Here is a 51,063-nt window from a genome sequence, read left to right as displayed (position 1 = left end):
GCCTCCATTACGGAATTGTCCATTCGGGTGAACCCTCGGGACTTGTCAAATGAGACGACGTTTGTCATGATTTTTCTCGCTTACTGCTTTGCTGAAGAACCGCCATGCCCGGCGGTTTTTTTGTGTCTGAAATTCAGGCGACCTTCACGGACTGCTTAAACACTTCCAGGCTGACGATCACCTCGTCGGCTTCCTTGATCAGCTCCGACTTTTCACGCGAGCACACCCGGCCGTCGGCCTGGGCGTCGTAAGCGAGCCGAGTAACATCGGCCAGATCGACATGCAGGCGCATCAGCGCGGAATTGAGGTCGGTAGGGGCAGGCTTCTCTTTCGGTACCAGGTCAAACCCGAAATGCTCGGCCCAAGCTTTTAGGGGGCGGAAGTCTTCGGTGTATTTCATGATCCGGTGCAGCTCCTGCACGTTCATCTTGTGGCTGTCGTAATCCGGGTTGGCTTTCTGCGACAGCAAAGTGCGCGACGGGAAGCTCGCGCCTTCGGCGATCCGGCTTGCGCCGTGGGTGTCCACCACGTCGTAAATGGCCTTCATCAATTCCTGCATGTCACACCTCGAAAATTGTTACGTGGCGTTACGCCACTAGCGACGCGATCATTTGCGGACCAAATTGATCAGGGACGACCCCATGACCGACTCTTCCGAACTACAGGGCGAGATAACCGCCCTCTGCTGCTTTGTGGGTGCCTTGGCATCCACCCTGCCTCTGTCTTCTCAGATGAGGCTCTGGCCTGCGTTCGAGCAGAAGGCCAGTCAGTTGCGTGATCAGTTGAGCCAAGAGGCTCTGCGCGGCTTCGAGCTGGCGACGATCTCGCTTAGCTCGAAGCGCGGTTAGGCCGCGGTTTTCTTCGCTGCCGACTTAACAGGCTTAGCCAGCTCTTCGTGCATAAGGTCGATAGCCTTACCGGCGATGTAGCTGGGGTTGCTGATCTGGCCGTTGCGGATACGGAAAATCGTCGAGATGTCACATTTGGCGCGCTCTGCAATGGCCTTGTAGGTCATGCCAGAGCCCAGCAATGCATCCAGTTTTTTCGGAAGATCGGTAGCGCTCATGGCTGCCTCCTTTGTAGTTATGCACATAATCATGCACTGGTGCATATCTGTCAACGATCCCCTCTATTGATGTATGCACCGCGCAGGGCGACGATTGCACCTATGCATAAAACCATTGATAAAATTCTTGCTGAATTGATGCGGCGGGATGGCCTGAGCCAGGTCGAAGTCTCCGCGCGTTCCAAGGTTGGCCAGTCCACGATCTCTCGAATCCTCAAGCCCAACGGGCCCAAGGGGATCAAAGAGCCAACTGACAAGCAGGTACGCCCTCTAGCCGAATTGTTCGGGATCACCACCGATCAGTTGCGAGGTTACGCACCGTTCGAAGCCGGGATTGATAGCGAGCCAAAACCCGCTGATCCTCCAGTGTCTCCTTCGGCGGCTGACAAGATTCGCGAGATGCTAGCAGGCAAGAAGTTGGGCGAGGATCGGCTTCAAAAGCTTCTGTCCGTCGCTGAAGGAACCGACCAGGACGGCGCCATCGAGGTGCTGGTGAACGACGCTTACAGGCCTGGCATCGGCAAGGTTGGCGACGAAGTGTGGATTGCGCACTACGACGTGCGCGGTGCGCTGGGTGGCGGCGAAGTTGCTCACGACTTTCCGGAGATGCTTCAGGATGTGCGGGTCAGCCCTTCTCAGCTCCGCTCAATGGGCGTCGAGTTCAAAGAACACTATCACCTGAAAGTGATCACTGGCTGGGGTCAGTCAATGACGCCGACGATCAAGCATGGCGACCCGTGCCTGGTGGACATCAGCATCAGGGAATTCATCGGCGACGGCATCTACTACTTCTCCTACGGCGGCTTTCAGTACATCAAGCGCCTGCAGATGAAGGGCAAGGACAAATTCAAGATGATCTCGGACAACAGGAAGCACAAGGCCGAGGACATCTTCATCGACGAGACCTACATTCAGGCGCGCGTGCTGTTTGTGTGGAACGGGAACCTCGTATGACCTGGCTGTCGGACTAAAAAACTTTCAGCGTGTAAATATCGCAAGCAGATACTCTATTTTTGCTTGCATATACGCTAATCGCAAGCATATCCTAGCCACTCGTCCCTAGGAGTACATGCCATGCCCGAAAAGAAAAAAGGTGATCCCGCCGCCGGTGCCAAAGCAAGATCAGCAGCTTTGACGCCTGAACGTCGCTCGGAAATCGCTCGCAACGCCGCTCTTGCAAAAGCCGAATTGAGAAACTTGCCTCGCGCCACTCACGGGTCTAGTGAGCACCCGCTGAAAATTGGCGACACCGAGATTCCCTGCTATGTGCTGGAAGACGGCACGAGGGTCCTGTCACAACGGGGGCTTTTTTCCGGGTTGGGTATGAGTCGAGGAAGCCGCACGGGTAGTGGTGGCGACCGGATGCTGTCATTTCTCGAATCTAAGGGCGTGAACCCCTTTGTTTCTGAGGCTTTGATGGCGGCGATCACGACGCCTATTCGCTTCCTCTCTGGGCCGTCTGCAAGCATTGTTACATTTGGCTACCCTGCTACCGTCCTCGCCGATATATGTGAAGCCGTTTTATCGGCCAGAAAGGCGGAAACACTTAACTACCAGCAGACGCATATCGCTCAGCAATGCGAAGTTCTAGTTCGTGGCTTCGCAAGGGTCGGCATCATCGCGCTTGTTGACGAGGCGACCGGATACCAGAAAGACCGGGCAAAAGACGCTCTTGCCCAGATTCTTGAAGCTTTTGTCGCGAAGGAGCTACAACCTTACGTAAAAACCTTCCCTGCTGAGTTTTATGAGCACATTTTCCGTCTGAGAGGCTTGGACTATCCTCCCAAAAACGCCAAATACCGACCTCAGTATTTCGGCGTTCTTACCAATGACATCGTGTACAAAAGACTTGCACCTGGTTTGCTCGCAGAGCTAAAAAGGGAAAGCAGCAAAGATTCGAAGAAAGGGCATCTTCACAGAAGGCTGACCGTCGATACTGGGCATCCCAAGCTACGAGAGCATCTTGCTTCTGCCGTAACTATCATGAAGCTGAGCAAGGATTATGAAGACTTCATTGAGAAACTTAACATGATCCATCCGCGGTATGGGAACACCATTCCTTTGGACTTAGAAGACGGTGATAAGTAGCTCATACTGATTAGCCCGCTCCGAGAGCGGGCTTTTCAGTGCCCACTAGAAAGGAGCGGGGTCTTCTGCTTCGAATGGGTCTGCCACCTGCGCGGGCTTTTCGTCATCCTCTGAAGGCTCCCACCTCAGCGTGATCGACGCATCCTCATGATTGTGCGTCAGGTCGATACCGTCCGCCTCTGAGATCGCATTCACGATCTCGTTCCACTCCCTCTCCCCGTCCGTGTCCAGCCGATGAATCCTGACCTCGCGCCTTTCCTGTGCGATTGGGTGATTGATCATCGACGACACGCGCAAGGCCAGACGCTCCATGCCGCTCATGCCGTTGGGTTGGGGTGCTTTTACATTTCCGTGGACTGCCATGCTAACCTCCTTCGACTGCTGTATATGCATACAGTAAATGAGGATCTTTCTGACGATCAAGAGGAATATCTCTGAAATTATTTATGCACTGGTGCATTGACAGACTAATTGCACCGGTGCATATTTGATCCATCGCAGCGACACACCGCTCCGAACCGCTCTTTAACAACCAGCGCCATGAACGACTACCCGGCCAAACCGGTTAGGTCACTCCCGGCACCATCGGTGGGAGGTCAGTAAACCGAAGGAAACAAACCGCTGCGCTTGTGAGGCGACCGGCGCCAGATGAAAGCCATTGAGGGGCTCAGTCTGGCGAGGTGATGACCGAACTGTGCGAATGACCCTGACGGGCGCAATGAGTGACAAGGCCAGATTTTCTCGGTGCCCTTCTCGCGAGGGGCATCCGGAAAATCAATCGGAGGGATTCACGATGTTCAACATGGCAACGATGGCGGCTGACGAGTGCCGCGCAGACGCTGAAGAGCGCACCTATTACCGCTGGATCGACAAGGCATCCCAGCTGCTCGGCCAACAAGTCGCCCTGGGCTCACACGAAGAAAGTGACCTGCATGACTTTTACGCTGACGGCTGCACCCCGGCCGAGGCTGTAGCCGAGTTTCTGACTCAGCAGTCTCTGGAGGCAGCATGAACAAGGTCATCCGCATCACCCTGCGCGGCGAGATGCAGGTTTTCACCGATAGCGAATTGGCCGCCTGCATCCGCGAGGCTAACCGGCTCAACACCGAGCGCGGGTATCGCAATGGCGTTTGCGTGGTTGAGATGGAAGACGGGCAGCGTATGACCGCAGCCGACTGCAAGGCTGTCGCCTGACGATTTACTGATGCCGCTTCTATGAGGCGGCATTGGAAATCAACGGAGGCAACAACATGAGTACGTCCGCATTTGAAGCAAGCGACGAGACGGTCAGCGAAGCAGCAGCGTCCTGCGCAAGGCTGTTGGAGAAGTGGTTCGGCGGCGTCGACGAGGCGATTACAGCCCTCGAAGCGGATCCTGCTGATTTGGCTGATCTTGTGATGCGCAGCCACATCAAGCAGCGCCGTGAAATGACAGTCCGAACGCACATGAGCATTCACGCATTCAGCCGTGAGGTTTTGCGAAAGGTCGCTTGAACCATCCTCTTGCGCATTTACAGAGTGGGCAGTGGGATGAATCAAATGCCCGTCAAATACACAGGCCGCCCAGTTGTGGCGGCTTGGAGCGATTTGACGGGTTGCTGAAGAAATGAATCAAAGAAACCGTCGGCATTCGCAAGAGTGCCCATCGGAGGTGGTCTTCAGTCCCGAAAGGGTCTAAGGGCGTCGAGCTGTAAGGCAATGCCCCGCGAGCCGAAAGGCTGACAGATGCGGCGGGGTTCCTAGCCCTTCAATGGGAGTTCGTAGGAAAGGCGGGCCTGGCCACAGCACTGAAGACTACCTCCGATGCAGATGAATGCGCAGGCTGATGCGCAAGTGTAAGACCTGAGGGATCGCGGGAATCGTGGCCGGTAGAGTGAGTAAGCGCCCAGATGGCCACGGCGAGTCCAAGAATAAGCGGCTGAAACCTTCGCCCCGGTGAAACTCCGGTGTCACTAAGGCTGCTAATAGTCGTGCCGGGATTAGCTCCGGTCTCTGCATCACCCCATTCAACAGGTAGCCACTGCCTTCCCAGTGAGCGAGCAATAGGAGATTGCGATGAGCGTACTTGATCCAAAGCAAGACGATCGGATTCGCGCAGCACTGCGCCGCGCAGATGATCGAGGCCAATTACAGGTGGTAGCCGCCGTTACCGGTATCGCTGGAGGCGTGAAGGCCTTGCGAGAAATCATGAACAGCACCGGCGAACTGTCGATCATGGATCGCGGGATGCTGGCGATTCACCTGATGTAAGCGCCCCCTCCACACCCTCCCGAACACACCGCACTGCCCATTCTCCGCTGCCTATTTGGCCGTTCGCGTTCTTGCGTGGGTAGTGCCGTGTGTTTGGTTTACCACCGCCTAACGGAGGCGATCATGAATGCATTTGCGAAAGCACAGTTCGAGTACGACAACCGCCTCCCGGTGGAAGCTGACGACAGCGCAGTAACCGAGTGGATCGACAACGCCGCCGAGCAATTGCTGCTGGGCGCCGATGTGAAGTTCAAGCGCCGCCTGCACTCGACGCAGGGCGTGACGTACGAGCAGTTCGCCGCAGCGGTGGATGAGTTCGTGATGGGCCAGCTCTCGGCATCCGGCGTGGGCAATTCCGTTCTGGGCCGACTTGTGCTGGCAGCCAAGCGCAAGGCTTCGTCTGACGCCTGCTCTGCCGCCGCCGAAGCGCTGCACTGTGAAAACCCTGATGAGGCCCTGCGCCAGATCGCCGTCACGCTGCTGAAGCCGCTGGCGGCAGATGCGCTGATCGCCCAGGCCGAGGATGACGAGCTATGAGCAAGGACATTGCACACGCCTACTTCAACCTGCAAATCGAGCGCATCGGGAATTCGCTTAATCCCGCCGCCGATCGAAGCTTCGTCGCTGGCGCGCTCGACTTTGCAGAGTTCACGTCCCAAATCACTTTTGAGGATGCCGAATGCTACCGCGAGGCTCTGGCGATCAAGGCGGGTAATCGTGTCGTTCAGTTGAGGAGCGCAGCATGAACACAACGCCTCTTGTTCCATCCCTGGTCGACGAGCAGATCGCAGACATCGAAAGGAAGCTGGCGGTGATGGGCTTCGGTCTTCCGTTCAACGATCTCATCGGCCTGCCGCGCGAGACGCCGGTGTGCGACCTGACAAAGCGTTTGGCGACGATTCAGAAAGGTCGGCGGATTGCTGTGAGGGTTCGGCCATGAGCGGATGGATACAATGTGAAGATCAGCTTCCGTCAGAAAAGAAGATCGTCTACATCGCGTATCGACCTGATGACCCAGCAACCGCCACTGCCTATCGCTTCAACGGCCAGTGGATAGCGGCGGCTGTTTTCTACAACCTAACTCACTCGCCAGGCCCGCTTGAGTTCAGGCAGCGGATCATCACTGAAGAAGTGATGTCGTGGCACCTGCTTCCCGATCTCGATATTCAGGATGACGAGCCATGAACCGCTACCAGCATGCCAAGCGCATAGCCCTCTGGCGCGGCAGCTTCTTCACCCTACTGTTCTGCTCTGCCTGGATGATCGCCAGCGCTTACGCACCGCACTGATCCACCCCTAGCCCATTCAATCGCAGCGCCCCGGTAACGGCATGGCGCAAGGAGCTACCGTGCCTGACAACACAAGAATTTGGGACCAGGTCAACACGACCGACCCAAGCGCTACGAAGAACTTCACCGGCATGGGCGGCTTCAAGGGCACGGCCATTAAGCCTACCTACCTCATGCGCAAGGCGACTGAAGTGTTCGGGCCATGCGGCGAGGGCTGGGGGTGGACTGTGCTGGAGGATCGATTCGACGAAGGCGGCCCTCTTCTGGCCCCGACCAAAGAGTGGCCTGAAGCGCCGCGCATCAACGCCAAGCTGCACACGATAAAGATTGAGTTGTGGTACCTGGGCAAGGACGGGCAGAAATGCACCGTCCAGCACTACGGCCACACCCCTTTCGTGTTGCTCCAGCAGGGAAAAATTATCACCGACTGGGAAGCGGCAAAGAAATCGCTCACCGACGCCATCGGCAAGTGCCTTCAACCCCTCGGGTTTGCAGCGGACATCCACATGGGCCTGTTCGACGACGCAGCTTATGTCGAGGCCGTGCGCGACGAAGTCGCGCTTGAGAAAGCCGAGGATAGGGTGGAAGAAGAAGAGCGCCAGAAACAGGCCCGCCTCGACTACATCCAATCCGTTGTCGACCTCCTGAAAGGAGCTCAGTCGGCGAACGAGCTCAAGAAAATCCACGACGTGGCGGTCAAGAAGCTCGCCGCCCGCAATGACAACAAGGCCGTTACCCGCATCGCTCGCGAGTACGACGAACAGAAACCACGATTCCAGCAGGAGGCCGCGTAATGACCGCGCTCTATCAAATCAGCAAAGAGTTTCAGGAACTGGCCGTCCTGGCGGAAAACGCCGACGAGGACCTGGCCGTCGCGCTTCACGACACGATGGGCGCGATCCAGGCCGAATTTGAGGACAAGGGCAAAGCCATTGCGATGCTCGCGCTCAACATTGACGGCGACCTTGAGGCAATCCAGTCGCAGATTGATCGACTCACTGAGCGCAAGCGGATCATCTCGAATCGCAAGGAATCGCTGAAGGAGTACTTGCGCTCCAACATGGAAGCATCGGGCATCACGAAGATCAGCCACCCGCTCTTCACAATTTCGCTGGGAAAGGGCCGGCCGGTGGTGGTGATCGACAACGAAAAGGTCATCCCCGAGGACTACTTCAACACCAAGGTAACCAGCACGCCTGACAAAGCCATGATCGCCAAGGCAATCAAGGAAGGTGTCGAGGTGCCTGGGGCGCATTCCGAAATCGGCAAGTCTTCAATCAGCATCAAGTGAGGTCAGTATGATCAGCCTCGAACTCAGCATGGTCCAACACAATCAGGCCGAATCGGCCCGGCTCGCGGCGGCGATGGATGAATTTCTCAGCCGCGGCGGCCAGGTGTCGCAGGTCGCAGGGCCTGTTCCGGCTCCACGGCCTTACGGCTACCGGGCCGCTCCCGCGCCGGTCGACTCTCCGGACCGCAAGCCGCTACCGCCGCGCCGCAGCAAGAAGGAAACGATGCAGCGCCTGCGCATTGTCCCGGACATCGAGGAGGCTAAAGCCAAGGCCCAATCGGCAAAATCGCCTCCTGCCAACCCGGACGCAGTTCGAGAAATGGCGAAGACAATGTCTCAGCGCGAGGTCGCGAAGCTTACGGGGATCAGCCGCACACAGCTTTACCGGATGGCGCTGGCTCACGGGTTCGAGTTCCAGCCGGCGGCGAAGGGCGGCGTGGCGAACCTGGTGCAGAACCAGAGCGACCCGGTCGAAGACGCCAAGAACGTCGAGCGCATCAAGGCCATGCGCGACATAGGCGTCAGCCGCTATCAGGCGGCCCGGCATATGGGTATCAGCACCTGCTACATGCGGCGCCTGATCCGTGACCACAAGATCGACTATCCGATCACCACGCGTCAAAAGGCAGCATCCTGATGCACGCCCGCGAATCCAGCGACCCGATCAGCGTCATAAAATACGCCGCCATGATGGCTGGATGCAGCAGACAGGCCTGGGCCGTGTACGCCATGCCTGGGCAGCGCCTGATCGCCCGACCCTACACCGGCGCGCGGTACCTGCTGCTTGAGGTCTGCCACCCATGAAGCGCATCAGCAGACTTGTCGCCCAGCGCCGGCGGCAGGAACACATTCATTTGCCACCGAGTAGCCTTACCGGAGAATGCCATGGCAGCAAAAACGCCCAAGCAGCGCCAGCAGGACAAGCGCGACCGGGACAAGATGTCGAAGGAGGAGCGAGAAGCGCGCCTGCTGTCACGGCGCATCGTCACGGACCTTTATCAGGCTACCGACATGGCGCTGATTCGGATCATGACGCTGGCCGAAATCGAGGAACCGCAGGACATCATCACGCGGCTGATTCATGCCGCTGATTCGATGTCCCGCGGCGAGCTTAGAGCGCACGTAAAAGTTGCGTGACGCAAAGGCGTGACGATATCCGGCCCCATGCCGGTCACCACGTATAGCCCAACGTCAAGCTATTGCCAACTGTCAATGAGAATGGCAGGGATGTAGGGAAAATTTGCTGCATGGGAGAGATGAAAACGGTGGAAACCGTTGTGGACCTAGTAGGAATACCCACTTTTTGCATCAGCTTTTATCACAGTGATTGCTGGAAGCTGACACCCAGAGGCTATTCCTTTAGCGATAGATGAAGCCCGCAATTGGTCAAGATCGAGAATTCCGGGGGCACGTTGCGGGGGTTCAATATCTCGGATCTACAGAAGCACTGCTTCGGTGTTGCCCTGCTCGAACGCGTAGCTGGACGCCGTGCTGCTGCCGTATCCAGCTTGTGCCAGGAATGCCTTCGCTTTTTCGAAAGTCGTCATCGTCGGCCCCTCTGAATAATAAAGTCAATCACACCACAGCATCAGCCGACACCTCAATAGCCAAAGCAGCCTGGGCGACATCATCTGATGTGTAGGCGATGTCGTTGAGCATCGATTCGATGGCGGCCTCTGACAGCTTGTCAATATCGAGCCCCTGCTCTACCGCTGTGCGCAGCAAAGCACGCAGCGCCATTCCCAACACCCTTTCAGTTCCTTCGTTCAAGACCTTCTCCCTTCCTGTGGAGCGGTAAGCGTAGGCCATTACCCACTCGCATGGAATCGACCCATGACCATTTCAGCACCGGTTATCCGCTACCACGGTGCCAAGTTCAGACTTGCGCCCTGGGTGCTGCAACACTTTCCCGCCCACACCTGCTACGTGGAGTCGTTCGGCGGCGCCGCTGGCGTCCTGATGCAAAAGCCGCGCTCTTACGCCGAGGTGTACAACGACCTCGATGGCGAGATCGTGAACCTCTTCCGCGTGCTTCAGCACCCGTCGACCCGCGCACAGCTGACCGAGCTTTTGGTGCTGACGCCCTACTCCCGCGCAGAGTTCGAACTGTCATGGGAAACCTCAGAGGAACCAGTAGAGCGAGCGCGCCGGACAATCATGCGAGCGCAGATGGGCTTCGGGTCGGCGGGCGCTACCAAAGGCGTAACCGGCTTTCGCATCGACACGAAGCGCCAGTACGGCACAGCACAATCCCTCTGGGCCGAATATCCGGACTCGATCGCGGAAGTTGGTCAGAGGCTCACGGGCGTGCTGATCGAAAACAGGACCGCGATCGAGGTCATCACCGCGCACGACGCCGCGACCACGCTTCATTATGTCGACCCGCCCTACGTGCATGACACCAGGTACAAGGGCGCATCGAACGGTCGGTACTACCGACATGAGATGGACGACAGCGACCATCGCGCGCTACTGAGCACATTGCTCGAGCTAGAAGGAATGGTCGTGCTGTCTGGCTACCCGAGTGAGCTTTACAGCGAGATGCTGCCCGACTGGTCCTGCTACAGCACCTCTGCCCGCATCTCAGCCGGACGGGGCACCGCGAACCGTACCGAATGCATCTGGCTCAACCCGGCCTGTGTCGATCGAGTAAGTCAGATCGGCCTGGATCTCGGCGAACGCGCTTAACCATTCCCCACTTCCACGAATCACGCCACTGGCGAGGATCAGCGTGATCAATCCCACAGCCCGCATTGTCTGCCAGTTTAGCTGCGGCGCTGCCTCTGCGGTCGCAACCAAACTCGCCATCGCCCAGTACGGAATCCGCAAAACATCTAGCGCAAGTGTTCTTGCCGTGCGTCGCACGACGGAGACTCCTCACTACGATAATTGAAGTTTCTTCTTCAGTACCTTGTTGGCCTCAGCCTTCAACAAACTAAGCTTCTCATTTAGCTCGGACGGAGGGACGTCGAGGCCTTTTGCGGACAAGTAGTCACCGAAACCGGCTATCGAGCTTTCTAACGGCTCCTGTCTATCAGGATCTCCAGACTGGTCCAAATACATCAAAAAATATTGGACACACAGGCTTGCGTTCGCAGATACCACAAAGAGTTCTTCATAATACTTGTCCAAGTCCTCTGACCATAGTGCACGAGCTTCCAACATGTCAGCTTGAAAGGCCACTCGCGCTCGATCTTGGTTATCCATACGAGAACGCAACCCTTCTTGAATCCGGTCAATTAACTCCCAGTCGGAATACTGGAGGTTTTCATTAACCAGACAGAATTGAGCATCTATAACAACTTGAAAAGTCGCGCTCTGCAGCTGTTCTGACTTAACCAAAAGGCGGCGGGCCAAATCATGATCAGCTTGGGCTCTAAGCTGTCGCTTCCAAGCAGTCAAACCTATAACCACAGCAGCAACTGTGGCTATAGAGGAGCCGATCTCCATGAGGTCATGGATATTTTCAACTTTGAAAAAATCATTTTTTGTCCAACCCATACCCCAGATGACGCCAGCAACGAAAAGTAGCGCAGACCCTAACCAGACAACCTTGTCTCGATTCATCTAAAGAAAAACCCCAAAAGAATGATGGTAACCAGGCCCCTGAGTTTGAACGAGGTTCTATGACCACAGCTATCGATTTGTTCGCCGGGCTCGGCGGATGGTCCACCGGTGCCCGCGCTGCGGGTGTCGAAGTTCTCTGGGCTGCAAACCACTGGCCGGTCGCGGTCGAGTGGCACGCAGCCAACCACCCGGACACCCAGCACATCTGCCAAGACCTGCACCAGGCCCGCTGGGAGCAGGTACCCGCTCACGACATGCTGCTGGCGTCGCCGTGTTGCCAAGGTCACTCGAAGGCCCGCGGGCAAGCGAACGGCAACCCGCAGCATGATGCTTCACGCTCGACAGCCTGGGCTGTTGTGTCCGCCTTGGAGTTTCACCGGCCGGGCGTGGCATTGGTCGAGAACGTTCAGGAGTTCACCGACTGGGCGCTCTACCCCGCCTGGGTTTCCGCTGTTCAGGCGCTTGGATACCAAGTCGCGCCGCACGTCGTGGACTGCGCAGATCTGGGCGTTCCCCAGCATCGCGTCAGGTTGTTCCTAGTGCTGACCCGCAGCAAGGCGCCTTTGATGCTCGAGCTGCACAGGCACCAGCACGTGCCAGCCGCCAGCTTTCTGGACTTCAACGCTGGAAAATGGTCGCCGATCGTGCGTCCGGGCCGGGCGCAGGCAACGCTCAACCGAGTGCGCAATGGGCGCGAGCGCTTCGGTGACCAGTTCATCATGCCCTACTACGGCAAAGGTTCTGGGCTGACCGGCCGCGACATGAACAGGCCGATCGGCACGATCACCACCCTGGACCGCTGGGCGCTGGTGCGCGGCGATGAGATGCGGATGCTCAGCGCCAGCGAAGCCTTGGCCGCCCAGTCATTTCCCGCCGGAACCCTCCGCCCCAATAGCCACAAGCTGACCATGCACATGGCCGGCAACGCCGTTCCGCCTCTCGCTGGCCAGCGCGTGATCGAAGCGCTGATGGCCGCCGCCTGACCAACCCCAAAGTAACCTCCAGAGGTTACATCTCGAAAAGTAACCTGTATGGGTTACAGGGATATCGCCATGCCTGAATCGCCAAGCGCTCAGCACCAGGTGCGAGCAACCATCATCAGCCCCTCGGAAGGCAGCACGGTGATCAGCTTTCGCCAGCTGCCTTTCGAGCCGGTCACGCCACAGCAGGCTCGAATCATCGGTCGCCAAATCATCCAAGCCGCCAACGCCGCCGACCAGGGCGAAGTGGGCACGTATCCGCAGGAGGGGTTATGAGTCAGGAATGCCAACAACCACAGGCGCATCCGGCACGGTGCGGGTGCGAACAGGACGAATGCCCGCTGTCAGAGCTATCTATCCTTCGTGCCGCAAATAAGCAGCTTGAGACGTTCCGAGACCGGATCATTGCCGAGCGATTGTCCGCCCCTGTATCGCCCGCTACCGCGGAGGTGCAAGTTCTGAAATTCAAATCGCTTGGCGAGATGGCCCAGCGCTCGCGCGTCGGCGGTGCGAATTATGTCCGACTCGAAGACTTCGACGCCCACGTCACCCGCCTGCAGGCCGAGAACGCCGCACTCCAGCAGAAACTCCAGAGATCGAATCTCCACTGTCATGACTTGGCTCACAAGCTGGCAAACAGGTTTGAAACTGCCCAGGGTGCACAATTCGAGACCATAAAGTCGCTTCGTTATTTGAACGAAGAACTCCAGCAGCGCTTGAACGTCGCGGACCAGCGCAACGACGAACTGCAATCCGAAAAGACCAAGGCGCAGGAGGCGTTGACAGCAATTGCCAATTGGCCGGACGGCGGCAATCTCTACGGTCAAGAGAACATCAAGGCATTTGTTCTCGCCCACCAATCCGCGCCAGCGGCGAAGGAGTGGTCGGATTGGGAGGTTGGCGACACAGTCAGGTACGTTTCAGCAGGGGGCTTTGTCCATGCTCGAATGACGGTTGCCAGCGACTATATCGTTCACGAAGCTCCTGACGAACATGAAAGCTTTTGCGTTCTAGATGATGACGGCGATGAAATATCCGTGCTTGTTGGCGAGTTCAAGTTTATTGCCCCAGCCGCGAAGGATGGTGAGTGATGGCTGACGACTACATCTATTACGTCCATCACATCGCGCGCGATGACGACATGAGCATAATTTGCCGCTGCCCGCACTGCCAAAACATCATTGGGATCGAGGGCCAGGAGTTCGAGGACGTGCGCGGTGAGCAGTACCAGTGCCGCTGTGGCGGTTGGCTTGAAGTGAGCTGCTCAGCACCTCGCGTGAAACCCGACAGCCTTCCCCCGAACCAAGGCATTCCCGGCTAACCCCCGCCGCCCGTTCGGCCCCACCCTATCCCTATTGCCTGCTGCGTATGCGGCGAGGAGATCATGTGTCCGCAATAAAAGAACGCCCGATCCTATTCTCGGCACCGATGGTGCGCGCCATCCTGGAAGGCAGGAAGACTGTCACGCGCCGCGAGGTGAAGAAAGAGGCAGCACTCGATTGCTTAGCTGCTGGTTTCGAACCCGCCTTTCTGGCGCTGCCTGGCAATTCTGACCTTTGTCCCTATGGTCAGCCCGGCGACCGGCTGTGGGTGCGCGAGACTTGGGGCGTGATCAGCCACGACTTCGACGAGCACGGCAACATGATTGGCTGGGTGCCAGACCGGGCCGCTACGCCGGTCCGGGAAATGCCTTTCGGACGCGGCTATTACTCCGGGCACGTCATCTACCGCGCCGACGGCGAGGCTGTATGGGCTGGTGATGATGACGGCGGCGGTGATGATCGCTCCGCTTGGAAGCCGAGCATCCATATGCCCCGCATCGCCAGCCGCATCCTGCTGGATATCACCGACGTGCGTGTAGAGCGGCTGCAGGACATTAGCGAAGAGCAATCCGAAGCAGAGGGAGTTTATTTCCTCCGTGCGGCGCCTGACTTCGATGAAACGCTGACAGCGAAGCAGCTCTACGAAATCCTCTGGGATCACATCAACGGCGACGGCGCATGGGCAGCTAACCCTTGGGTCTGGGTCGTCGAGTTCAAGCGGGTGACGCCATGACCAGCCGCGACCTATTCGAACAGGCCTACGCCGAGGATCACAACTGCACGCTGGAGTGGTGCCAGAACCAACGTCTGAGCAATGGCAGCTATCTGGATCGTTTCATGGCCCGCGCCTGGCACTGGTGGCAGCGCGGCAAGGAGGCGGCATGAGCACACCACCGCTTATCAGTTCTCAGCGCTACCTGAACCGCGAAACCGTCATCAGCAAAGCTCTTACCTTCAGGGTGTTCGTCGTAAAAACGCTGGACATCGAACTACGGGGCAAGCTGTACCGCGTTCTCCTGGACGGACATCACAACCTTGCGGCGGCACGGCTGGCAGGTGTGGAACCTCGCTGGCAAGGACCTCCGCCCAAGTTCGAAAGATTCCGCAAGCGTATGAAGCAGGAGGTGTTCGCGGCTTTCATGATCAACAACCTCACCGACAGCGACTGGTACTTCCATGACACCGGTGAGGTTGTGCAGGAACTGTTAGCTCGGGAGGCGGCATGACCAAAGAAGATATCGCAGGATTCGCGCCGAAGGTCGCTGTTGCGATCGCCGCTGGCAAGGCTGCCGCTGAGGCCTGCCTGGACGACGGAGGCAGCGCCAACTGTGACCGGGTCGTGATCCCGATCCCTGGCATCCGCGCCTCGGCGGTAACCGGCATCCCTGGCTACGTCCAAAAGCGGAGCGGCTGGCACCAGCAAGGCATCCACCTCGATACGCCATGGCCGGGCATCGGCAATCAACACAGTGCAGGCGTACAGGCGATGTACAAGTCTCTCAAGGATCAGGGCGTGGACTGCTACGTCTACTACCAGATCGACTGACCTAACCCCTTCCCCATCATCCACATGCCTGCCGGTGTACGGCGGGCGGGAGACCCTCATGCCTGAAATAAAATGCGACTACGGCCATGCGACTCATGTCAGCACGCCGCAGTGGATCGACCTATTGACGCTCGATCAGATGCGCCGCGCGGTCGAGCTGATGGGCGAAAAGATAACGGCCGCCGAGGCGCAGCCCAAGCGCATTATCTGGCGAGTCTGTTGCGGCGGGGTATGCCTGGCAAATTACCAGGAAGACCGCTACGAGGCGGCGGCCGATCACTTCCAGCGCGCCTACAGGGAATCGTTCATGGAAGAGGCCTCTGACTACTTGAAGGAGCCCTATGGCACGGAAACTTTCAGACGCAGGCTGCCCAGCATCGAGATCGAACGCGTCACGCATTTCGAATACGAGACCGAATGGTTTCCACCACTCAACCCCGCATAGACCCCGGACGGAGGTAGCCAACATGGCAAATGCAACTGCGGCGCAGCCTTCTGGCATTGCGCCGCGCTTTATCCGGGCGCGGGACGTGTACGGCTACCTCGGCATGTGTCGGGCTGAATTCGACAAGACCGTCAGACCTCACGTCCGAGAATTTCCGATCGGCAAACAGGGCGTTGCATTCGATCGGCATGAGCTGGACGAGTGGGCGGATGCCTACATTAACGCGCGGGCAATTGAAAAAGCCGCTGTTCAGGACAACAATCAGCCCCGCAGTGGGCGCCAAGGAGTCAATAAATGGCGCGAAAAACGATCTCCGGTCTCTACGAGAGAAACGGAATCTGGCACATCGACAAGGTCGTCAGAGGTCAGCGACTTCAAGAAAGCACTGGAGCAAGCGAAAGGCAGGAAGCGGAGCAATACCTGATCCACCGCCTGGAAAAGCTCAGGCAGGAGAAGGTCTACGGTGTGCGTCAGGTGCGAACTTGGCGCGAGGCGGCGACTCGGTTCCTGGTGGAATTCAAAGATCAGGCATCGATCGCGCTGTCCGCATCGCACATTGAGCAACTGGACCCGTACATCGGTGACCTTCCGATCACTCATATAGATGACGGGACGCTGTCCGCATTTAAGCGCGAACGGCAAAAACCCACGAAAACTGCAAAAGGGAAAGTAAAGCCAGGCGTATCTAACCGGACGGTCAACATCGCGTTGCAGCGTGTCGTCCGGATATTGAACCTGTGCCACAGGAAGTGGCGAGACGCAGAGAAGCGGCCATGGCTGGATAGCGTGCCGATGATCTCGATGCTGGAGGAGAAAAGGTCGAGCCGTAAGCCCTACCCCTTGTCATGGGAGGAGCAGTCGATTCTGTTCGCAGAAATCCCGGACCACCTGTTGAGGATGGCTCTATACCTCTATACAAGGTGAACACCGGATGCCGAGAGCAGGAGGTCTGCAAGCTCAAGTGGGAATGGGAAATTCGGGTGCCGGAACTGGGAACGAGCGTGTTCCTGATTCCGGATGACTTTGGCGGGCGAAACGAGCGGTCTGGAGTTAAAAATCGGGACGAACGGCTGGTTGTGCTGAACAAGGTCGCAATGCGGATCATCGATGGGCAGCGCGGGCTTCATACGCAGTACGTCTTCCCGTACGGCCAGCCAGATGAGCACGGGCCCACCGCGATGCATCGTATGAACGACACAGCCTGGAAGAAAGCCAGGGTACGGGCGGCGGCGAAGTGGGAAAAGGAGCACAAGTCACCGGCGCACCCTGGGTTCAGATCGATCAGGGTTAACGACCTCAAGCACACCTTTGGCAGAAGGTTGCGTGCAGCGGGCGTGACCGAAGAGGATCGAAAGGCATTGCTTGGACACAGGAATGGCAGCATCACGAGCCACTATTCTATCGCAGAGCTTGGGCAGTTGATCGAGGAGGTAAACAAAGTATCGGCAACCGATTCGCGAGGACCGGCGCTGACGATCTTGAAAAGGAAAACGGGATGATTCCCCGCAAAAGTCCCTATGCATGAAAAAGCCCAACCTGAAAAGATTGGGCTAAGTCATTGAAAAATATGGTCGGGACGGAGTGATTCGAACACTCGACCCCTAGCACCCCATGCTAGTGCGCTACCGGACTGCGCTACGCCCCGACTAGGCGTGAATCTGTTTGGGCTTCTTGCGAAAGCGTCGAGGAATATACCCTAAGCATCTGAAAGATGGAAGTATTTTGATCGCATGTATCAATTACGCAATACAACCAAAACGTCTTCCAGCTCGGTAATCATCTGCTTGATCAGCTGTTTGTACTGCAGGGAATCGTCCTTGACCTCATCACTGGACATGCGTAACCGCGCGCCGCCAATGGTGAAACCCTGATCGTACAGCAGCGCGCGAATTTGCCGGATCATCAGCACATCCTGTCGCTGATAATACCGACGGTTTCCGCGACGCTTGACCGGGTTGAGTTGAGGAAATTCCTGCTCCCAATAACGCAGAACGTGCGGTTTGACCGCGCAGAGCTCGCTGACTTCACCGATGGTGAAGTAGCGTTTGCCTGGAATGGGCGGTAGCTCGTCGTTATGACTTGGTTCCAGCATAAGCCTCAACTCGGGCCTTCAGTTTCTGCCCTGGGCGAAAGGTGACCACACGGCGAGCCGTAATCGGAATTTCTTCCCCTGTCTTGGGATTTCGACCCGGTCGCTGGCGTTTATCTCGCAGATCGAAATTGCCGAATCCGGACAATTTGACCTGCTCGTTATCCTCCAGAGCGTGCCTGATTTCCTCAAAGAACAGCTCAACCAGTTCCTTGGCTTCTCGTTTATTCAGGCCTAGCTCTTCGTACAGACGTTCGGCCATCTCAGCTTTCGTCAGAGCCCCCATACGCTACTTCCTTAACGTGGCGTTTAACCTTTCCTCAAGCGAGGTGAGAATTTGCTGCGTCGAAGCGTTTACCTCATCGTCAGTAAGAGTGCGCGATGGATGTTGCCAGGTCAAGCCAACTGCAAGGCTTTTTCTATGCGGATCAATGCCTTTACCCTGATAAACATCAAATAGCCTGAGGTCTGTCAGCCATTGCCCTGCATTTTCACGAATTACGTCCAGTACGGCAGTGGCGGCAACCTCGCGATCAGCCAGCAATGCCAGGTCACGGCGCACTTCCGGGAAGCGCGACAATTCGTGGAATTTCGGCAGCCGCCCTTCAACCACTTCAGCCAGCACCAGCTCGAAAACGAAGACTGCGCGGTCCAGGCCCAGGGTCTTGACCAACTCTGGGTGCAGCGCGCCGATGTAACCGACTTCGCGGCCATCGCGCTCAATGCGCGCAGTCTGGCCTGGGTGCAATGCTGGATGTTTGCCCGGTACGAAACGGAAATCATCCAGTGCACCCGTGAAGCCCAGCACCGCTTCCACATCAGCCTTCAAGTCGAAGAAATCCACGCTGTCACGGCCCTGCGCCCAGCCTTCCGGCAAGCGAGTACCGCAGATCACACCTGCCAGCATAGGCTCTTGTTTCAAACCGTCCAGTTGGCCGACGAAACGCAGGCCGCTTTCGAACAGGCGTACACGATCCTGCTGGCGATTGAGGTTGTGCTGCAACGCCTTGACCAGGCCCGGCCACAGCGACGAACGCATGGCAGCCATGTCGGCCGAAATCGGGTTGGCCAGCAACAGCGGCTCGACGCCTGGATTGAACAGCTCGAACCACTTCTGATCGATGAAACTGTAGGTGATCGCTTCCTGATAGCCGCGCGCAACCAGCAGGCGACGCAACGCGGGCAGATCGCCGCGCGCTTCAGGACGTGCCTGAGGGGCCAGACGGGCTTGCGGGTAACGAACCGGCAGGCGGTTATAGCCATACAGGCGCGCGAGTTCTTCGATCAGATCCACTTCCAGACTGATATCGAAGCGATGGCTCGACACTTCCACGCGCCATTGACCGGCCACTTCGGACGACACCTTCAGACCCAATGCGGTCAACAGACGCTCGATCTCAGCTGCTCCCATGGTCATGCCGAGCATCTGCTCGATGCGATCGGCTCGCAGAACGACCGGGGCGATAGACGGCAGGTGCTGTTCGCTGACGGTTTCGATGATCGGACCCGCTTCGCCACCGGTGATTTCCAGCAGCAGACCGGTGGCGCGCTCCATGGCCTCGCGGGCCAGTTGCCAGTCGACGCCCCGCTCGTAGCGATGCGACGCGTCGGTGTGCAAGCCATAGGAACGGGCTTTGCCAGCGACAGCAATCTGATCGAAGAACGCGCTTTCCAGGAAAATGTCGCGAGTGGTCGCGGTATTCACACCACTGTGCTCGCCGCCCATCACGCCAGCGATAGCCAGAGCGCGCTGATGGTCTGCGATGACCAGGGTGTCCGCGCGCAGGCTGACTTCCTGACCATCGAGCAGCACCAGCTTCTCGCCTTCTTCGGCCATGCGCACACGAATGCCGCCGTTGATTTCGGCCAAGTCGAACGCGTGAAGCGGCTGACCCAGCTCCAGCATGACGTAGTTGGTGATGTCGACTGCGGCATCGATGCTGCGTACTTCGGAACGGCGCAGACGCTCAACCATCCACAGCGGGGTCGGACGCGACAGGTCGACGTTACGGATCACACGCCCCAAGTAGCGTGGGCAGGCTGCTGGAGCCAGCACCTCAACCGGACGCACTTCGTCGTGCACGGCTGGAATTTCAGCCACCGCCGGGCGGGTAACCTTGGTGTCGTACAGCGCGCCCACTTCGCGGGCCAGACCTGCGACCGACAGGCAGTCACCACGGTTTGGCGTCAGGTCGACTTCGATGCTCGCGTCGTCCAGCCCCAACCAGGCACGGAAATCCTCTCCCACAGGCGCGTCGGCCGGCAATTCCATCAAACCGTCGTTGCCCTCGCCCACTTGCAGCTCGGCTTGCGAGCACAGCATGCCGTTGGACTCGACGCCGCGTAGCTTGGCCTTCTTGATCTTGAAGTCGCCTGGCAGTTCGGCACCGATCATGGCGAACGGAATTTTCAGGCCGGGACGCACGTTCGGCGCACCACAGACCACTTGAAAGGTTTCCGAACCATTGCTGACCTGGCACACACGCAGCTTGTCAGCGTCCGGGTGCTGCTCGGTGCTCAGCACCTCGCCAACGACGACGCCACTGAAAACACCGGCAGCCGGGGTCACACTGTCGACCTCAAGGCCGGCCATCGACAAACGAGCCACCAGCTCATCGCGGGAAACTTGCGGGCTTACCCAGCCACGCAGCCATTGTTCACTGAATTTCATCCTGCTCTCCTAATAAGTTCTTGACGGGCGACCTAGCGAAATTGCGCGAGGAACCGCAAGTCGTTGTCGAAGAACAGGCGCAAGTCATTGACGCCGTAACGCAGCATGGCCAGACGCTCCGCGCCCATGCCGAATGCAAAGCCCTGGAACTCCTCAGGATCAATGCCGGACATGCGCAGCACGTTCGGGTGCACCATGCCGCAACCCATGACTTCCAGCCAGCCGGTCTGCTTGCAGACACGGCAGCCTTTGCCGCTGCACATCACACATTCCATGTCGACTTCAGCGGACGGCTCGGTGAACGGGAAATAGGAAGGACGGAAACGCACTGCCAGCTCTTTTTCAAAGAACACGCGCAGGAACTCCTCGATGGTCCCTTTCAGATCGGCGAAGTTGATATCGCGGTCGATCAGCAGGCCTTCGACCTGATGGAACATCGGGGAGTGAGTGATATCGGAGTCGCTACGGTAGACACGGCCTGGACAGACAATGCGGATCGGCGGCTTGTTCGCTTCCATGGTGCGGACCTGTACCGGCGAGGTATGGGTGCGCAGCAACATGTTGGCGTTGAAATAGAAAGTGTCGTGCATCGACCGGGCCGGGTGATGGCCTGGGATGTTGAGTGCCTCGAAGTTGTGATAATCATCTTCGACCTCAGGGCCTTCGGCGATGCCGTAGCCGATGTGGGTGAAGAACTGTTCGATACGTTCCAGAATCCGGGTCACGGGGTGCAGACCGCCAGTGGTCTGACCGCGGCCAGGCAGGGTTACGTCAATCGACTCGGCGGCCAGCTTGGCGGCAAGCTCCGCCTCCTCGAACGACGCCTTGCGCGCATTGAGAACCTCTGTGACACGCTCCTTGGCAACGTTGATCAGCGCACCGACTTGCGGACGCTCTTCGGCCGGCAAATTCCCCAGGGTCTTCATCACCTGAGTCAATTCACCCTTCTTGCCGAGGTAGTGAACCCGGATTTGCTCCAGGGCGTTGATATCTTCGGCGCTTTGCACAGCCTCAAGTGCTTGAGAGACCAGCGCGTCCAGGTTTTCCATGTACAGACTCCAGATACGAAATAGGGGAAGAGCTTACAAGGCTCTTCCCCTATTCATGACGTTTAACACCAGACCCCGTGGGGTCCGGTGATTGCCGGGGACTTAGGCCAGAGTGGCTTTAGCTTTCTCGACAATCGCAGCAAACGCCGCTTTTTCGTTCACTGCCAGATCAGCCAGAACCTTACGGTCGATTTCGATCGACGCTTTTTTCAGGCCAGCGATGAAACGGCTGTAGGACAGACCGTTGATACGCGCACCAGCGTTGATACGAGCGATCCACAGAGCGCGGAACTGACGTTTTTTCTGACGACGGTCACGGTAGGCATACTGGCCTGCCTTGATTACCGCTTGCTTGGCAACACGGAATACGCGTGAACGCGCACCGTAGTAGCCTTTAGCAAGTTTCAGAATTTTTTTGTGACGCTTACGGGCAATGACGCCACGCTTTACACGAGCCATGAGTTACTTCCTCTATCTTTGATCAAAATTAACGAAGGCGCAGCATGCGCTCGACTTTTGCCACGTCGGACGGATGCAGCAGGCTGCTTCCGCGCAGTTGACGCTTACGCTTGGTCGACATTTTGGTCAGGATGTGGCTCTTGAAAGCGTGCTTGTGCTTGATGCCATTCGCGGTTTTCAGAAACCGCTTAGCTGCACCACTTTTAGTCTTCATCTTTGGCATGTTCGGATACTCCGCATTCAGTTGATAAACATAACCGCAAGGCCTGCCGTGCCCTGGTGGTTATTTCTTCTTTTTCGGGGCGATGACCATGATCAGCTGGCGTCCTTCCATCTTAGGATGCTGTTCGACGGAACCGTATTCGAGCAAGTCACCTTCAACCCGCTTCAACAGCTCCATACCCAGCTCCTGGTGGGCCATCTCACGACCGCGAAATCTCAAGGAAATCTTGGCCCTGTCCCCGTCACTCAGGAAACGTACCAGGTTGCGTAGTTTTACCTGGTAATCCCCTTCCTCCGTCCCTGGACGAAACTTAATTTCTTTAATCTGAATCTGCTTCTGGTTCTTCTTCGCTTCGTTGGCCTGCTTCTTCTTCTCGAAGAGGTGCTTGCCGTAGTCCATCACCTTACAAACGGGCGGGACGGCGTCAGCGGAGATTTCCACCAGATCCAACTTCGCTTCTTCAGCAATTCGAAGCGCTTCATCAATCGAGACGATGCCAATCTGCTCGCCGTCAGCGCCAATTAACCGAACCTCGCGTGCCGAGATATTCTCGTTGATCGGGGCTTTCGGTGCAGCTCGTTTATCTTGTCTCATTTCACGCTTAATAATAATTACTCCGAATCTTGGCGACCACGCCGGGAAACCGCTTGCGCGAGAAGCTCGGTGAATTGGGCGACCGGCATCGAGCCGAGGTCTGCGCCTTCACGAGTACGCACAGCGACAGTTTGCGTTTCAACCTCCCGATCTCCGATGACGAGGAGATAGGGAGCCTTGAGCAAAGTATGCTCGCGGATTTTAAAGCCGATCTTTTCATTTCTCAAGTCGGACTTGGCACGAAATCCGCTTTCGGTCAGATTTTTTTCGACCTCAAGGGCAAAATCGGCTTGTTTGTCGGTGATATTCATCACCACTGCCTGAGTCGGCGCCAGCCAAGCAGGGAACACGCCAGCGTAATGCTCGATCAGCATGCCGATGAAACGCTCGAAGGAACCGAGGATGGCACGGTGCAACATGACCGGACGCTTGCGGTTATTGTCTTCAGCGACATAGCTGGCGTCCAGACGCTCCGGCAAGTTCGGATCGTACTGCAAAGTACCACACTGCCAGCTACGGCCGAGGCAGTCACGCAGGGTAAACTCAATCTTCGGCCCGTAGAAGGCGCCCTCACCTGGCTGATATTCCCATTCCAGGCCCGACTCGTTCAGCGCATCAGCCAGCGCATTCTCAGCGCGGTCCCACAATTCCTCGGAGCCAACTCGCTTGGCCGGACGAGTCGACAGTTTCATGGCGATATCGCTGAAACCGAAGTCCTTGTAAACATCCAGGGTGAGCTTGATGAAGTCAGCCGCTTCCTTCTTCACCTGATCCTCGGTGCAGAAGATATGCGCGTCATCCTGCACGAAACCACGCACGCGCATGATGCCGTGCAAAGCGCCGGAGGGCTCGTTGCGGTGGCAGGCGCCGAACTCGGCCAAACGCAGCGGCAGGTCACGGTAGGACTTCAACCCTTGGTTGAACACCTGCACGTGACATGGGCAGTTCATCGGTTTCACCGCGTAATCGCGACTCTCCGAAGAAGTGGTAAACATGTTCTCGGCATAGTTGGTCCAGTGACCGGAACGCTCCCAGAGAATCCGGTCGACCACTTGCGGGGTCTTGATTTCCTGATAGCCGTTCTCGCGCTGCACCTTGCGCATGTACTGCTCAAGCACCTGATAAACCGTCCAGCCATTGGCATGCCAGAAGACCATCCCCGGTGCTTCTTCCTGCAGGTGGAACAGGTCGAGCTGTTTGCCGATCTTGCGATGATCGCGCTTTTCGGCTTCTTCGATGCGCTGGATATAGGCGGCCAGCTGCTTCTTGTCAGCCCAGGCCGTGCCGTATACCCGTTGCAGCTGCTCGTTCTTGGCATCACCGCGCCAGTAGGCACCGGAAAGCTTGGTCAGCTTGAACGACTTGAGGAAGCGCGTGTTCGGTACGTGCGGACCGCGGCACATGTCGACATATTCTTCGTGATAGTAAAGGCCCATGGCCTTTTCGTTCGGCATGTCCTCGACCAGGCGCAGCTTGTAGTCTTCGCCACGGGCCGCGAACACCGCGATCACCTCGGCCCGCGGGGTGACCTTCTTGATGACGTCGTAATCTTTTTCGATCAACTGCTGCATGCGCTGTTCGATTGCCGCCATGTCGTCCGGGGTGAAAGGACGCTCGTAGGCGATGTCGTAATAAAAGCCGTCCTCGATGACCGGACCGATGACCATCTTCGCCGACGGGTACAACTGCTTGACCGCATGGCCAACCAGGTGCGCGCAGGAGTGGCGGATGATCTCCAGGCCTTCCTGATCTTTCGGGGTAATGATTTGCAGGCTCGCGTCGGCATCAATGAGGTCACTGGCATCGACCAGTTGACCGTTGACCTTGCCAGCCACTGTGGCCTTGGCCAGACCTGCGCCAATGGACGCGGCGACCTCAGCTACAGAAACCGGGTGATCGAAAGAACGTTGACTGCCGTCGGGAAGAGTAATAGTTGGCATGGCGCCTCCTCTCCTAGTGGTGACCCCTACCAAAGGTCACGTGGGTTGGGATAGAGCCAGTACGCGATTCGGCGGTATACCTGCCTCACAGTGGCAGGAGCCCCAAGGCCAACCAATGACCGAACCAGAGTGACTGGAATGTACGAAATCGACAGGCTTGAATGCAGCGGAGCCTGACCCGCGAGACGCGAGCGAATCTGCAGGACGGGCATCCTAGCACAGCCGCGCAGCTCTGCGTCAGGCCGTACGCAAGCGATTGCGCATGAAGCGTCCAACAAATCCTGTGGGAATGTTCCCGATACTGAACTGGCAACCATCCCTGCCGTCAGATAATCCGAGACATCCGTTAAAGGCCCTCGTTTATGGGGCCAATCGACAAGAAGGAAAACCACCATGAAGCTTCTACGTGTTGCCGCCCTCCTCGCACCGATGGCGTTGGCTCTGCCGATCAGCGCTCATGCCGCGATGGATGCGAAAACCAAGACCACTTACATGAATGAGTGCACCGCTGCGGCGACTCAGAACAATCCCGGCATGGATGCCAGCGCCGTCAAAGCGCATTGCGAATGCGGCGCTCAGCAGATCAACAAGAATTTTTCGGACAGCGAAATCGCGTCGCTGAATGACAAAACGACGCCACCGAGTACCGAAATGACCTCTCGCCTGCAAAAAGCCGTGGGTGAAAACTGCCTGAAAGGCAAAAAATAAAAAATTTACATTGCGAACCGTCAGCACCCTCGCGCGCGATGGCGAGCAAACCATGAGCTCGGCTGAAGCCCGCGTATTTGGCGGGCCTCAGCCACTCCAGCGTGACACGCAAAGGCGAATTGGAGCAGCGTACCGGACACGATATGGCATTAATATTCCGTATCTATTTGCGGCACTGGCGCAAAGTTCTTACCGAAAAAGTCCTGCATTCACACAATTCGACTATGATAGCCCGCGTGTGCCCAGTTGGCCTGAGCAGCACAGTACTGAATATTATGTTTTTGGAGATACACCATGTCTAATCGCCAAACCGGCACCGTAAAATGGTTCAACGATGAAAAAGGCTTCGGCTTTATCACTCCACAGGGTGGCGGTGACGACCTGTTCGTACACTTCAAAGCTATCGAAAGCGACGGTTTCAAAAGCCTGAAAGAAGGCCAGACCGTTTCCTTCGTCGCTGAGAAAGGCCAGAAGGGCATGCAAGCTGCTCAGGTTCGTCCGGAGTAATCCAGGCGCGCTGAAAAAGCCCCGTTACTGACGGGGCTTTTTTTATGCCTGCGAGAAACGCCTCAGCCGCAATTCACGCGGTTGATCGTCGCGGCCTGATCGGTATTGAGGTTCAGCCGATCGGAGCGGTACTCCAGCGTCACCATGTCGTTGGGTCCCAGGATCCGCGCTGTTTGCGCCCCCGCCTTCACCCGCGCCTGCTCCAGCAAGGCAGCGGAAGCTGGTTTGCCGACAACGAACTGTGCAGCGGCAGCATCACAACGGGAATAGCCTGTACCTGCCGGCGCAGCGCCTTGAGAGGATGGCTCAGTTTCGGACGTGCTGCTGCACCCCGCCAGCATTGCTGCGACCAGAACCAGACCCGATGATGCGTATTTCCAGGGCATACAGCCTCCTTGTGAGTAACGTGAACCAGCACCTCTGCGACAGCGCATGGCCCGCTTGGTTTCGCGCAGAGCGCCGGAACAAGGGCAAGCGATGCTCAAACAGGCTCGAAGTCTGCCCGAGCCCGCGGTCGCGATGGCAAACAAATCGTCACAAAACATGAGAGCGACCATGGCAATCGTATCCATCGATGCAGCCATCAAGGCCCGATAGCCGCAGGGACGATTCGCCCAGCCCGGCAAGCGCTGAGGAGCTGGCGATCATCGCGATCGATTTGCTGGTCAAGGAGGTGGGCATCGAAAGCGCGCAGAACTTGATGAGTCAGGCGATTCTGCGCTATTCGACCGAGGCGCCTAGCAGCGCCTGAGACACCGTTACTTCAATTGACCAAGACGCTGGGTCAGTAAATCGAAGAAGCCTTGAGCATCGCCGTTCTCGACCCAGAACACGTTCTTGGGCTGACCGAGGGTGTCATACCAGTCGGCAACCGTCTGGCCGAAGGTCGCCCCCTCCCGGTTGTCGACCACTACGTTGATCAGCTTGCCGCTGAACAACTCCGGCTTTAGCAGCCAGGCGATCACGCTGGCGTCATGGACCGGGCCGCCTGGCAGCCCGTAATGCACCATGTCAGCCTTGACGTACTCGTTGAGGATATCGCCCACCAGCTTGCCCGCCCGGTTGTTCAGACCTTCGATCTTGCTGATGCGCTGATCGCTGGTGAGGATCTTGTGGGTGACATCCAGGGGCACGTAGGTCAGCTTGACGCCACTGGCGAGGACCACCTTGGCGGCGTCCGGGTCGGCATAGAGGTTGAACTCGGCCACAGGCGTGATATTCCCGCCGTTGAAGTGCGCCCCGCCCATCACCACGACTTCCTTGATGCCTTGGGTAATCTCAGGCGCCTGGATCAACGCCAACGCCAGATTGGTTTGCGGGCCAAGCATGGCGATGGTGATGCTGTGGGGTTTGGCCTTGCTCAAGGTGTCGACCAGATACTGCACGGCACTCCCCTGCGCGAGCCCTTCCTTTGGCTCATGCACCTCGACACCCGGCAGACCTTCCTTGCCGTGGATGTTCTCCGCGTAGATGGGCGTACGCACCAGCGGCTTGCCCGCACCGGCGTACACCGGGACCTCTTCGCGACCCGCCCATTCACGCGCCAGGCGTGCATTGCGCGACGTCTTGTCGATCCGCACGTTGCCGGCCACGGTGGTAATGGCCATGACGTTCAACTCCTGAGGAGAGGCCAGCGCCAGCAACAGCGCGACTACATCGTCCGCCCCCGGGTCAGTATCGATGATCAGGTCACGCTTTTCGGCCGCGTGGGCTGTTGTGCTGGAGAAAAAAGCCACGAGAGCAACGCTCCTGATCAGTTGAACGACGAAACGACGACGGCTTTGCATAGGTAACTCCCTGTTAGAAACATTCGAACATCAAATGGCGATCAGAAGACCACGCCCGCCACCAGCGCAATGTTGGTGTACGGCTGGCATTCGCCGGTGCGCACGATGGCGCGGGCATTGCGACTCAGCTGTTTCAGCGCTTCATGGCTGACCGAGCGCTGCGCGCCCAATTGCCCATCGGCGTGGAGCGTTTTGATCACTGCCAACGCCGGTGGCTGCTTTTCATATATCTCATCCGCCAGCATATGGCTTTCGACCTGCATCTCAGCCAATACCGTGTTGAGGACGGTGACAAAATCAGGAACCCCGTGGGTAACCGCCAGATCGATCAACTCAACCCCTGGCGGCACCGGCATACCCGCGTCGACGATCATCAGCACGTCGCCATGTCCCAGGGACGCAACCACGCGGGACAAGGCGATATTGAGCAGCGGTGTTTTTTTCATGGCTGATAGCTCTGGACTTCGTTGAAGGTCGGAATGGAAGGCTGCGCGCCGGAACGGGTGACAGACAGTGCCGCTGCGATCTGTCCGAAACGGATCGCATCGGACTCGGATTTGCCTTCAGCCAGTGCCGCCGCGAAGCCTCCGACAAAGGTGTCGCCTGCAGCGGTGGTGTCAACCGGCTTGACCTTGGGCGCCGGGAAATGCGCCGAGTGCGTCCGAGTAGCAAACAAGGCGCCCTGCTCACCCAGGGTGACGATCACTTTGCCAACGCCCGACGTCATCAACGCCGTTGCCGCCGCATCGGCAGTGGCGACGCTGTCGACCGGCAACCCGGTCAATGCAGTGGCCTCGCTTTCGTTGGGGATGAGGTAGTCGATCCAGGCATACCACTCTGCCGGCAGCGGGCCGCTGGCAGGCGCCGGATTGAGGATGACTGTCTTGCCCAGTTCCCGCCCGCGCTTGAGTACATGCCCTACCGTGGTTGTCGGCACTTCCAGCTGACAAATGATGACTTCGGCCTGGCTCAGCAACACATCAAAACGATCAACGACCTCAGACGTCACGTGACCATTGCCGCCGGCCACGATCACGATAGCGTTTTGGCTGTTGTCGTCGACCACGATCAACGCCACCCCGGTGGATTCGCCTTCAATTGACGTTACGGCCTGACAGTCGATGCCCTCGGCCAGCAACGCCGAGCGCAGCTGTTCGCCGTAGGCATCGCCGCCGACGCAGCCGATCATCGCCACGCTGGCGCCCAGACGCGCGGCGGCCACCGCCTGGTTCGCACCCTTGCCGCCCGGCACCGTAACGAACGACTGCCCGGCCAGGGTTTCCCCGGCACGTGGCAGCCGAGGCGCACGGGTCACCAAGTCCATGTTGAGGCTACCCACAATCACTACTTTTGCTTGCATGACGTCTTTACTCTTCAATCCGGACCGTAAAGCCCGGCTCAGCGGAACTCGTTGAAAGCGTTGGTGGGCGGCGCAGTGGACTCGCGCAGCACGATGCTCGGCGCGACGATCAACTGCTGCACAGGGCTGTCGCCTCGGGTTGAAATCCGTCGCAGCAAGACCTCGGCCGCACGCTCACCCAATTGCAGGATCGACTGCCCGACCGTTGTCAGCGCGGGGTACACATACTGACTCATCTGGATGTCATCGAAGCCGATGACCGACAAGTCCGCCGGCACACGCACATTGCGCTCAGCCGCAGCCCGCAACACGCCGATACCGACCATGTCGTTGGCCGCAAAAATCGCCGTCGGGCGGGCGCCCTCGAGCAGCTTGCCGGCGGCCTGATAACCGCTGGGGCCGGTGAAGTCGCTCTCCACCACCCAGCTGTCTGGCACCTCGATACCGGCCTGCGTCATGGCCCTGTGATAACCGGCCAGACGCATCCGCGCCACGCTGGTTTCAGCCGGGCCGCAAACACAGGCGATGTGTCGATGCCCCAGCTCCAGCAGGTGCGAAGTGGCCAGGTAGGCGCCCAGTTCGTGATCGATGCGTACCAGATCGGCGCTGATGTTTTCCAGATCGCGGTCGACGATGACCATTGGCGTGCGCACTGCCGACAGGCTGTCAACCAGACTGTCGCCGCCACCCACGGAAGAAACGATCAAACCGTCGACGCGTTTTTCCAGTAACACCCGCAAATAATTGCGCTGCTTGTCCAGATTGTCATCGGAGTTGCACAGGATCACACAGAAGCCATTTCGCTCGCAGTAATCCTCGATACCCCTGGCCAGCTCGGCGAAATACGGGTTGATGCCGTTAGGGATCAACAAGCCGATGGTCGCAGTGGACTTGGCCTTCAGAGAACGCGCCACGGCGCTGGGCACGTAGTCCAGCTGGGCGATGGCGGCCTCGACTTTTTTACGCACTTCGTCACTCACGGGCCGGGTTCTGTTCAGAACATGGGACACAGTGGTGTAGGAAATGCCTGCAATCGCAGCGACGTCCTTGATCGTTGCCATATCAGCCGCGCCGCCGTGCGCGATGACTGCGATAGGTGTCCAGAACAACGGCCACCACGATCACGGCGCCGGTGATGATGCGTTTGGTGGGCTCGGTCGCACCAATTTGCGCAAGACCTGCCGCCAGCACCGAGATAATCAGCACACCAAAAAAGGTGCTGATGACCGAGCCGCGACCGCCCATCAGGCTGGTTCCGCCGATCACCACGGCCGCGATGACCTGCAACTCAAGGCCTGAGCCTGCGTTAGGGTCCGCTGCTTCCAGGCGCGAAATCTGGAACAGCGCCGCGACGCCAGCGAGCAAGCCCATCAGCGAGAACACCAGAATCTTGTAGGGCTTTGGATTGATGCCTGCCAGACGCACGGCTTCTTCGTTGGTGCCGATGCCGATCAGGTAGCGCCCGAATACTGTGCGGGTCAGCACCGCTTGCGCCGCGAAGATCACGATCAACGCAATGACAAACGACGGCGAAATACCGAACGCAAACGGGTTGGACAGCCAGGCGAACGCGTCGCCGATGTACGCGGTACGAGAGTCGGTCAGCTGATACGCGACGCCCCGCGCCATTTCCAGCACGCCCAGCGAGACGATGAACGACGGAATGCGCCAGGCCACGGTGATCGAGCCGGTCACGGTGCCCGCCGCCGTTGCGCAGGCCATGCCCAGCAAGGCAGAAGGCAGCACGCCCCAACCCCAGCCGAGCATCGCGACGCTGACCGCCGAGGCCGCCAGCGCCAGCACCGAACCCACCGACAGGTCAATGCCGCCGATGATCAGAATGAAAGTCATGCCTACCGCCAGGACCATCAGGTCCGGGATCTGGTTGGCCAGGGTGCTGAAGGTTTCGTAGGACAGGAAGTGATCGCTGAGCAGCGAGAACAGCACGATCATCGCCAGCAAGGCGCCTGCCAGGCCCAGGTAGGTGCCCAGGCCAAAATAGTTGCCGCTGCGTTTGCCCGGCGAAGGCAGAGCGGCAGGAGTCGTCGAGGTTTTCATCAGTCGTTCCTGGGCGCGGCTTCAGAGAGCAGCGCATCACGTTTTTGGTAGCCGGCGAAGGCTGCGGCAAGCAACTCGTCCTGAGTCCAGCTAGCGCGCTCGAAGGTGTCGATCAGACGCCCGGCAGACAACACGCCGATGCGGTCACAGATCAGCATCAGTTCGCGCAGATCACTGGAAACCACCACCAGCGCCCTGCCCTGACGGGTCAGTTCGCCCAGCAGGGCATAAATGTCGAACTTGGCACCGACGTCGATCCCGCGGGTTGGCTCGTCGAACAACATCACTTGGCAATCGCGCTCCAGCCAGCGGCCGATGACGACCTTCTGCTGGTTGCCGCCGGATAGCTCGGACACCTGTTGCGTCGGGCTGGAGCTGCGAATGCGCATGGCCTCGACCTGACGCTTGGCCAGGGCCATTTCGGCGTTTCCGTTCACCACACCGCTGCTGGAGATCGCGTGCATGTTGCCCAGCGCGATGTTGGCGCTGATCGACTGGGTCAGCAGCAGGCCTTCGCCTTTACGGTCCTCGGTGATCAGGGCAATGCCATGACCGACCGCGTCCACGGGGGAATTCACTCGCACGGGCTGCAACGGGCTGCCGACTTCAATCGTCCCGCTGTCGGCGATGTCTGCGCCGTAGATCAGGCGCAACAGCTCGGTACGCCCCGCGCCAATCAGGCCGGAAATACCGAAGATCTCGCCGGCGCGCACGTCAAAGGACACGTCACGCACCTTGTCGGAACGGCTCAAGCCCTTGACTGACAACGCGACGTCGCCAATCTGGCGCTGGCCAAGATCTATGTGCTCGCCCAACTCGCGGCCGACCATCAGGGTCACCAGTTGTTCGCTGTTGTAATTGGCCATGGCGTCGACGCACACCAGCTTGCCGTCACGCAGCACAGCGATGCGCTGGGCAACGCGGGCCAGCTCCTCCAGGCGATGGGAGATATAGATGATAGAAACGCCACGATCCTGCAGGCGGGTGATCTGCTCGAACAGCATTTCCACCTCGCGGGCCGTCAGCATCGCCGTCGGCTCGTCGAGGATCAGCACATGGCAATCGCCGATCAGGTTGCGGGCAATTTCGACCATCTGCTGATGGCCGATGCCCAACTCGCCTACCAGCGTGTCGGGGTCGATGGCTTCCAGACCCACCTGAGCCATGGCCTTGACGGCGTCTTCGCGCAGCTTTTTGCGATTGATGAAACCAGCCCGGCTGGGCAGGTTATCCAGAAACAGGTTTTCCGCCACCGACAGGGTCGGCAGCAGGTTCAGCTCCTGCATGACCATGCGCACCCCAAGCTTCTCGGCCTGGGTGCGACTGGCGGGTTCGTAGGGTTGCCCCTGGAACTGCATCTGGCCGGCGGTGGGTGTCACCAGCCCGCCGATGATTTTCGACAAAGTGCTTTTACCGGCGCCGTTTTCCCCGGTCAGCGCCAACACTTCCCCGCGCAACAGCGTCAGGTCGATGTCACCGAGGACAGGTTGGGCGTAGGTTTTGCCGATGCCGCTGACAGATAGAACAGCGGCCTGAGCAGACGCTGACATAACGCTCTCCACGCGCCTGCCCCCAAGGAGGGCAGGCGGTATGTACGGATGTTGAAAAGCCTGTTTATTGCGGCTTGGTAACCAGCTCGACCGGGGTTTCGATCACGCCGTCCTTGATCTCGAGCTTCTCGCCCTTGACCATTTTCAGCGCAGTGTCGATACCGAACACGGCCTGACGAGCCGCGAACTGGTCAGCGGTGGCCAGCACACGGCCATCCTTGAGCATCGGCTTGATGGCGTTGATGTTGTCGTAGCCTACGACCTGCACCTTGCCTGCCTTGCCTGCGGCGCGAACAGCGGAAACAGCGCCCAGGGCCATGCTGTCGTTACCCGCCAGCAACGCCTTCAGGTTCGGGTATTCATTGAGCATGGCCGAAGCCACGGCGTTGCCCTTGTCGATTTCCCAGTTACCCGATTGGGTGGAGACGATTTTCATCTGCGCCGCGTCCATCGCATCCTTGAAACCGGCGGTGCGTTGCTGGGCATTGGTGGTGGTCGGCACGCCTTCGATGATCCCGACCTGATCGCCAGCCGTCAGCTGCTTGGCCAGGTAGTCACCCACGAGCTTGGCGCCTTTGCGGTTGTTCGGGCCAACGAAAGGCACTTCGATGTTTTTGCTTTTCAGCACATCGGCATCGAGCTGGTTGTCGATGTTGACGACCTTGATCCCGGCATCCATGGCTTTCTTGATCACCGAGGCCAGCGCCTTGGAGTCAGCGGGCGCGATCACCAGGGCGTCGACCTTCTTGACGATCATCTGGTTGACGATGTCAATCTGTGCGGCTGTATCGGACTCGTTCTTGATGCCGTTGGAGATCAGGTCAAAGTCGGCAGCATGCTGTTTCTGATATTCCTTGGCGCCGTCTTCCATGGTCAGGAAGAACTCGTTGGCAAGGGATTTCATCACCAGGGCGACGGTAGGCTTCTTGGCGTCGTCAGCGTAGGCAGAGGAAAGAGGCAGGGTAACGGCGCTCGCGGTGAGCATGGCAACAGCAAGAAGACGTGCAGCGAATGGCAGCTTCATGGAATCACTCCGACATTATGATTATTGTATCGGCATCGAATGCGCCCCAGGTTGACTACCTGAATGAGCCGCAAACGTTTGCGTGAACGAAACTATGGTAATCGCGACGAATTTTGTCAACTGCCAGAAGTAAGTCGTTGGCCATTCAGATCCGTCCTACGCGTTGAACGACCCCGCCGCACGCGATCGGTGACTCGCGTCCGACTGTCTGACAGTTGACACAGCACACTAAATTATCGTGCTAATGCACTGTAATGCTTGAGCCTGCGCTAAGATGACGGCCATCTGACATCGCCATTATCCCAAGAGCGATGCCCATTGACCGATGGATTGTTGGAGCGCACATGATGGACCCGGCCACACAGGACCTTCGAGCCGAGGAAGGAGCTGATCCCGCCTCGGAATTCATTCAAACGATGATCTCCTCCCTCCCAGGTTCGGGTCCTGTGGGAAAGAGCCGCGCAGCCTATCGGCAATGGTACGAATCGCTGTCGGACGTCGACCAGATGCATGTCCGTGACAAACTGCGCGAGGAAATTTCCCGCATCCGTGCAGAATTTGGCAAACGCTCCAATGCCCACTCCGCTCATTCGATCCGCCTGAGGGATCACGGCTGATCAGCCGCATCGAAATCTGATCGAAGGCGGTTCGATCAGGTCGACTTCAATCTTCCTTCTTCACCGTCGCTACTTCATCGGCGCGCACCTTTACGGTCTTTCCGGAGATGTCTTCGAATTCATAAAAGCCGTCCGAGCTTTTGGTCTTCGGCATATCCTTGGTCACGTATTGCGTGCCGTTCTGCAGGGTAACCACCGTTGCTGTCGAGCATCCGGCCAGCGCAACGCAACATGCCAACGCCACGGCCAGCCCCATCCCATTGATATTCATGCTGTCTCCTTTTTCTTTTCCAATCATTGCGAACTCAATCGCGGTCAGAAGATCAGATCGAATCGATCGACTTTGGTTCGCGGCCGCACAGCGATCAAGCAAATCAAAGACTTGGGCCTTGTCAGGATTTTTCGTACGTCGACCCACGACATTGTTGCGAAACGTCTCGCACTGAAATACTGTATACACATACAGCAAAACAAGGGACCTTTTCCGTGTCTGACAACGCCGCTTCTGCCCCTGCCCCATACGAGCGCCTGGCTATTCGCATCCAGAAGATCATCAATTCGCCCACCGCGCAAAAATCACGATCCGCGTTGATTTTCCGCCTTGCGGACGAGCAGGAAGATGACTGGAGCCAGTTGCTCGAGGAAATCGCCGAGAACGACAACGTGACCCTGGCCTGGCGCGACGATGGCGGCGTCCAGATTTTCTGGACAGTCCCTAAAGAAGACTGATCAAAGCCCATCACCCTTCATCATCGGCGAGCCAGGCCCCTTGGCTCGCCTGCGTTTCTATTTGTCGTAGTTGGAATTCATGCTCAGATTGTTCACTTCACTCCTGCTCGCTCTTTCTTTTCTGCAAAACGCGTCCGCTGACGTCAACATCGGAACCTGGAACCTGGAGCACCTGAGCGTGCGACCCAACAAGGACTTCCAGGGCATCGCCAAAGTCGCGCAGAAGGTCGACTTTCTCGCCGTACAAGAACTGATGAATGAAGACGCGCTGCAGGCCCTTGCCAAAGAATTGACCCGCCAGACTGGCAAGCATTGGAGTTCGATGGCCTCACACGCTGTGGGGCGTTCGTCCTACAAGGAAATGTATGGATTCGTTTGGCGTGACGACGCAGTGGCCTATGAAGATGGCGCCGTCACCTACCTGGACCGGGGCGACACCTTTGAGCGCGAACCCTACTCGGCCCGCTTCCGATCACTCAGGGACAACACGACCTTTGTGGTCGCCACCGTGCACATTCTCTATGGCAAGAGCCAGGCAGACCGTACTTCGGAAATCACAGCCCTGTCGAGCTACTGGGCCTGGCTGAAAGACACCTACCCGGGCAACAACCAGATCATGCTCATGGGCGACTTCAACACCCCCCCCAACTCGCCCGCCTGGAACCAGCTGGACGCCAGCGCCAAGCCGCTGATGCTCGACGGCGCGAGCACGTTATCGACCACCGACGGCAAGTTTGCCAACCTCTATGACAACATCTTTGTCAGCAAGAATTCGGCGATCAGGGTCAACAACATTCAGGTGTTCAACTACCCGAAATTCCTGGGCATGACCCACGCGCAGGGGCGTGACAGTGTGTCCGATCATGCGCCGATCTTTCTCAGCGCCAGCTTCAAGGGTGGCAGTGCCTCTGCAGTGGTTGCGTCAGCGCCCGCCAAACCAATCGCGCCCAACCCGATGAAACCGACGGCCAGCGACACGGGTGCTAAAAACCTGACCGTTGCCATTCGCGGCAACAAAAAAACAATGGTCTATCACAGGCCCGATTGCCCGTCGTACAACTCTGTTTCAGAAAAAAACCGGGTAGAGTTCGATACCGCCGCAGCAGCCGAGGCTCAGCACTATCACTTGGCAGGCAACTGCCGCTGATAGCCGCTTGCTGTAATGAAAGGGACGCGCCTGATTGCCAGATGCGTCCCTTTATTCAGTCTACTTACGCGCCAAATCGTGCTGGATGCAACCGTCGTAATAGGTCTGCTTCACTGCAGCCGGCTTGAGTCGCGACCGGCTCTTGTAGGTTTGCTCGGTAATGCCAACCGCCATCTTGCGCATCCACGGCTGCGTGAACTTTCGCGACTGCAGTTTTTTCCGTGCGCTGTAAAGCGTGGTGCCAGATAGCTTGGATTGCTGCGCTGCCCCCGCCATGCCAGCACCCCACTTGCACACCTGCAGATCGTTTTTACTGATATCCCGAGCCTGCGCTGGCATCACAACGGCCATCGTCAAAACCCATGCTGCCACGCCTAACCCCACACTTCGCATACGTTTCGTTCCGGAATTGACTGAAAGGAAAGGATTTTTTCAGAAAATCAGCGTGATGCGGGCCATCAGATTGCCCTTTTTCAACAAAACGTGTCGTCCAAGCCGATAAGTTACAAGGCTTGCCCACCAACAGTGGGACACATCCAAAAAAGTGCCTCCTGACACTTCGGACATCAAGTCATATCCGAACAGATATGGCACATGGCCGCTTATCGGCGCAAGATGCATATCGCCATCAAACAGTGCAATCCTCTGATGGTCAGTAGCCCTTCGCAACAACGGCAGGTTACTCGTCTCAGGCAGAGAACACGCAGTACGATCCAAGGCAGGAAAACGCTCCAGCAGCCTGTATCGATCTCGAAATGAAGTGACAGCACCGCCGATGCATTCGGCGCAGACGCTGTCAGGTACATCAGGAAGTACTCAATTTCAGACCGGCGTGCATGACGCCCAACAGGCCGATGATGATGAATGATTCCAAGGACTTTGAAATTCATTACCGCTTCCGGGGCGAACCCCGACAGTTCTCCCACCACGCACGGCATCTGTGTGAAAGCCAGGCGTTGCACTTCGCAACCCTGCACGCAGGCGTCGGCAATCTCGATACCAGCGTCGCCACCGGGCCGGTTCGCCTGGCCATGCTCTACGCCGAAGGACTAGGCATCACTCAGGTGCACTGGAAACGCACCTGAGTCGACAGAAAGTCCAAACAAACCGCATATCCAGTGGTCGGTATTTCTAGCAGCGCTCATGAAACCAGCAAAGCGAGGAAAATATGACCATTGATAACGCACTCAAGAACGAAGTGCTGACCCGCCTCCTACACGCTCATCCAGCGGGGCTTGGCAAAGAAGTTCTGGACAATTATCGAGGGGAGCACGCCGTTGCCGATACCCTCGAGCACCTCCAAAAAGCGGGCTTGATTCATGACGGGTGCGTAGATAGCCCGTCCAAGGGCGAACGCTCGCTGAAATACCCGGTGAAACTCAGTTCTGCAGGCGTGGACGCTGCGAAGCAGCTGCAAAGCTGAACCTGCTCCCATGAAAAAACCGGCCCAGGCCGGTTTTTTCATGTCATCTGCAAAGCATTCTGGTGTTCTCCCCAAGTGCTGCTTGCCTGATCATCCGTGAGCCGGTCAGGCAGCAGCACTACAGGGGAACGAGAAGAATCCTACAAGCTCAGTCGACTTTACGTCACTTGAACAATTGTGACTTTATTCGTCGAAATCCGCAGTCCGCGCGATGACATCACACTTCAGGGTAATCGCCTGTGCCATCCGGCCACGGGGTGAGCAGCTCAAACCCGGTCGGGGTCACCGCCACCATGTGCTCCCACTGCGCTGACAACGATTGGTCGCGGGTGAGTACGGTCCAGCCATCGTCCAGCACATGGGTACCGGGCTTGCCGGCGTTGATCATCGGCTCGATGGTAAACACCATGCCCGGCTTGAGCTTGAGGCCCTTCCCCGCTGCGCCGTAATGCAGCACCTGCGGTTCCTCATGGTACTTGCGACCGATGCCATGGCCGCAGTACTCACGCACCACGCTGAAGCCTTCGCGATAGGCCACGGTCTGGATCGCATTACCAATGTCGCCCAGCGTCGCACCGGGCCGTACCGCATGAATGCCAGCCAGCGTCGCTTCGTACGTGGTCTCGACCAGTCGTTTGGCCAAGGGGCTGACTTCGCCGACGTAATACATGCGACTGGTGTCGCCGTACCAGCCATCCTTGATGACGGCGACGTCGATGTTGACAATGTCGCCTTCCTTCAAGATGTCGTCTGCAGAAGGAATGCCGTGACAAACCACCGTGTTGGGGGAAATGCAGGTGGTCTTGGTAAAGCCGTGATAGCCGACGTTGGCCGGGATCACCTTGAGTTCGTTGACGATGTAATCGTTGCAGATGTCGTCCAGCGCCTCGGTACTAATACCGGGTTTGACGTGCTGGGCAATCATCGCCAGCACATCCGCTGCCAGACGCCCCGCGACGCGCAGCCCCACCAGATCCGCTTCACTCTTGATGCTGATGCTCATCGCGACACCGCCCGAGTCTGGGGTTCATCGTCTACAGACTCCTCTGAGGCCGCTTCCAGCAATGGGTCCCCCGACGCTTCAGCGCGAATGAGCAACTGGCAGATATCGCTGTAGTTAAGGCCCGGGTTGAGTTCAGCGAGCATGCCGACACGCATCCAGTGTTCGGCCTGCGCATTGATCGAGCGGCTCAGCGCGGCGCTGGCCGAGCGGAGATTGGCGTGCATCTGTTCGGAAATTTTGACCAGCCCCATGGATAAACCTCGCTATGAATATACGAAGCATATACGTTTCATATATTCACTCGCAAGCAGCCAGCGCCCATCCCAAGCCCGAACCAACCAGAGCTTCAGGACTGTGTTGCCTCCATCGCGCATTCGGACAACGAAGTGGCCAGCTGGGAAATCGCGTCCTGATCGTCTTCGCTCAACGCGCGGTAATGGGTGATGATCGCGCGCTCGGCCTCATTCAGCGAATCGACTGTCATGGGCGTGCGCTTGCCAGACACCACGAAAAGTACGTCCACACCCTTTTTCTCCAGCGCAGCGAGATAGTCGGATCGGGGGATGCGCTCTCCGCTTTCGTATTTGCCTTGGGCATTGGCTTCCACGCCTCCGATCGTGCCGAACTCCTGCTGGGACAGTCCGAGGCGTTTGCGCTCTTCTTTCAATCGTGAACCAAGATCTTTCATAAACACGGGCCTCGGGGTGGTGGTCGTTGGGGCAGGACGCTGTTTAATGCAAGACCCCATCGGTCCGGTGGAGTTGCGGTTCCCCCGACAATTGTTCAAGCTTTGCGCTTTGGGCCTCAGGATATTCCCGGTACGGCCGATAGATTCGGATGGAGAGTTTGCCTTTTTGCAGGCAACCCGATTGTGTAGTTCGGAGACCCAGACGTGATCACATTTATCCTGGCTTGGTGCGCCCTGTCGCTGGTGGGAACCCTGTTTGCGGTCAGCCTGATCAGAATGGGCAAAAAGCGCCAGCCTGAAGCTGATGGCACCGCGACTCGCGAAGCCGTGACCGCACCCATTCCCCAGAAAAACTGAGTTAACACCTGCTGCCCTTCACTCGGCAGCGAGGTGCGCCTGCTCGCCCGCGTGATGCTGCGCCGAACTGACCAGCGTCAGGTCAGCCATCCCCAGACTGAACTGACGCACGCCGGCTGCCAGAGCAAGAAAATCCTCGCGCTGCATCGCATTGCCCCAGACGCTCTCGAACGAGGCTTCGGCGGGCTCGGCCGTGAATGATTGATTGGTGTGGGCAAGATTGGTTTGCATGGTCATTCCCTCTTTCTCGAATACTGTTTAAACATACAGTATTTTCATCTCCACACAAACGCAAGCCATATGTCGACGAGCGGTCGTGTCTGATTCGAGTGAGAGATCGACGGCAGTCTCAGCGTTCTGAAGCTGCCGGTTCCACTTGAATGCGCAAGTTTCAGACGCCAGTAAGCTCTTTAAGGCGTGCCAGGTCCCCAGCCGACAACACGATGCCTTGGGCCAAGGACTTTTCCCGCTGACGATAGCGACGATCCCCTGGCATGCGCTCCTGGCCCACGCCGTGCATCTGCCGCACCAGCTCTTCACTGCGTTGGGCGAAGGCTTGGCCGCTGCCTTTGTCAGGGTCGATAACGATGATGGTCTGACCAGTCCACGGGGTTTGCGCGCCCGGCTTGCTGGACATGTCGAACTCGAACGAGAAGTTGCCCCCGGTGAGCGCCGCCGACAGCAGCTCGACCATCATCGACAACGCCGAGCCTTTATAGCCTCCGAATGGCAATAGCGCGCCGCCATCGAGAATCGCCTGGGGATCTTCGGTAGGTTGCCCGGCGCGGTCGACGCCCATGCCCAGTGGCAGCCGGTGCCCTTCCCTCGCGGCAATCTGCACGTCGCCGTGGGCGATGGCGCTGGTGGCCATATCGAAAACGATCGGATCGCTTCCTGCCCTTGGCGCGGCAAAGGCGATCGGGTTGGTGCCGAACAGCGGTTTTTGCGCGTCGTGGGGCACCACGCAGGTCATGCTGTTGACCACGCTCAGGGCCACCAGACCTTCCTGGGCAAAGGGCTCGACGTCCGGCCACAGCGCCGCGAAGTGGTGCGAGTTGCGAATCGCCAGGATCGCGATGCCGGCACTGCGCGCCTTCTCGATCAACAGCGCCTTGGCCGCCTGCATCGCCGGCTGGGCGAAACCGCCCGCGGCATCGACCCGCACGAAACCTGCACCCACATCCTCAACCTTGGGCACTGCTTGCCCGTCGACCCAACCGGCGGCCAGTGACGACAGGTAACCCTTGATGCGGAAGATCCCGTGACTGTGCGAGCCGTCGCGCTCGGCGCTGGCGCAGTTCTCAGCCAGCACGCCTGCCACCTCGGCCGAGGTGCCGTGGCGCAGAAAAATCTGGCGCAGCAATTCGGTGAGGTCAGCGAAGGAAATCGTCTGGGTATCAACGGGGTCGCGGGATGCAGACATCTGAAGCTCCGGTGTGATTATTGGAAGTGGAAGCCAAACAGAACGTGAACGAGCGTCAGGAGAGTACTGCGCGCGAACCACGGGGTAAACAGCGCGCCTGCTGCTTGCTTCACGTTCGCCCTGAGCCGATAAGGATCGATCCATGGAGCGTCAGACCTTCGTACTCGGCGCCAGATTCGTTGCGTATGCTCTGCCTTGTACCTGTAAAGTCCCTGCAAGCCGCAGGCCAATGCGTTGTCCTGGTCGATCGATCCAGCGCTTTCGCTGGCGCAGGTCAGTCCAGGCGCTTCTGGAAGAACAGCCGTTGATGGCCCGGAGGGTAATCGTCCAAATGGCCGAACACCTGATAGCCGTGCATGCGATAGAAGTCGGGGGCCTGGAAATCGAAGGTGTCGAGCCAGACCCCGACGCAGTTGCGCTCCCGGGCAAACGCTTCGGCCATATCCATCAATTGACTGCCCATGCGTTGACCCCGCGCCTGCTCGGGCACCACGAGCAGCTCGATGAACAGCCAGCGGTAAAGAATGCGGCCGTGCAACCCGCCAAGCACCACGTCGGTGGTTTCGTCGCGCACGAAAAAGGCGAACTTCTCCGACAGTCCGTCACCCGCCTTCGCGGCGTTATAGGCCTTCAACGGTTCGAGGATCTGCAGACGTTCGTCTTCGCTGGGGTTGCTCTTGAATTCGATTCGCACACTCATGCATCGCTTCCTGCTGACATGGAAAGGGAGCGCAAGAGTGTCGGATTGGGTGAAGTGAGTAAAGCGCAACGCAAGGTGGGAGCGACCGGTTGGCGCTCCCACGTTTGAGACGCCGATCAGTCTTTCTGATCGCGCAGGATATTGCCGGAGGTGCCGTCGATACGGAATTCGTAGGTCAGGCTGTCAGCCTTGCGCCCCTCGCCTTCCCAGTAGCCATTGTCGTCGGCTTCGATCTTGTAGATCTGGGTGTAACCCGCAGACTTGGCTTTTTCGATGGCCTTCTCGATGGTGATCCAGCCCGGGCCCGGCTTGTCCGCGAGAGCGAACGGTGCGGTGGCCAGAGCGGCAGTGGCAAGAACGGCGGCAGTCAGTGTCTTGATCATCTTTGAACTCCATTTCCCTTTGCGGGCTTTATACGTGCGATTTTTTGGAGTTCACGGGGGAAAAAATAGTTCAGGCGGGGTTGTGTAACGGGGTGATGCAAAACATGGCGCAGATTGTCGCCGCAAGTGACGACCTGTGGGAGCGAATTCATTCGCGAATGGCCCGTACAGACGCCGAAGATCTGTCGCCTGGACCCAAGTCTCGCGAATGAATTCGCTCCCACAGTACGTTTGGCCGGCAGCCGATCAGCGTTTGACCTTGCGTCGCATGACGCCGTTCAGCACCACCACAACGACAGCCACGAACATGGCGATGTACTGGAAGGTCTTCTGGTCGAGCACGCCGATGGTCTGCAAGTGCGACAGGCCGAGCATGATCGCCAGCACGCTCAGGGCGATGAGGATCGAGTAAATCAGACGCTGTTTGTGGGTCATTGCGGGGGTCCTGAAAACGGTGGAGAGCATTCGCACAACGGCAAACGCGCCGCATATCTTACGCTGTCACAAAGGTGATAGCACCCTGTGCCAGTGCGCCCGATACTGCGGCGAAGCGTCTCGGTCACGCAATCCTGACACTTTGCCGTGGTTTAATACGCACTCGTTACATTTCATGTAAGAAATTTTCCCGTCGTAGAAAGGAGTCCCCAATGCCCCATGAAGGCAGCCTGTTACAGGCCGCAGTCGTGTTTCTGCTCGCCGCCGTTCTGACCGTGCCGCTGGCCAAGCGCCTGCAACTGGGCGCAGTGATCGGTTACCTGATCGCTGGCGTGATCATCGGCCCTTCAGGCCTGGGCCTGATCGGTAACCCGCAAAGCGTGGCGCACATTTCCGAACTGGGCGTGGTCTTGCTGTTGTTCATCATCGGCCTTGAGCTGTCGCCCAAGCGCCTCTGGGTGATGCGCAAATCGGTATTCGGCGTCGGTCTGGCGCAGGTGTTGCTGACGGGCCTGGTGATCGGCACGGTCGCCCTGCTCGGCTTCGGTCAGCCGCTGAACAGCGCGGTGGTGCTGGGCTTGGGGCTTGCGCTGTCGTCTACCGCATTCGGTCTGCAGAGCCTGGCGGAGCGCAAGGAGCTGAACGCACCTCACGGCCGGCTGGCCTTTGCCATTCTATTGTTTCAAGACATTGCAGCGATCCCGCTGATCGCCCTGGTGCCGATGCTCGCAGGCGGCGATCACGATGCGTCTTCGAGCGACTCTCTGCGCCACGGCCTGCAAGTATTGGGTGGCATTGCGGCGGTGGTGGTCGGCGGTCGGTATTTGCTGCGCCCCGTGTTTCGCATCGTCGCCAAAACCAAGTTGCAGGAAGTGTCCACGGCCACTGCGCTGCTGGTGGTGATTGGCACGGCCTATTTGATGGATCTGGTCGGCGTGTCGATGGCGCTGGGCGCCTTCCTCGCCGGCCTCCTGCTGGCCGATTCGGAGTATCGCCACGAGCTGGAATCGCAGATCGAACCGTTCAAGGGCCTGTTGCTGGGCCTGTTCTTCATCAGCGTCGGCATGGGCGCCAACCTGGGGCTGCTACTGAGTTCACCGGTCACCGTGCTGGCGCTGACGGTTTTGCTGATCGCCCTAAAGCTGCCGCTGCTGTTCTTCGTCGGCCGACTGGCCGGTGGGCTGGGCGCGCAAAGTGCCTTACGCCTGGGTCTGGTGCTGGCGGCGGGTGGTGAGTTCGCGTTCGTTGTCTTCAAGATCGGGCGCGATCAGGGCCTGTTCGATGCCGGCCTCTATGACACACTGGTGCTGACCATCACGTTGTCCATGGCGCTGACCCCGCCTCTGCTGCTGATCATGTCGCGCTGGCTCAAGCCCAAGCCGGTGGTCAAGGAAGTGCCGGAGGAATACAAGGAAATCGAGTCCGACAACCCGCGTGTGGTCATCGCTGGCATGGGCCGTATGGGCCAGATCGTGGCGCGTATCCTGCGGGCACAGAAGATCCCTTTCATTGCCCTGGACACCTCGGTGGAAACCATCGAGTTCACCCGCAGTTTCGGCAACGTGCCGGTGTTCTACGGCGACCCGCTACGCCCGGAAATCCTGCGCGCCGCCAAGGTGGATCAGGCCGAATACTTCGTCATTGCCACGGACGATCCGGACACCAACATCAAGACCGCGGAGCTGGTGCGCAAGCTGTACCCGCACCTGAAGATCATCGCCCGCGCCCGAAACCGTCAGCACGTTCATCGCCTGATGGACCTCGACGCCCAAGCCGTGCGGGAAACCTTTTATTCCAGCCTTGAGATGACCCGCCGCACCTTGATCGGCCTGGGCTTGAGCGAGGCTCAGGCGGCCGCGCGGATCAGCCGTTTCAAGCGTCACGACGAACAGGTGCTCAATCGCCAGCACATGATCTACGACGACGCCGCCAAGGTCATGCAGAGCGCGCTGGAAGCCCGTACCGAACTGGCCGAGCTGTTCGAGTCCGACCGCATGGATGAAGAAGCCGAACTGGCTGCCAAGGGCTGATCGTTCACGAAACAGCCGGCCTAACGGCTCAGCGCGACCACAAACTCCAGAAAGGCGCGCAGCTGGCAGAACCTGTTCACCTCGCAAGGGATGAGCAACCCGCTGCCGCGCATGCAGATGCTCGATGGTTTCAATGAAGGCTGGATTCGCTTCGAAGGCCTGCCGCGCAAAGGCCGGGTGGACTTGAAAACCGTGCTGCAGGGGCTGCTGGCTTGGCAGGAATGATCACGCTTCCCGCGATGCCTTCACGTGCTCGATGAAACGCGTGACGGCAGGCGCCTTCTCGTAGCGGCGGTGGATCAGCGACAGGTGGGACGTGGGTTGGCAGTCCTCGATGCGTCGATAGAGCACATTGGGCAAGCGAATGTGATCGACCACCGACTCAGGCACCACGGCCACGCCCTGGCCGAGACTGATCAGCGCCACCACTGACACCAGCCCACCTGGCTGCGGCCCGAGGGTCGGGGCAAATCCCCCTTGGGCCGCGACCTCCAGAGTGCCAGATATCTGCTCGGGCAGAATGAAGGTTTCGTTTTGCAGGTGCAGCGCGTTGATCGACGCGAGTTTGCACAGCCATGAGCTCTCCGGCAGCGCGAGGGCAAAGCCTTCGGTCAGCAGCTTCACAGCGTTGACCGACTCCGGCAGGTTCATGGGAGAACGAATGAAACCCACGTCCAGTCGCCCTTCTTCGATCATGCGTGGCAATGCGGGCATCAACTGCTCCGTGATCGCGAAATCGACATCGGGATGGCGCTGACGAAAGTCACCCACCTGACGCTGCAACACCCCGGAAAACACCGCCGACGCCACATACCCCAACTCGATCTTGCCCGCCTCGCCCCGCCCGGCGCGCTGCACGTTGTATTGCGCAGTTTCGAACTGGCGCACAGCCAGTTCCGCTTCAATCTGTAACGCTCGACCTGCGTCGGTCAGGCGGACCTCACGCTGCTCGCGCACGAACAATCGCGTGCCCAGTGCGCTTTCCAGGTCTTGGATCTGGCGAGTCAGGGTGGGTGGCGCGATGCCGAGTTGTTCAGCGGCGCGGGTGAAATGCCGATGCCGCGCCACGGCGAGAAAATAACGGAAGTGACGAATTTCCATGTGTCGTTACCTTTGAGGTAATGAAATGGTTTGAGGCAGGTAATAACACCTACTACATCCGGCGATATGCTGAGTGCCATCAAATTGGTGTAGACGCACGCTTGCCCGCGATAGCCGTATGTAAGAGCACATATCTATGACAGAGCTGACGCCATCGCGGGCAAGCGCGCTCCTACAGGCCGACCCGACTGAGCATTAGCTGAAACCTAACACCCGGAGCCTTCACCATGCCACACCCCTCTCCCCGCATGACCCTGCTGACTGCATCGGGCGTGTGTTCACTGATTGTGCTCGACACCAACATCGTCGCCGTCACCTTGCCAAGTATTGCTCGGGATCTGGGGGCCGGCTTCGCCGACATCGAGTGGGTGGTCAGCGCTTACATGCTGGCGTTCGCAGCCCTGTTGTTGCCCGCGGGCAGCCTGGCCGATCGCTTCGGGCGCAAGAAAATGCTGCTGATGGGGCTGGTGCTGTTCATCCTCGCGTCACTGGGTTGTGGCGCGGCGCCCAACATCGTGTTTCTCGACATCGCTCGTGCGCTGAAAGGGGTCGGCGCCGCGTTACTGCTGACCTCGGCGCTGGCGACCATTGGCCATGTGTTTCACGATGAAGCCGAGCGGGCCAAGGCCTGGGCGTTCTGGGGCGCGTGCATGGGGGTGGCGATGACCGCAGCGCCCACGGTGGGCGGCCTGATCGCCGAGTTGGTGGGCTGGCGGTGGATTTTCTATCTCAATTTGCCAGTGGGACTTGTGCTGCTGAGCATGGTCCTGCGCAACATCGGTGAGTCGCGCAACGAGCAGTCGGCGCGCCTCGACCCCGTGGGCAGCCTGCTGTTCAGCGCAAGCCTGGCGAGCCTGATCTGGGGCCTGATCGAAGCCAACCGCATCGGCTGGGACAACCCGCTGACCTTTGCCCGCCTGGGCGGCGGCGCCCTGCTGCTGGGCCTGTTCGTCCTGGCCGAACGCCTGCAGCGTCGGCCGATGGTCGATCTGCAGCTGTTCAAGTCACCGCGTTTTATTGGCGCGTTGTTGGGGATGTTCGCCTACGCCGGCTGCGCCCAGGTGATGATGACACTGCTGCCGTTTTACCTGCAAAACGGTCTGGGCTTCAGCGCGATCAGTTCGGGGCTGGGCATGCTGCCGTTTGCCCTCACTATGCTGCTGTGCCCGCGGTTGGGGCCCACACTCTCTCGTTATTTGTCCCCCGCGGCGATGATGGCATTGGGTCTGACGCTGGTCAGTCTGGGCAACCTGCTGTGCGCTTGGGCCACTGCCCTCGGCGGCTATCCGGCATTTGCCGTGGCCATGGCCGTGACTGGGGCTGGCGCCGGGCTGCTCAATGGCGACACCCAGAAAAACATCATGGCCTGCGTGCCCCGCGAGCGCACTGGCATGGCCTCAGGGCTAAGTACCACCATGCGTTTCAGCTCGATCATGCTGGCGATCGGCGTATATGGCGCGCTGCTCGCCAGCCATACGCTCAAGGCGCTGAATGCGAACCTGCAAAACGTCGCGCCGCAATGGCTGGACCAAGCCGAATACATGGCCTCGCGGGTGGTCGCCGGGGACATGACTGCGGCGCTGCAAGCACTGGATGCCAGCGCGCGCGAGGTGGTGCAGCCGTTGGCGCAGCAGGCGTTTGTCAATGGATTTGCATCGGTGTTGTGGGTCGTCGGGGGCGTCGGATTGTTGGCTGCGTTGCTGGTCGGGACGTTGATGCGCAAGCCGATTGTGCAGGTGCAATTGCAGGCGGCCTGATCTACCGCTTCGCTGCCGTCGTAACCTCCGACGTCTCCTACAAGGTGTTGTGGTGATTCCCACAAAGGTGAGCAGCGCAAGCAAGACTTCATGAACTGAAATTTCAGAGCGGAGGGAATAACCCTCCCCGCGCTTCGTCATACGGGCTCAAGAAAGTCATTGAACCCGCTACGAGGAAGCCCCCATGAAAAACACACTGATTGCCCTGACCCTGACCGCCCTGAGCAGCCTGGCCCTGAATGCTCACGCCGATGTGAAGAACATGCCGCAGGTCGAGGAATACACTTACGGCACCAAGGTCGACGTCGCCGAGGTCACCAAGATGCCGAACCTGAATTTCTGCGGCGTGCGCCCGGTTGACCTGGGTTACGTCGATCACATGGGCAAGGCCCACACGCTACGTTACGAAACCAACGGCAACGCCTGCCTTGGCAACAACTGATCAGCGCGAAGCCAGCTGCCACACCCGCGCCAGGTCCCGGGCGCGGTCATGCAGCAGGGTCGCGGCGTCTCTGCACGCCTGCTCCAGGGTCATCGGGCCGCTGGTCAGGGCGAATGCCGCGCTGATGCCGTGCTCGTAAAGATCGGCATAGCCCTCGCCCAAGGTGCCGGCCAGCACGATCACCGGCACGCCCTTGCGCTGAGCGATCTTCGCCACACCGAACGGCGTCTTGCCGCGCAACGTCTGGGCATCGAAACGGCCTTCGCCGGTGAGCACCAGATCGGCGTCTTCAAGGGCTTCGGCGAGGCCTGTGAGGTCAGCCACCACTTCCACGCCTGGACGGAACGAGGCATTGAGGTAGGCCTTGGCGGCGAAGCCCATGCCGCCCGCTGCGCCGCTGCCAGGATGGTCGCTGTCGTCCTTGCCCAGCACGCGGGCGGATTGTTCAGCGAAATGCCCGAGGGCGGCGTCCAGCGCCAGCACTTGTTCAGGCGAGGCGCCTTTCTGTGGCCCGAAAATGTGCGAGGCACCCTGAGGGCCGCACAGCGGGTTGTTGACGTCAGCGGCGACTTCGAACTGCACGTCCCTGAGGCGGGTATCGAGTTTATCAAGATCGATGCTCGCGGCCCTGGCCAGCGCCAGACCGCCCGGCGGCAAGGGTTGATCCTGCGCATCGAGGAAACGCGCACCGAGGGCGGACAACATGCCGGTGCCTGCGTCGTTGGTGGCGCTGCCACCGATGGCGAGAATGATGCGCTGAGCACCGGCATCCAGTGCAGCGGCGATCAACTGGCCGGTGCCGAAGGTGGTGGTGATCGTCGCGTCGCGTTGCTCCAGGGTCAGCATCTGCAAGCCGCTGGCCATGGCCATTTCAATGATCGCGGTGCGGGTGTCAGCCAGCCAGCCCCATGGCGCCTGAGCCGGTTGCCCCAACGGGCCGCTGACCTGATTCGTCATCCATTGCCCGCCGCAGGCCGCCAGCACGGCCTCGATGGTGCCTTCGCCGCCGTCGGCCATCGGGCATTCGACCAATGTTGCGTCTGACCACACGTCGCGCAGACCACTGGCGATCGCCTGGGCCACACCTTGGGCGCTGAGGCTGTCCTTGAAGGAATCCGGGGCAATGACGATCTTCATGGTGATTCTCCTTGTTCGATAGTCGCGATCTTCGCATGGCCGCGAGGATTTTCCGCCAGCCTCTCGCACAATCGGAAGTAGAGGCCGTTGTTCATCCGAACAAAACCAAGCGCGCTGATTAAGCGCTATCGAAGCCCGACTGCACGCGGTTGCCTTGCCTGTGGGGCGAATTCATTCGCGAGGCGGCATTTGAGGTATGAAAATCTTCCGACTGTACCAACGTCTCGCGAATGAATTCTCTCCCACAGAGAACCTCAGCGCTGCCGATGGTTGAGGCTGTCGCGCATCCTCTATCGCGCCACCATCTGCATGCCCAGGTACAACCTCAACAACTCATCGGTGCGATACGGGTCGCAACCGCAGAGCTCGGCGATCTTTTCCAGCCGATAACGCAGGCTGTTGCGGTGAATCCCCAAGGCATCGGCGCAAGCCTGGCTTTCGCCGCTGTAATCGAACCAGGCGCGCAGGGTGTCGAGCAGTTGCCCGTTGCCTTGCAGGCGCAGCACCGGCTCGGCCACGCCGTTGGCCAGCCAGTCGTGACGGTTGCGCCAGAACAGCACCGCCAGACGATGGCTCGCCAGCCTCAACAGCCGGTGCTGCGGCTGAACGTGGCGGGCATAATCCAACAGATCGCGGGCGGCAGCGCAGGCGTTACGTAAAGTCGCCAGATCCGCAGACGCCTCCACCGTCGCCATGCGCACCACGGGCCAGCCCTGCTCGTCGAACTGCTCCAGCAGCAAGGCATCGTCGCGGTCCTTGCCCGCCGCGCGACACCAATAGACCAGACTCGGCTCACAGGACACGCACCAGCTGTTGGCGTAACGCCCGTTGAGCCACGCCGCCAGCTGACCGGCATAGGCCGCATCGGCAGGCAGCTCGATCAACACCGCCTGACGCGGCAATTGCGGCTGCAACCCCAGTTGCTCAGCCTCATCAATCAGGTGCGCGGCGCTGTCGCCCAGCAACAGGCGCGACAGCAGATCCTCGCTGCGCTGATGCCGCCACTGCTGATCGGCCTGCTGGCGGCGGTGCTCCATGAGCATTTCTGCGGTCATCTTCACAAGCTCGGCGTAGACCCGTACCTGATCCGGCTCACCCGTGATGCCCAGCACCCCGACCAGCTTCTGATCCAGCATCAACGGCAGGTTCACTCCCGGCCGCACGCCGTTCAATTGCTTGGCCGTGTGGGAATCGATCTCCACTACGCGGCTATTGGCCAGCACCAGCTGCGCCCCTTCATGGCGCGTGTACAAGCGCTCAGCCTCGCCGCTGCCAATGATGATCCCGAGGTAATCCATTACGTTGACGTTGCACGGCAGAATCGCCATCGCCCGATCGACGATGTCCTGAGCCAGGGCGTGATCAAGGGCAAACATGGGGCACATCCGGGAAGCGAGGAGATTGGAGGGTCATACACATCACGCATTGTTTTTGTAGGTGGTGGGAGTCTGCCTGATTTTTGCGCCGAGTTCCCGCATGGCAATCTGCGCCCTTGGACCCGCACATCCGGCAAGGGTAGATCACCTTGTGGGAGCGAATTCATTCGCGAGGCGGCGGTACGGTCGATAAACGTGGGCCGAATGTACTGTGCTCTCGCGAATGAATTCCCACAGGGTATGCAAACTGTCCGAACCTGCTTGTCAGTCCACCGGCGCCAGCCGCTCGCGGCTGTTGCTCAGGTGTGTCCACATCGCGGCGCGGGCGGCGTCGGGGTCCTGGCGTCTGATGGCGGCGAGGATCGCCTCGTGTTCCAGGTTCGCCAGATAGGCGTGATGGGTCAGGCTCGACCCCGCCCGCTCACTGGTCGCAATCCGACTGCGCGGGATCAC

At 58.8% G+C, this 51,063-nt stretch carries 74 protein-coding genes, 1 tRNA gene and 2 pseudogenes (2 of these 77 cut by a window edge); 40 read left to right on the top strand and 37 right to left on the bottom strand.

Annotated elements, in window-relative coordinates; translation table 11 throughout:
- Together AC07V9_RS20225 and AC07V9_RS20220 are read right to left on the bottom strand one after the other, a co-directional pair.
- A pseudogene (locus tag AC07V9_RS20225) lies at positions 1–8 on the bottom strand (replication protein) (its annotated part extends 604 nt beyond the left edge of the window); the annotation flags it as partial.
- 125 nt (positions 9–133) lie between these two features.
- Positions 134–559, bottom strand: a complete 426-nt coding sequence (locus AC07V9_RS20220) for a phage regulatory CII family protein (RefSeq protein ID WP_092405993.1) — start codon at positions 557–559, stop codon at positions 134–136.
- 82 nt (positions 560–641) lie between these two features.
- Here AC07V9_RS20220 and AC07V9_RS20215 point away from each other — a divergent pair, with 82 nt between their 5' ends.
- A complete protein-coding gene (locus AC07V9_RS20215) occupies positions 642–848 on the top strand; it encodes a hypothetical protein (RefSeq protein WP_062390893.1) in 207 nt (68 codons plus the stop codon).
- On the opposite strand, the gene AC07V9_RS20210 is transcribed toward AC07V9_RS20215, so the two are convergent.
- Entirely contained in the window at positions 845–1,066 is a 222-nt protein-coding gene (locus AC07V9_RS20210; protein ID WP_495017418.1) for a helix-turn-helix domain-containing protein, read from the bottom strand. The two genes, AC07V9_RS20215 and AC07V9_RS20210, sit on opposite strands and share 4 nt — an antisense overlap.
- Before the next feature lie 102 nt (positions 1,067–1,168).
- On the opposite strand from AC07V9_RS20210, the gene AC07V9_RS20205 reads away from it, so the two are divergent.
- On the top strand, positions 1,169–2,020 hold the full coding sequence (locus AC07V9_RS20205; RefSeq protein WP_495017417.1) for a LexA family transcriptional regulator: 852 nt from the start codon (positions 1,169–1,171) through the stop codon (positions 2,018–2,020).
- Positions 2,021–2,140: 120 nt separating this feature from the next.
- Complete coding sequence (locus AC07V9_RS20200) at positions 2,141–3,154, top strand: P63C domain-containing protein (RefSeq protein ID WP_495017416.1); 1,014 nt, start codon at positions 2,141–2,143, stop codon at positions 3,152–3,154.
- Positions 3,155–3,199: 45 nt separating this feature from the next.
- Here AC07V9_RS20200 and AC07V9_RS20195 read toward each other — a convergent pair whose 3' ends face one another.
- Complete coding sequence (locus AC07V9_RS20195; protein WP_495017415.1) at positions 3,200–3,517, bottom strand: DUF1654 domain-containing protein; 318 nt, start codon at positions 3,515–3,517, stop codon at positions 3,200–3,202.
- Positions 3,518–3,947: 430 nt separating this feature from the next.
- On the opposite strand from AC07V9_RS20195, the gene AC07V9_RS20190 reads away from it, so the two are divergent.
- The 13 genes from AC07V9_RS20190 (at position 3,948) to AC07V9_RS20130 (ending at position 9,120) form a co-directional block, all read left to right on the top strand.
- Positions 3,948–4,166 (top strand): hypothetical protein, encoded by a 219-nt coding sequence (locus AC07V9_RS20190; RefSeq protein ID WP_495017414.1) that lies wholly within the window; start codon positions 3,948–3,950, stop codon positions 4,164–4,166.
- Positions 4,163–4,348, top strand: a complete 186-nt coding sequence (locus AC07V9_RS20185) for a hypothetical protein (RefSeq protein WP_495017413.1) — start codon at positions 4,163–4,165, stop codon at positions 4,346–4,348. The genes AC07V9_RS20190 and AC07V9_RS20185 overlap by 4 nt, the downstream gene beginning before the upstream one ends.
- A gap of 56 nt (positions 4,349–4,404) precedes the next feature.
- Entirely contained in the window at positions 4,405–4,647 is a 243-nt protein-coding gene (locus AC07V9_RS20180; protein WP_495017412.1) for a hypothetical protein, read from the top strand.
- 561 nt (positions 4,648–5,208) lie between these two features.
- Positions 5,209–5,403 carry a hypothetical protein gene (locus AC07V9_RS20175; RefSeq protein WP_495017411.1) on the top strand — a complete coding sequence of 65 codons (195 nt, stop codon included), beginning with the start codon at positions 5,209–5,211 and terminating at the stop codon, positions 5,401–5,403.
- Between the two features lie 123 nt (positions 5,404–5,526).
- A complete protein-coding gene (locus tag AC07V9_RS20170) occupies positions 5,527–5,940 on the top strand; it encodes a hypothetical protein (protein WP_495017410.1) in 414 nt (137 codons plus the stop codon).
- Positions 5,937–6,149, top strand: a complete 213-nt coding sequence (locus AC07V9_RS20165) for a hypothetical protein (protein ID WP_495017409.1) — start codon at positions 5,937–5,939, stop codon at positions 6,147–6,149. Before AC07V9_RS20170 ends, AC07V9_RS20165 begins: the two co-directional genes overlap by 4 nt.
- Complete coding sequence (locus tag AC07V9_RS20160) at positions 6,146–6,343, top strand: hypothetical protein (protein ID WP_495017408.1); 198 nt, start codon at positions 6,146–6,148, stop codon at positions 6,341–6,343. The genes AC07V9_RS20165 and AC07V9_RS20160 overlap by 4 nt, the downstream gene beginning before the upstream one ends.
- Positions 6,340–6,588: a hypothetical protein gene (locus tag AC07V9_RS20155; RefSeq protein ID WP_495017407.1), complete on the top strand. Its 249-nt coding sequence runs from the start codon at positions 6,340–6,342 to the stop codon at positions 6,586–6,588. The genes AC07V9_RS20160 and AC07V9_RS20155 overlap by 4 nt, the downstream gene beginning before the upstream one ends.
- A 163-nt stretch (positions 6,589–6,751) precedes the next feature.
- Positions 6,752–7,486, top strand: coding sequence for a hypothetical protein (locus AC07V9_RS20150; protein ID WP_495017406.1), 735 nt, complete (start codon positions 6,752–6,754; stop codon positions 7,484–7,486).
- Entirely contained in the window at positions 7,486–7,983 is a 498-nt protein-coding gene (locus AC07V9_RS20145) for a siphovirus Gp157 family protein (RefSeq protein ID WP_495017405.1), read from the top strand. Before AC07V9_RS20150 ends, AC07V9_RS20145 begins: the two co-directional genes overlap by 1 nt.
- A 7-nt stretch (positions 7,984–7,990) precedes the next feature.
- Positions 7,991–8,620, top strand: coding sequence for a helix-turn-helix domain-containing protein (locus tag AC07V9_RS20140; RefSeq protein ID WP_495017404.1), 630 nt, complete (start codon positions 7,991–7,993; stop codon positions 8,618–8,620).
- Complete coding sequence (locus AC07V9_RS20135) at positions 8,620–8,787, top strand: hypothetical protein (protein ID WP_495017403.1); 168 nt, start codon at positions 8,620–8,622, stop codon at positions 8,785–8,787. The genes AC07V9_RS20140 and AC07V9_RS20135 overlap by 1 nt, the downstream gene beginning before the upstream one ends.
- Positions 8,788–8,868: 81 nt before the next feature.
- A complete protein-coding gene (locus tag AC07V9_RS20130; protein WP_495017402.1) occupies positions 8,869–9,120 on the top strand; it encodes a hypothetical protein in 252 nt (83 codons plus the stop codon).
- A gap of 438 nt (positions 9,121–9,558) precedes the next feature.
- Here AC07V9_RS20130 and AC07V9_RS20125 read toward each other — a convergent pair whose 3' ends face one another.
- Positions 9,559–9,753 (bottom strand): hypothetical protein, encoded by a 195-nt coding sequence (locus AC07V9_RS20125; protein WP_495017401.1) that lies wholly within the window; start codon positions 9,751–9,753, stop codon positions 9,559–9,561.
- 63 nt (positions 9,754–9,816) lie between these two features.
- Between AC07V9_RS20125 and AC07V9_RS20120 the strand changes: the two genes are divergently transcribed.
- Positions 9,817–10,671 carry a DNA adenine methylase gene (locus tag AC07V9_RS20120; protein ID WP_495017400.1) on the top strand — a complete coding sequence of 285 codons (855 nt, stop codon included), beginning with the start codon at positions 9,817–9,819 and terminating at the stop codon, positions 10,669–10,671.
- Positions 10,672–10,863: 192 nt separating this feature from the next.
- On the opposite strand, the gene AC07V9_RS20115 is transcribed toward AC07V9_RS20120, so the two are convergent.
- Positions 10,864–11,550 (bottom strand): hypothetical protein, encoded by a 687-nt coding sequence (locus AC07V9_RS20115; RefSeq protein WP_495017399.1) that lies wholly within the window; start codon positions 11,548–11,550, stop codon positions 10,864–10,866.
- Positions 11,551–11,609: 59 nt separating this feature from the next.
- On the opposite strand from AC07V9_RS20115, the gene AC07V9_RS20110 reads away from it, so the two are divergent.
- From AC07V9_RS20110 to AC07V9_RS20065, 10 genes and pseudogenes are all read left to right on the top strand, one after another.
- Positions 11,610–12,533, top strand: coding sequence for a DNA cytosine methyltransferase (locus tag AC07V9_RS20110; RefSeq protein ID WP_495017398.1), 924 nt, complete (start codon positions 11,610–11,612; stop codon positions 12,531–12,533).
- Between the two features lie 69 nt (positions 12,534–12,602).
- Positions 12,603–12,806 (top strand): hypothetical protein, encoded by a 204-nt coding sequence (locus AC07V9_RS20105; RefSeq protein ID WP_495017397.1) that lies wholly within the window; start codon positions 12,603–12,605, stop codon positions 12,804–12,806.
- Positions 12,803–13,621, top strand: a complete 819-nt coding sequence (locus AC07V9_RS20100) for a hypothetical protein (protein WP_495017396.1) — start codon at positions 12,803–12,805, stop codon at positions 13,619–13,621. The genes AC07V9_RS20105 and AC07V9_RS20100 overlap by 4 nt, the downstream gene beginning before the upstream one ends.
- Positions 13,621–13,851, top strand: a complete 231-nt coding sequence (locus AC07V9_RS20095; RefSeq protein ID WP_495017395.1) for a hypothetical protein — start codon at positions 13,621–13,623, stop codon at positions 13,849–13,851. Before AC07V9_RS20100 ends, AC07V9_RS20095 begins: the two co-directional genes overlap by 1 nt.
- A gap of 65 nt (positions 13,852–13,916) precedes the next feature.
- Complete coding sequence (locus AC07V9_RS20090; RefSeq protein WP_495017394.1) at positions 13,917–14,585, top strand: hypothetical protein; 669 nt, start codon at positions 13,917–13,919, stop codon at positions 14,583–14,585.
- A complete protein-coding gene (locus AC07V9_RS20085) occupies positions 14,582–14,737 on the top strand; it encodes a hypothetical protein (protein ID WP_495017393.1) in 156 nt (51 codons plus the stop codon). The genes AC07V9_RS20090 and AC07V9_RS20085 overlap by 4 nt, the downstream gene beginning before the upstream one ends.
- Complete coding sequence (locus AC07V9_RS20080; RefSeq protein ID WP_495017392.1) at positions 14,734–15,078, top strand: hypothetical protein; 345 nt, start codon at positions 14,734–14,736, stop codon at positions 15,076–15,078. The genes AC07V9_RS20085 and AC07V9_RS20080 overlap by 4 nt, the downstream gene beginning before the upstream one ends.
- Positions 15,075–15,398: a hypothetical protein gene (locus AC07V9_RS20075; RefSeq protein ID WP_495017391.1), complete on the top strand. Its 324-nt coding sequence runs from the start codon at positions 15,075–15,077 to the stop codon at positions 15,396–15,398. The genes AC07V9_RS20080 and AC07V9_RS20075 overlap by 4 nt, the downstream gene beginning before the upstream one ends.
- Positions 15,399–15,456: 58 nt before the next feature.
- Positions 15,457–15,843: a hypothetical protein gene (locus AC07V9_RS20070; RefSeq protein WP_495017390.1), complete on the top strand. Its 387-nt coding sequence runs from the start codon at positions 15,457–15,459 to the stop codon at positions 15,841–15,843.
- A gap of 294 nt (positions 15,844–16,137) precedes the next feature.
- Positions 16,138–17,342, top strand: a pseudogene (locus tag AC07V9_RS20065) (tyrosine-type recombinase/integrase).
- 69 nt (positions 17,343–17,411) lie between these two features.
- Here AC07V9_RS20065 and AC07V9_RS20060 read toward each other — a convergent pair.
- The 9 genes from AC07V9_RS20060 to thrS form a co-directional block, all read right to left on the bottom strand.
- Positions 17,412–17,488, bottom strand: a tRNA-Pro gene (locus AC07V9_RS20060).
- A gap of 90 nt (positions 17,489–17,578) precedes the next feature.
- Positions 17,579–17,935 carry a MerR family transcriptional regulator gene (locus AC07V9_RS20055; protein ID WP_495017389.1) on the bottom strand — a complete coding sequence of 119 codons (357 nt, stop codon included), beginning with the start codon at positions 17,933–17,935 and terminating at the stop codon, positions 17,579–17,581.
- On the bottom strand, positions 17,916–18,218 hold the full coding sequence (gene ihfA, locus AC07V9_RS20050) for an integration host factor subunit alpha (protein WP_002553164.1): 303 nt from the start codon (positions 18,216–18,218) through the stop codon (positions 17,916–17,918). The genes AC07V9_RS20055 and ihfA overlap by 20 nt, the downstream gene beginning before the upstream one ends.
- Before the next feature lie 3 nt (positions 18,219–18,221).
- The gene (gene pheT / locus AC07V9_RS20045) at positions 18,222–20,603 is read right to left on the bottom strand and encodes a phenylalanine--tRNA ligase subunit beta (protein WP_495017388.1); all 2,382 of its coding nucleotides are present in this window, start codon (positions 20,601–20,603) and stop codon (positions 18,222–18,224) included.
- A 32-nt stretch (positions 20,604–20,635) separates the two neighbouring features.
- Entirely contained in the window at positions 20,636–21,652 is a 1,017-nt protein-coding gene (gene pheS / locus AC07V9_RS20040; protein ID WP_495017387.1) for a phenylalanine--tRNA ligase subunit alpha, read from the bottom strand.
- Between the two features lie 102 nt (positions 21,653–21,754).
- Positions 21,755–22,111, bottom strand: a complete 357-nt coding sequence (gene rplT, locus AC07V9_RS20035) for a 50S ribosomal protein L20 (RefSeq protein WP_007905879.1) — start codon at positions 22,109–22,111, stop codon at positions 21,755–21,757.
- Positions 22,112–22,139: 28 nt separating this feature from the next.
- The gene (gene rpmI / locus AC07V9_RS20030; RefSeq protein WP_002553160.1) at positions 22,140–22,334 is read right to left on the bottom strand and encodes a 50S ribosomal protein L35; all 195 of its coding nucleotides are present in this window, start codon (positions 22,332–22,334) and stop codon (positions 22,140–22,142) included.
- Positions 22,335–22,394: 60 nt separating this feature from the next.
- Complete coding sequence (gene infC, locus AC07V9_RS20025; protein WP_495017460.1) at positions 22,395–22,946, bottom strand: translation initiation factor IF-3; 552 nt, start codon at positions 22,944–22,946, stop codon at positions 22,395–22,397.
- Complete coding sequence (gene thrS / locus AC07V9_RS20020; RefSeq protein WP_495017386.1) at positions 22,946–24,868, bottom strand: threonine--tRNA ligase; 1,923 nt, start codon at positions 24,866–24,868, stop codon at positions 22,946–22,948. The genes infC and thrS overlap by 1 nt, the downstream gene beginning before the upstream one ends.
- Before the next feature lie 393 nt (positions 24,869–25,261).
- Here thrS and AC07V9_RS20015 point away from each other — a divergent pair, with 393 nt between their 5' ends.
- The gene (locus AC07V9_RS20015) at positions 25,262–25,576 is read left to right on the top strand and encodes a hypothetical protein (RefSeq protein WP_495017385.1); all 315 of its coding nucleotides are present in this window, start codon (positions 25,262–25,264) and stop codon (positions 25,574–25,576) included.
- Between the two features lie 294 nt (positions 25,577–25,870).
- Positions 25,871–26,083, top strand: a complete 213-nt coding sequence (locus AC07V9_RS20010) for a cold-shock protein (protein ID WP_003179963.1) — start codon at positions 25,871–25,873, stop codon at positions 26,081–26,083.
- Between the two features lie 62 nt (positions 26,084–26,145).
- Here AC07V9_RS20010 and AC07V9_RS20005 read toward each other — a convergent pair whose 3' ends face one another.
- Entirely contained in the window at positions 26,146–26,469 is a 324-nt protein-coding gene (locus AC07V9_RS20005) for an I78 family peptidase inhibitor (RefSeq protein WP_495017384.1), read from the bottom strand.
- A 188-nt stretch (positions 26,470–26,657) separates the two neighbouring features.
- On the opposite strand from AC07V9_RS20005, the gene AC07V9_RS20000 reads away from it, so the two are divergent.
- Positions 26,658–26,834 carry a hypothetical protein gene (locus tag AC07V9_RS20000; protein WP_495017383.1) on the top strand — a complete coding sequence of 59 codons (177 nt, stop codon included), beginning with the start codon at positions 26,658–26,660 and terminating at the stop codon, positions 26,832–26,834.
- 7 nt (positions 26,835–26,841) lie between these two features.
- Here AC07V9_RS20000 and AC07V9_RS19995 read toward each other — a convergent pair whose 3' ends face one another.
- From AC07V9_RS19995 to AC07V9_RS19965, 7 genes are all read right to left on the bottom strand, one after another.
- The gene (locus tag AC07V9_RS19995) at positions 26,842–27,870 is read right to left on the bottom strand and encodes a nucleoside hydrolase (protein WP_495017382.1); all 1,029 of its coding nucleotides are present in this window, start codon (positions 27,868–27,870) and stop codon (positions 26,842–26,844) included.
- A gap of 41 nt (positions 27,871–27,911) precedes the next feature.
- The gene (rbsD, locus tag AC07V9_RS19990) at positions 27,912–28,316 is read right to left on the bottom strand and encodes a D-ribose pyranase (RefSeq protein ID WP_495017381.1); all 405 of its coding nucleotides are present in this window, start codon (positions 28,314–28,316) and stop codon (positions 27,912–27,914) included.
- Positions 28,313–29,230 (bottom strand): ribokinase, encoded by a 918-nt coding sequence (rbsK, locus tag AC07V9_RS19985; RefSeq protein ID WP_495017380.1) that lies wholly within the window; start codon positions 29,228–29,230, stop codon positions 28,313–28,315. The genes rbsD and rbsK overlap by 4 nt, the downstream gene beginning before the upstream one ends.
- 38 nt (positions 29,231–29,268) lie before the next feature.
- Complete coding sequence (locus AC07V9_RS19980; RefSeq protein ID WP_495017379.1) at positions 29,269–30,291, bottom strand: LacI family DNA-binding transcriptional regulator; 1,023 nt, start codon at positions 30,289–30,291, stop codon at positions 29,269–29,271.
- 1 nt (position 30,292) lies between these two features.
- Positions 30,293–31,288 (bottom strand): ABC transporter permease, encoded by a 996-nt coding sequence (locus AC07V9_RS19975; RefSeq protein ID WP_495017378.1) that lies wholly within the window; start codon positions 31,286–31,288, stop codon positions 30,293–30,295.
- On the bottom strand, positions 31,288–32,838 hold the full coding sequence (locus tag AC07V9_RS19970; protein WP_495017377.1) for a sugar ABC transporter ATP-binding protein: 1,551 nt from the start codon (positions 32,836–32,838) through the stop codon (positions 31,288–31,290). The genes AC07V9_RS19975 and AC07V9_RS19970 overlap by 1 nt, the downstream gene beginning before the upstream one ends.
- 64 nt (positions 32,839–32,902) lie before the next feature.
- On the bottom strand, positions 32,903–33,862 hold the full coding sequence (locus AC07V9_RS19965; RefSeq protein ID WP_495017376.1) for a sugar ABC transporter substrate-binding protein: 960 nt from the start codon (positions 33,860–33,862) through the stop codon (positions 32,903–32,905).
- A 344-nt stretch (positions 33,863–34,206) separates the two neighbouring features.
- On the opposite strand from AC07V9_RS19965, the gene AC07V9_RS19960 reads away from it, so the two are divergent.
- Positions 34,207–34,479 carry a hypothetical protein gene (locus AC07V9_RS19960; protein WP_495017375.1) on the top strand — a complete coding sequence of 91 codons (273 nt, stop codon included), beginning with the start codon at positions 34,207–34,209 and terminating at the stop codon, positions 34,477–34,479.
- Positions 34,480–34,525: 46 nt separating this feature from the next.
- Here AC07V9_RS19960 and AC07V9_RS19955 read toward each other — a convergent pair whose 3' ends face one another.
- Positions 34,526–34,750 (bottom strand): YgdI/YgdR family lipoprotein, encoded by a 225-nt coding sequence (locus AC07V9_RS19955; RefSeq protein ID WP_495017374.1) that lies wholly within the window; start codon positions 34,748–34,750, stop codon positions 34,526–34,528.
- 215 nt (positions 34,751–34,965) lie between these two features.
- On the opposite strand from AC07V9_RS19955, the gene AC07V9_RS19950 reads away from it, so the two are divergent.
- Positions 34,966–35,208, top strand: a complete 243-nt coding sequence (locus AC07V9_RS19950) for a DUF1654 domain-containing protein (RefSeq protein ID WP_495017373.1) — start codon at positions 34,966–34,968, stop codon at positions 35,206–35,208.
- 88 nt (positions 35,209–35,296) lie between these two features.
- Positions 35,297–36,355, top strand: a complete 1,059-nt coding sequence (locus AC07V9_RS19945; protein ID WP_495017372.1) for a sunset domain-containing protein — start codon at positions 35,297–35,299, stop codon at positions 36,353–36,355.
- Positions 36,356–36,415: 60 nt separating this feature from the next.
- Here AC07V9_RS19945 and AC07V9_RS19940 read toward each other — a convergent pair whose 3' ends face one another.
- Positions 36,416–36,706: a hypothetical protein gene (locus AC07V9_RS19940; RefSeq protein WP_495017371.1), complete on the bottom strand. Its 291-nt coding sequence runs from the start codon at positions 36,704–36,706 to the stop codon at positions 36,416–36,418.
- Between the two features lie 509 nt (positions 36,707–37,215).
- Between AC07V9_RS19940 and AC07V9_RS19935 the strand changes: the two genes are divergently transcribed.
- Positions 37,216–37,440, top strand: a complete 225-nt coding sequence (locus tag AC07V9_RS19935; protein ID WP_495017370.1) for a DUF6555 family protein — start codon at positions 37,216–37,218, stop codon at positions 37,438–37,440.
- Positions 37,441–37,523: 83 nt separating this feature from the next.
- A complete protein-coding gene (locus AC07V9_RS19930) occupies positions 37,524–37,778 on the top strand; it encodes a hypothetical protein (RefSeq protein ID WP_495017369.1) in 255 nt (84 codons plus the stop codon).
- Positions 37,779–37,995: 217 nt separating this feature from the next.
- Here the strand turns inward: AC07V9_RS19930 and map are convergent, their stop codons facing one another.
- From map to AC07V9_RS19915, 3 genes are all read right to left on the bottom strand, one after another.
- Positions 37,996–38,781, bottom strand: coding sequence for a type I methionyl aminopeptidase (map, locus tag AC07V9_RS19925; protein WP_495017368.1), 786 nt, complete (start codon positions 38,779–38,781; stop codon positions 37,996–37,998).
- Positions 38,778–39,032, bottom strand: coding sequence for a ParD-like family protein (locus AC07V9_RS19920; protein ID WP_495017367.1), 255 nt, complete (start codon positions 39,030–39,032; stop codon positions 38,778–38,780). Before AC07V9_RS19920 ends, map begins: the two co-directional genes overlap by 4 nt.
- 95 nt (positions 39,033–39,127) lie before the next feature.
- Positions 39,128–39,469, bottom strand: a complete 342-nt coding sequence (locus tag AC07V9_RS19915) for a helix-turn-helix domain-containing protein (RefSeq protein WP_495017366.1) — start codon at positions 39,467–39,469, stop codon at positions 39,128–39,130.
- A 204-nt stretch (positions 39,470–39,673) separates the two neighbouring features.
- On the opposite strand from AC07V9_RS19915, the gene AC07V9_RS19910 reads away from it, so the two are divergent.
- Complete coding sequence (locus AC07V9_RS19910; RefSeq protein WP_495017365.1) at positions 39,674–39,826, top strand: hypothetical protein; 153 nt, start codon at positions 39,674–39,676, stop codon at positions 39,824–39,826.
- Between the two features lie 18 nt (positions 39,827–39,844).
- Here the strand turns inward: AC07V9_RS19910 and AC07V9_RS19905 are convergent, their stop codons facing one another.
- The 5 genes from AC07V9_RS19905 to AC07V9_RS19885 all read right to left on the bottom strand — a co-directional run bounded on the left by AC07V9_RS19905 (position 39,845) and on the right by AC07V9_RS19885 (position 42,767).
- Positions 39,845–40,057, bottom strand: a complete 213-nt coding sequence (locus AC07V9_RS19905; protein ID WP_495017364.1) for a hypothetical protein — start codon at positions 40,055–40,057, stop codon at positions 39,845–39,847.
- 160 nt (positions 40,058–40,217) lie between these two features.
- On the bottom strand, positions 40,218–41,249 hold the full coding sequence (locus AC07V9_RS19900) for an Ldh family oxidoreductase (RefSeq protein WP_495017363.1): 1,032 nt from the start codon (positions 41,247–41,249) through the stop codon (positions 40,218–40,220).
- A gap of 274 nt (positions 41,250–41,523) precedes the next feature.
- Entirely contained in the window at positions 41,524–41,949 is a 426-nt protein-coding gene (locus AC07V9_RS19895; RefSeq protein WP_495017362.1) for a GNAT family N-acetyltransferase, read from the bottom strand.
- 116 nt (positions 41,950–42,065) lie between these two features.
- Positions 42,066–42,332 (bottom strand): PepSY domain-containing protein, encoded by a 267-nt coding sequence (locus AC07V9_RS19890; RefSeq protein WP_495017361.1) that lies wholly within the window; start codon positions 42,330–42,332, stop codon positions 42,066–42,068.
- 246 nt (positions 42,333–42,578) lie between these two features.
- Positions 42,579–42,767 carry a hypothetical protein gene (locus AC07V9_RS19885; RefSeq protein WP_495017360.1) on the bottom strand — a complete coding sequence of 63 codons (189 nt, stop codon included), beginning with the start codon at positions 42,765–42,767 and terminating at the stop codon, positions 42,579–42,581.
- A gap of 212 nt (positions 42,768–42,979) precedes the next feature.
- Between AC07V9_RS19885 and AC07V9_RS19880 the strand changes: the two genes are divergently transcribed.
- Both AC07V9_RS19880 and AC07V9_RS19875 read left to right on the top strand, forming a co-directional pair.
- Positions 42,980–44,797 (top strand): monovalent cation:proton antiporter-2 (CPA2) family protein, encoded by a 1,818-nt coding sequence (locus tag AC07V9_RS19880; protein WP_495017359.1) that lies wholly within the window; start codon positions 42,980–42,982, stop codon positions 44,795–44,797.
- Positions 44,798–44,887: 90 nt separating this feature from the next.
- Positions 44,888–45,022 carry a hypothetical protein gene (locus AC07V9_RS19875; protein ID WP_495017358.1) on the top strand — a complete coding sequence of 45 codons (135 nt, stop codon included), beginning with the start codon at positions 44,888–44,890 and terminating at the stop codon, positions 45,020–45,022.
- On the opposite strand, the gene AC07V9_RS19870 is transcribed toward AC07V9_RS19875, so the two are convergent.
- Complete coding sequence (locus AC07V9_RS19870; RefSeq protein ID WP_495017357.1) at positions 45,023–45,898, bottom strand: LysR family transcriptional regulator; 876 nt, start codon at positions 45,896–45,898, stop codon at positions 45,023–45,025. It abuts the gene before it with no gap.
- A gap of 227 nt (positions 45,899–46,125) precedes the next feature.
- Between AC07V9_RS19870 and AC07V9_RS19865 the strand changes: the two genes are divergently transcribed.
- Together AC07V9_RS19865 and AC07V9_RS19860 are read left to right on the top strand one after the other, a co-directional pair.
- On the top strand, positions 46,126–47,655 hold the full coding sequence (locus AC07V9_RS19865; RefSeq protein ID WP_495017356.1) for an MFS transporter: 1,530 nt from the start codon (positions 46,126–46,128) through the stop codon (positions 47,653–47,655).
- Positions 47,656–47,839: 184 nt separating this feature from the next.
- Positions 47,840–48,097, top strand: coding sequence for a DUF2790 domain-containing protein (locus AC07V9_RS19860; protein ID WP_495017355.1), 258 nt, complete (start codon positions 47,840–47,842; stop codon positions 48,095–48,097).
- On the opposite strand, the gene AC07V9_RS19855 is transcribed toward AC07V9_RS19860, so the two are convergent.
- The 3 genes from AC07V9_RS19855 to AC07V9_RS19845 form a co-directional block, all read right to left on the bottom strand.
- A complete protein-coding gene (locus AC07V9_RS19855) occupies positions 48,098–49,234 on the bottom strand; it encodes a glycerate kinase (RefSeq protein WP_495017354.1) in 1,137 nt (378 codons plus the stop codon).
- A 290-nt stretch (positions 49,235–49,524) separates the two neighbouring features.
- Entirely contained in the window at positions 49,525–50,610 is a 1,086-nt protein-coding gene (locus AC07V9_RS19850; RefSeq protein WP_495017353.1) for a sugar diacid recognition domain-containing protein, read from the bottom strand.
- Between the two features lie 264 nt (positions 50,611–50,874).
- A protein-coding gene (locus AC07V9_RS19845) for a FadR/GntR family transcriptional regulator (RefSeq protein WP_495017352.1) crosses the window boundary here: on the bottom strand, positions 50,875–51,063 show its 3' portion. Its footprint extends 519 nt past the window's final position; 189 of the gene's 708 nt are visible here — the last part of the coding sequence; its start codon lies off the right edge, out of view; the stop codon is at positions 50,875–50,877.

Source organism: Pseudomonas sp. GW821-FHT02A11, from assembly GCF_059421985.1.
This window is presented reverse-complemented; position numbering and strand designations above follow the sequence as displayed.

Excerpts from the sequence above, each read along its gene's own strand:
- AC07V9_RS20220 (WP_092405993.1), bottom strand. The coding sequence starts at position 559 with ATGCAGGAATTGATGAAGGCCATTTACGACGTGGTGGACACCCACGGC.
- AC07V9_RS20215 (WP_062390893.1), top strand. The coding sequence starts at position 642 with ATGACCGACTCTTCCGAACTACAGGGCGAGATAACCGCCCTCTGCTGC.
- AC07V9_RS20210 (WP_495017418.1), bottom strand. The coding sequence starts at position 1,066 with ATGAGCGCTACCGATCTTCCGAAAAAACTGGATGCATTGCTGGGCTCT.
- AC07V9_RS20205 (WP_495017417.1), top strand. The coding sequence starts at position 1,169 with ATGCATAAAACCATTGATAAAATTCTTGCTGAATTGATGCGGCGGGAT.
- AC07V9_RS20200 (WP_495017416.1), top strand. The coding sequence starts at position 2,141 with ATGCCCGAAAAGAAAAAAGGTGATCCCGCCGCCGGTGCCAAAGCAAGA.
- AC07V9_RS20195 (WP_495017415.1), bottom strand. The coding sequence starts at position 3,517 with ATGGCAGTCCACGGAAATGTAAAAGCACCCCAACCCAACGGCATGAGC.
- AC07V9_RS20190 (WP_495017414.1), top strand. The coding sequence starts at position 3,948 with ATGTTCAACATGGCAACGATGGCGGCTGACGAGTGCCGCGCAGACGCT.
- AC07V9_RS20185 (WP_495017413.1), top strand. The coding sequence starts at position 4,163 with ATGAACAAGGTCATCCGCATCACCCTGCGCGGCGAGATGCAGGTTTTC.
- AC07V9_RS20180 (WP_495017412.1), top strand. The coding sequence starts at position 4,405 with ATGAGTACGTCCGCATTTGAAGCAAGCGACGAGACGGTCAGCGAAGCA.
- AC07V9_RS20175 (WP_495017411.1), top strand. The coding sequence starts at position 5,209 with ATGAGCGTACTTGATCCAAAGCAAGACGATCGGATTCGCGCAGCACTG.
- AC07V9_RS20170 (WP_495017410.1), top strand. The coding sequence starts at position 5,527 with ATGAATGCATTTGCGAAAGCACAGTTCGAGTACGACAACCGCCTCCCG.
- AC07V9_RS20165 (WP_495017409.1), top strand. The coding sequence starts at position 5,937 with ATGAGCAAGGACATTGCACACGCCTACTTCAACCTGCAAATCGAGCGC.
- AC07V9_RS20160 (WP_495017408.1), top strand. The coding sequence starts at position 6,146 with ATGAACACAACGCCTCTTGTTCCATCCCTGGTCGACGAGCAGATCGCA.
- AC07V9_RS20155 (WP_495017407.1), top strand. The coding sequence starts at position 6,340 with ATGAGCGGATGGATACAATGTGAAGATCAGCTTCCGTCAGAAAAGAAG.
- AC07V9_RS20145 (WP_495017405.1), top strand. The coding sequence starts at position 7,486 with ATGACCGCGCTCTATCAAATCAGCAAAGAGTTTCAGGAACTGGCCGTC.
- AC07V9_RS20140 (WP_495017404.1), top strand. The coding sequence starts at position 7,991 with ATGATCAGCCTCGAACTCAGCATGGTCCAACACAATCAGGCCGAATCG.
- AC07V9_RS20135 (WP_495017403.1), top strand. The coding sequence starts at position 8,620 with ATGCACGCCCGCGAATCCAGCGACCCGATCAGCGTCATAAAATACGCC.
- AC07V9_RS20130 (WP_495017402.1), top strand. The coding sequence starts at position 8,869 with ATGGCAGCAAAAACGCCCAAGCAGCGCCAGCAGGACAAGCGCGACCGG.
- AC07V9_RS20120 (WP_495017400.1), top strand. The coding sequence starts at position 9,817 with ATGACCATTTCAGCACCGGTTATCCGCTACCACGGTGCCAAGTTCAGA.
- AC07V9_RS20115 (WP_495017399.1), bottom strand. The coding sequence starts at position 11,550 with ATGAATCGAGACAAGGTTGTCTGGTTAGGGTCTGCGCTACTTTTCGTT.
- AC07V9_RS20110 (WP_495017398.1), top strand. The coding sequence starts at position 11,610 with ATGACCACAGCTATCGATTTGTTCGCCGGGCTCGGCGGATGGTCCACC.
- AC07V9_RS20105 (WP_495017397.1), top strand. The coding sequence starts at position 12,603 with ATGCCTGAATCGCCAAGCGCTCAGCACCAGGTGCGAGCAACCATCATC.
- AC07V9_RS20100 (WP_495017396.1), top strand. The coding sequence starts at position 12,803 with ATGAGTCAGGAATGCCAACAACCACAGGCGCATCCGGCACGGTGCGGG.
- AC07V9_RS20095 (WP_495017395.1), top strand. The coding sequence starts at position 13,621 with ATGGCTGACGACTACATCTATTACGTCCATCACATCGCGCGCGATGAC.
- AC07V9_RS20085 (WP_495017393.1), top strand. The coding sequence starts at position 14,582 with ATGACCAGCCGCGACCTATTCGAACAGGCCTACGCCGAGGATCACAAC.
- AC07V9_RS20080 (WP_495017392.1), top strand. The coding sequence starts at position 14,734 with ATGAGCACACCACCGCTTATCAGTTCTCAGCGCTACCTGAACCGCGAA.
- AC07V9_RS20075 (WP_495017391.1), top strand. The coding sequence starts at position 15,075 with ATGACCAAAGAAGATATCGCAGGATTCGCGCCGAAGGTCGCTGTTGCG.
- AC07V9_RS20070 (WP_495017390.1), top strand. The coding sequence starts at position 15,457 with ATGCCTGAAATAAAATGCGACTACGGCCATGCGACTCATGTCAGCACG.
- AC07V9_RS20055 (WP_495017389.1), bottom strand. The coding sequence starts at position 17,935 with ATGCTGGAACCAAGTCATAACGACGAGCTACCGCCCATTCCAGGCAAA.
- ihfA (WP_002553164.1), bottom strand. The coding sequence starts at position 18,218 with ATGGGGGCTCTGACGAAAGCTGAGATGGCCGAACGTCTGTACGAAGAG.
- pheT (WP_495017388.1), bottom strand. The coding sequence starts at position 20,603 with ATGAAATTCAGTGAACAATGGCTGCGTGGCTGGGTAAGCCCGCAAGTT.
- pheS (WP_495017387.1), bottom strand. The coding sequence starts at position 21,652 with ATGGAAAACCTGGACGCGCTGGTCTCTCAAGCACTTGAGGCTGTGCAA.
- rplT (WP_007905879.1), bottom strand. The coding sequence starts at position 22,111 with ATGGCTCGTGTAAAGCGTGGCGTCATTGCCCGTAAGCGTCACAAAAAA.
- rpmI (WP_002553160.1), bottom strand. The coding sequence starts at position 22,334 with ATGCCAAAGATGAAGACTAAAAGTGGTGCAGCTAAGCGGTTTCTGAAA.
- thrS (WP_495017386.1), bottom strand. The coding sequence starts at position 24,868 with ATGCCAACTATTACTCTTCCCGACGGCAGTCAACGTTCTTTCGATCAC.
- AC07V9_RS20015 (WP_495017385.1), top strand. The coding sequence starts at position 25,262 with ATGAAGCTTCTACGTGTTGCCGCCCTCCTCGCACCGATGGCGTTGGCT.
- AC07V9_RS20010 (WP_003179963.1), top strand. The coding sequence starts at position 25,871 with ATGTCTAATCGCCAAACCGGCACCGTAAAATGGTTCAACGATGAAAAA.
- AC07V9_RS20005 (WP_495017384.1), bottom strand. The coding sequence starts at position 26,469 with ATGCCCTGGAAATACGCATCATCGGGTCTGGTTCTGGTCGCAGCAATG.
- AC07V9_RS20000 (WP_495017383.1), top strand. The coding sequence starts at position 26,658 with ATGCAGCCATCAAGGCCCGATAGCCGCAGGGACGATTCGCCCAGCCCG.
- AC07V9_RS19995 (WP_495017382.1), bottom strand. The coding sequence starts at position 27,870 with ATGCAAAGCCGTCGTCGTTTCGTCGTTCAACTGATCAGGAGCGTTGCT.
- rbsD (WP_495017381.1), bottom strand. The coding sequence starts at position 28,316 with ATGAAAAAAACACCGCTGCTCAATATCGCCTTGTCCCGCGTGGTTGCG.
- rbsK (WP_495017380.1), bottom strand. The coding sequence starts at position 29,230 with ATGCAAGCAAAAGTAGTGATTGTGGGTAGCCTCAACATGGACTTGGTG.
- AC07V9_RS19980 (WP_495017379.1), bottom strand. The coding sequence starts at position 30,291 with ATGGCAACGATCAAGGACGTCGCTGCGATTGCAGGCATTTCCTACACC.
- AC07V9_RS19975 (WP_495017378.1), bottom strand. The coding sequence starts at position 31,288 with ATGAAAACCTCGACGACTCCTGCCGCTCTGCCTTCGCCGGGCAAACGC.
- AC07V9_RS19970 (WP_495017377.1), bottom strand. The coding sequence starts at position 32,838 with ATGTCAGCGTCTGCTCAGGCCGCTGTTCTATCTGTCAGCGGCATCGGC.
- AC07V9_RS19965 (WP_495017376.1), bottom strand. The coding sequence starts at position 33,862 with ATGAAGCTGCCATTCGCTGCACGTCTTCTTGCTGTTGCCATGCTCACC.
- AC07V9_RS19960 (WP_495017375.1), top strand. The coding sequence starts at position 34,207 with ATGATGGACCCGGCCACACAGGACCTTCGAGCCGAGGAAGGAGCTGAT.
- AC07V9_RS19955 (WP_495017374.1), bottom strand. The coding sequence starts at position 34,750 with ATGAATATCAATGGGATGGGGCTGGCCGTGGCGTTGGCATGTTGCGTT.
- AC07V9_RS19940 (WP_495017371.1), bottom strand. The coding sequence starts at position 36,706 with ATGGCCGTTGTGATGCCAGCGCAGGCTCGGGATATCAGTAAAAACGAT.
- AC07V9_RS19935 (WP_495017370.1), top strand. The coding sequence starts at position 37,216 with ATGAATGATTCCAAGGACTTTGAAATTCATTACCGCTTCCGGGGCGAA.
- AC07V9_RS19930 (WP_495017369.1), top strand. The coding sequence starts at position 37,524 with ATGACCATTGATAACGCACTCAAGAACGAAGTGCTGACCCGCCTCCTA.
- map (WP_495017368.1), bottom strand. The coding sequence starts at position 38,781 with ATGAGCATCAGCATCAAGAGTGAAGCGGATCTGGTGGGGCTGCGCGTC.
- AC07V9_RS19920 (WP_495017367.1), bottom strand. The coding sequence starts at position 39,032 with ATGGGGCTGGTCAAAATTTCCGAACAGATGCACGCCAATCTCCGCTCG.
- AC07V9_RS19915 (WP_495017366.1), bottom strand. The coding sequence starts at position 39,469 with ATGAAAGATCTTGGTTCACGATTGAAAGAAGAGCGCAAACGCCTCGGA.
- AC07V9_RS19905 (WP_495017364.1), bottom strand. The coding sequence starts at position 40,057 with ATGCAAACCAATCTTGCCCACACCAATCAATCATTCACGGCCGAGCCC.
- AC07V9_RS19900 (WP_495017363.1), bottom strand. The coding sequence starts at position 41,249 with ATGTCTGCATCCCGCGACCCCGTTGATACCCAGACGATTTCCTTCGCT.
- AC07V9_RS19895 (WP_495017362.1), bottom strand. The coding sequence starts at position 41,949 with ATGAGTGTGCGAATCGAATTCAAGAGCAACCCCAGCGAAGACGAACGT.
- AC07V9_RS19890 (WP_495017361.1), bottom strand. The coding sequence starts at position 42,332 with ATGATCAAGACACTGACTGCCGCCGTTCTTGCCACTGCCGCTCTGGCC.
- AC07V9_RS19885 (WP_495017360.1), bottom strand. The coding sequence starts at position 42,767 with ATGACCCACAAACAGCGTCTGATTTACTCGATCCTCATCGCCCTGAGC.
- AC07V9_RS19880 (WP_495017359.1), top strand. The coding sequence starts at position 42,980 with ATGCCCCATGAAGGCAGCCTGTTACAGGCCGCAGTCGTGTTTCTGCTC.
- AC07V9_RS19875 (WP_495017358.1), top strand. The coding sequence starts at position 44,888 with ATGAGCAACCCGCTGCCGCGCATGCAGATGCTCGATGGTTTCAATGAA.
- AC07V9_RS19870 (WP_495017357.1), bottom strand. The coding sequence starts at position 45,898 with ATGGAAATTCGTCACTTCCGTTATTTTCTCGCCGTGGCGCGGCATCGG.
- AC07V9_RS19865 (WP_495017356.1), top strand. The coding sequence starts at position 46,126 with ATGCCACACCCCTCTCCCCGCATGACCCTGCTGACTGCATCGGGCGTG.
- AC07V9_RS19860 (WP_495017355.1), top strand. The coding sequence starts at position 47,840 with ATGAAAAACACACTGATTGCCCTGACCCTGACCGCCCTGAGCAGCCTG.
- AC07V9_RS19855 (WP_495017354.1), bottom strand. The coding sequence starts at position 49,234 with ATGAAGATCGTCATTGCCCCGGATTCCTTCAAGGACAGCCTCAGCGCC.
- AC07V9_RS19850 (WP_495017353.1), bottom strand. The coding sequence starts at position 50,610 with ATGTTTGCCCTTGATCACGCCCTGGCTCAGGACATCGTCGATCGGGCG.